This window comes from Streptomyces sp. NBC_00996, assembly GCF_045162675.1.
Taxonomy (GTDB): Bacteria; Actinomycetota; Actinomycetes; order Streptomycetales; family Streptomycetaceae; genus Streptomyces.
This window is the reverse complement of sequence record NZ_CP108723.1, coordinates 6358558-6415362: the sequence shown is the minus strand read 5'-3', so window position 1 is coordinate 6415362 and position 56805 is coordinate 6358558. Positions and strand designations below refer to the sequence as shown.

The following is a 56805-nucleotide window of genomic DNA, read 5'->3' as shown; positions in this document are numbered from 1 at the left end:
GAAGGCGCTGAAGGAGATCAAGGGCGTCGCGGCGGTCGCCAAAATGGCCAAGGAGGGCGCGAAGTTCTCCGCCTTCGAGACGCTGCTGCAGGACCCGGGCGCGTTCAAGGACCCGGACAAGCTGGCCGGCATCCTCACCGAGGGCGCCCTGATGGGCATCGGATTCGGCGTGCTCGGCAAGGCGCTGGGCAAGGGGTTGAAGGCGCTCAAGCCGGCCGAACTGTCCAAGCTCAGCAAGTTGTTCAAGCTGAACTGCGCCTCGTTCGAGCGGCTGAAGCTGAACCCGGGCTTCAACAAGCTGCCCGCCTCGATCCGCAACATGATCAAGAAGTTCGTGCGGGACCCGATCGACGTGGCCACCGGCGACATGGCCCTGCCGCGCGTGGACGTCCAGCTGCCGGGCGTACTGCCGCTGATCCTGGAGCGCACCCACCTCTCCTCCTACCGGTTCGGCGGCTGGTTCGGCCCGTCCTGGGCCTCCACCCTCGACCAGCGCGTCCAGGCCGACGAGGACGGATTCGTGTACGCGGCCGCGGACGGCGCCCGGCTGTGCTTCCCCGTCCCGGACCCGGAGACCAACACCCCGGTCCTACCGGAAACCCCGGGCTCCCGGCTGACGCTCTCTTGGGACGACGAGGTTGACGGCGCGGTCCGCATCACCGACCCGGACACCGGGCTGATCCACGTCTTCCACTCCCCGGTGGCGACGGCCGACGACGAGGCGGTCGACCTGCCCCTGCAGCACATCCAGGACCGCAATGGCAACCGCATCACCGTCGTCTACGCCGAGGGCGACATCCCCGCCGCGGTCGTCCACTCGGGCGGCTACCACATAGTCCTGGACCGTCACCCGGCCCTGTCCCGCATCACCGGCCTGCGTCTCCTCGACCCCACCGCACCAGCCGCCCCCGGTACCACCCTGCTCACCTTCACCTACGACGAGCAGGGCCACCTGACCGAGGAGGCCAACTCTTCGGGCCTGCCCATGCGTTACACCTACGACGCGAACGGCCGCATCACCTCCTGGACCGACCGCAACGGCACCACGTACGCCTACACGTATGACGAACACGGCCGGGTCGTCCGCACCGAGGGCAGCGACGACTTCCTGACCGGCACTCTCGTCTACGACGACGCCACCCGCACGACTACCGTCTCAGATTCCCTGGGACACACCAGACTGTATGAGCACAACGAGGCGCTCCGTCTCATCCGTTCAATTGATCCCCTGGGGCAGGTCACCCTCCAGGAGTGGGACGACGAGCACAGGTTGACCGCAGTCACCGATCCGCTGGGCCATACCACCCGATACGGCTACAGCCCAAGCGGGCAGGTGATGTCCATCCTTCGCCCAGACGGCCGCCAAACAATCGCCGAGTACAACGAGCTCGACCTGCCCACAGCGGTGACTGGTCCCGACGGGGGCATGTGGCGCCTGGAGTACGACGGGCGTGGCAACCGCACCGCCGTGACGGACCCGTCCGGCGCCACTACGCGTGTGACGTACAACCCGGTGGGCCACTCCACGTCAACCGTCGACGCACTCGGCAGTGCCACGCTCTTCCGCTGTGACGCGGTAGGCCTGCCCCTCGCGATCACGGACTCGTCGGGCGCTGTCACGACATATGAGTTGGACCCCTTCGGTCGCCCGACCGTGATCACAGACCCGTCAGGGGGCACGACACGACTGGAGTGGACGATCGAAGGCAAGCCAGCCTGTGCCGTCGGGCCGGATGGCGCCACCGAGTCGTGGTTCTACGACGGCGAGGGCAACTGCATCAGCCACATCGATGCGATGGGCGCCGTCGCCCACTTCGAGTACACGCACTTCGAACTACTGTCGGCCCGCACGGGTTCGGACGGTGTCCGGTACGAGTTCGCCTACGACACTGAGACGCGCGTTACAAAGGTCACCAACCCGCAGGGCCTGACGTGGGCATACGAGTACGACGCGGTCGGCAACCTGGTCTCCGAAACGGACTTTGACGGCCGCACGCGCACGTACGAGTACGATGCGGCGGGCTTCCTGAGGTGCCGCGCAGACGCCCTGGGGCAGTCGGTCGCGTTCGAGCGTAATGCGCTGGGCCAGGTGACGCGGAAGGATGTATCGGGCCAGGTCACGACGTTCGCGTACGACCTGACGGACCAACTGGCCCAAGCCGCGGGCCTGGACACGACGCTCACTCTTGTCCGCGACGGCTTGGGGCGCCTCCGCTCGGAGACGATCAACGGCCGAACGGTGACGTACACCTACGACGAGCTGGGCCGTCGCACAGGCCGCACCACGCCCAGCGGTGCGCAGAGCAGCTGGACCTACGACGCGGCAGGCAACCGTAGTCATATGGTGGCCTCGGGCCGAAGCATCGAATTCACCTACGACCAGGCAGGCCGCGAACTGGCACGCCATATCGGCGGGACGCTCGGCCTGACCCGCACTTACGACCCCCTGGGCCGTCTGGCCGCTCAGTCGGTGACGGCCGCGAGTGGCCGCTTGGTCCAGCACCAGGCGTACACGTACCGCGCCGATGGCAACTTGGTTGGGATCGAAGACCAGCTCTCTGGTAAGCGTCGCTTCGACTTGGACGCGGCAGGCCGGGTCACGGCGGTGCACGCGGCGAACTGGACCGAGACGTACGCGTACGACGAGGCGGGCAACCAGACCTCTGCGTCCTGGTCGACATCACAACTTGGCCGGGACGCGATGGGGGAGCGCACATACGAGGGCACCCGTATCACCCGCGCGGGCAACGTCCGCTACGAACACGACGCCCTCGGCCGCATCGTCCTGCGCCAGAAGACCCGTCTGTCCCGCAAGCCGGACACCTGGCGCTACGAATGGGACGCGGAGGACCGTCTCACGGCAGTGACGACCCCGGACGGCGCCCGCTGGCGCTACACCTACGACCCGCTGGGCCGCCGCACGGCAAAGCTCCGCCTAGTCGGCGACGGCGAAACGGTCATCGAACGGGTCGACTTCACCTGGGACGCCACGACCCTGTGCGAACAGACCACCATGTCCCCCGCCCTGCCGAACCCAGTGACCCTCACCTGGGACCACCAGGACCTGCGCCCCATCGCTCAAACCGAGCGCATCACGGCGGCGGATGCACCGCAAGAAGAGATCGACTCCCGCTTCTTCGCCGTCGTCACTGACTTGGTCGGCACTCCCAGCGAACTCGTGGACGAGCACGGCGAGATCGCATGGCGCACCCGCAGCACCCTGTGGGGCACCACCGCCTGGGCAGCGGACAGCACGGCGTACACGCCCCTGCGCTTCCCCGGCCAGTACTACGACCCCGAGACGGGGCTCCACTACAACTACTTCCGGCACTACGACCCCGAAACCGCCAGATACCTCACCCCGGACCCACTCGGGCTCGAGCCGGCACCCAACCCCGCCACCTACGTCCTCAACCCGCATGTTTGGACGGATCCTCTCGGCCTCAGTCCATATCCAACCCGTGTCAAAGACGGCGGCTGGGACTTGAGAGGGCGGAGCCCGCTCAGCATTATCCCTGGTGATGCTGAAAAGCGTGTACTCACGCCCGATGCCAACGGTGGCGCCCAGAATGGTGTTGAATACAAGTGGAAGGACCCTGAAACAGGAAACACGGTCCGACTTCGAGTTCACGATAAGGACGGCACCGCCCCAGCGGGTTCGAATGCTGCCAACGGCGACGTCTATCGAATATCGATCGGCGGTAAATATCAAGATGATGCAGGAAACCTTTACCACCGAAACGTCCATAATCCGAACAGTCCGCATTATAATCCAAATGGCGCCAATGCCACGCATATTCCGTGGCCGATCCCGTTCTTGCTTCCTTACTAATTTCAAAGTAGGTAGAGTTTCATGAGTCCGCGTGAATTCTTGGATCTGATTCGAAAGGTTATGGACGCCGAGCCGCGCCAGCGAGAACGTGGGGCAGACGAAGTCACTGACCACTTGAGCGCTTACTCTGCCGCTGAGGCTGCGGCTCTGGCGACGATCCTGTCGGCGACCGCGTCCTGCGAAAAGGGTCATGAGGCTCTGGAGGCTCAACTCCACGCCATCCTTGAACTTACGTCAACTGGCCACGTCAATTTGGGTCACATTTCACGCTTGAGTGAGATCAACCTGAAGGAGCTTCCGATCCCGCTTAGGGAATACGTCACCGACTTGCTTGAGGGGTGAATGGAAGGCGCCGGTAAGACAGTCACTGCAGCGGGGATTCCTGTGGTGAACGAGGCGGAACGGCAGTCAGCAGGGTCGACGCCTGACGAACGGGTGCGACCGCGGACTCACCCGCACTTGACGCCCTTGGCGAGTTCGCGGGCAGGCACGGAGTCGCCTCCGTGCCTGCCTCTCTGGCGGTCGATGGACTGGATCTCCTTGCCCGTCACATCCTGCTCGTACGTCGACAGCCCGTCCGGCAGACCAGGTTGGTGCGGCGGTCCGTCCGGGTCGGCCAAGCCGCAGCCGTCATCCGTCATCATGGCGCTTGCCCTCAGTTGGTTGATCGGCGTGGCAGGTGCTGACGGCATACAGGGCGCGTCTCAGGTGATCCCGTGGGTCAGACCCACCGCAGGGAGTGGGCGATGGCATCGCACAGCTCCCCCATCGGGCCCTCGGTGCCGCTCAGCGGCGTGGAGAAAGCCAGGTGTAGGTAGCCCACTCCGCCGGGCATGTGTACGTGAAAATCCATGGTCGTCTTGGTGATGACGCGGACCGTCCGGCCCACGGGCAGCTCAATGACATCCACCGCTGCGTCCGGGCCCATGCGCTGAGCCAGTGCCCGGGCGAACTCGTCCGCCTCCGGTGCCAGTCCTCGGGGCGTCTGTGCCAAGGAGATCAGGAGGGAGGCGGGCAGGGCCGACCCGCCGGGCGACTCCGTCTTGAGGAAGAATTCCAACGCGCCCTGCGCGACGCCGACTTCGGCGGTGTTGCGCAGGGTTGTCCAGATGCTTCGAGCGACCTCCGCGGGGACACCGCTCCCCGCGGACTCCTTGTCCACGAAGGTCTTCAGCTGACGGCGCCAGCGCTCGTGCGTGAGGTCCACGCGGAACCAGTCGCGGGGTACGAGGATGCGGTAGTCCGAAGGCGGAGTCGTGGCGGTGCTCACGCCCCGGCCTCGGCGGAGGTGATCAGCGGCGAGCCGTCGGCGTGGAAGAGGCGGATGCTGCTGACGGTGTTGCCGAACATCGTGGAGAGGGTGTCCCAGCCGACCGCCGTGGGGGTCGCCATCTCCATGGCGAAGGTGGTGTCGTTGGGGAGCGGGACGTGGACGCATATGTACCAGGTCGGGAAGGCGAGGCTCTCGCCCGTCTCGGTCAGTTCGCCACTGAGCTTCGACTCCCGGGTACCGATGCACGAGACCGCGGATCCGCAGGGCAGCTCGATCTCGGAGACCTCGCCGGTCTCGATCCGGCGCAGGCTCGATGCGATCGCTTTCACCGCGCCCCGCACACCGCCGTCGACTTCCGGGCTGTCGACAAGGTAGGCCACCACTGTCGCCGTGCAGGGGGAGCCGTCGACCGCGGTGAGGCAGATGCTCGCGTACTCGGCTCCGACGGCCTGAAGATCGCCGGAGACGAGCGCGCAGATGACCCCGAATGTCGTCTTGTCGTCGTCTTCGGCGCCCGGGAGCGCCTTGTTGACGAGTTCCTCCAACAGTCGCACCATCTCGTCGTCGTCCGACTCCTGGACGGGGAGGTCGTGGTAGATCTCCGGCATCACCCAGCGGACGTGGATGTCGTCCGCGTGGAGGGTGGGCGGAGCGGCCTGGGTCGGGATCAGTGTGAGCGGTTCGGTCTGGATCGTCACGAGGGCTGTTCCTGGTCAGGGATGGGACGGTCGGGTGCTTCGGGGAAGAACTTCCGCGATGTCGCGTACATGCCGTAATAGGGGTACAGGTGCGGAATGTCGGCACCGCCCCGTCGTGCGATGCCGGCGATCTTGCGATAGAGGCGGGCCCTGCAGCGCGTGTTGCGGAGAGTCTTCTCGCGCACATCGCGCAGTCGCGACAGGAAGAGCGGCGCCGTGGTGGCGACGAGCAGCAGCGCATCCACTACGATGAAGGCAATCTGGAATTGCCGGGACCTCTCGGATGCGACCAGATCCCAGAAAGGCCAGGCGCCGACCCCGAAAATGAAAATCGGGATGGCGAGGAGACAGCCCAGGAGGCTGCCCTTCTCGGTGTCGTCGCGCCGCTGGAAAAGCATCCAGTGCACGGCCCGGTCATCGAGGAAATCAAAGCGGACCTCTCTCCCGTAGCGTTCGGCAGCTGCCTTGGCAGCCGGAACGGCGGCGATGACCGACGAGGGGATCACGTCGTGGACGGTCCCCTGGTCATCCACGAACTTCCCAAACTCAAGTGCTTGGTAGTCACCCATGAGTCGACTCTCCTCAGCCTGTGGGCGCCAGAGCGGCGTGGAACGACGTCGACGACGGGCTTGGCTGCGGTGTCGGGGACGGTGTCTTCGAGCCGCCGGAAGGACTGGGCGTCAAGTCCGGTGCGGGGGTGGGCCGGGCGTCACCAGGGGGCGAACTGGTCTTGTCCGACTTATCCGTGCTGGTGTAGTGCGCTATCCCGAGTTGGACGGCAAGGTTGCTCACAGCAGCGCCCTTGATGAACCGCGTGAGGAGTTCCGGCTTGAACCCTTCCTCCGGGAGCACCTTGAGGCCCTTCTTGGAAAGGTACTTGGAGGCCGCGACGACGCCCTTGTTGATGTTCTTCACGGCGAAGCCATTGGTGAAGGCCATCCAGATACCCTCCTTTGCGGCAAGCAGCCGCAACCCTTTGGCAGCCTTCAATCCCTTCAGCGCACCGAGGCCGGGAATGATGCCCAGGGCATCCATGCCCATCGCCAGGAGATCGAGCTTTCCGCCACGGGCGAAGACGTCGTACAGACGGCCTGTCAGTGCGGTGGCGCTCATCACGGATGCCAAGGCGATAAGGAGCACGGGGGTCAGCGCGCCGGCCGACAGGATGACCGCCGCAATCAGGGCCGCCGCCGCGACGTACGTGGCGATGGTCGAGAACAGATCCGCATGATCGGCGAGCCAGTCCATGATTCCGCCGGGATCGTGGACCCCGTCATGGTGGATCACGTTCTTGATCTTCCTGGCAGCCCGTGACACGGCCTCGTCACGGATGACCTTCGCCTTCATTATCTTGCTTCCGGCTTTGGTCATGAGAGCCGAGGCATCGTCCTGCTTCTTCTGCTGCTTGCTGTGCTCCACCGCTTCATTGCCCGTCAGGACCTTCCCCTGGTTCGGGTCCAGCACCTTGGCGGCAGCCTTGTAGTCGACCTCGTGGTCGCGGTACTCCTGCAGGCCCTCGTCCGCCATACGCTGCGCACGGCGGAGTTCGCTGGCGTACTCGTCCGACTCGCCGTCGTCCTCCCGGACCTTGGTGCCGAGCGCCGACGCGGCCTCGTCATAGCGGTCGTACGCCTTCTTCAGCCGACCGGCCGCATCGCCCGCGATTTCGTGGAAGGCACGGCCCGCGTCACTGTCCCAGCCGTCGACCGATGCCAACGCCTTGATGTTCCGGGCCTGCTTGTCGATCTCATCGGCCATGCCCCGCAGTTTCTTGCCGAGCTTCGCCACCTCGTACGGGTCACCGGGCACAGGGTCGGAGTCCCACAACGGCGACCAGTCCTTGGGACGGGCTGTCACTGTTACTTCTCCTTCTTCCCGCTCTTCTTGGCATCCCGCAGCGCCTTAGCCAGCTCATGGTCGATCTTCTCGTACGACTTGGCCGCGTTGTCGGTGTACTTGGCCAGGTTCTCTATGTCCTTCATGAGCTTCTTGCGGTTCTTCTTCCAGTTTTCGGAGAAGTCGTCGAAGACGTCCCGCAATTTGTCGGCGCCGAGTTCGTCGCCGTAGCCGTCGGCCGGGTTGCCGTGTTCCTTGAACTCGCGGTGGATTCGGTAGAGCGAGTTCGAGCACTCCTTGATCAGGTCAAGGTCGTATCGCGTTCTGTCCGCCACGGGTTGAGACTTCCTGCCTAGAGGTCGTGTGAGACTGCTTCACGATGGGCTGTCAGCGATTGGCCGACCGGGCCTCTTGAACAAGCGCCGGCGTCAGCGGTCCAGCGAAGGCTCGGGTGCGATGGAGCCTGAAACACGCCCCATCGCACCCGAGCAGCACTCAGACCGCGGACTTTACTAACCCTTGGTGCTCTGGGCCAGCTGGTGGTCCAGGTCCTCGTAAGCCTGCTTGGCCTTCTTCAGGAACTCGGACAGGCCGTGGAGGCCGTGGATGGTCTTCACGGCGCCCTTGGCGAATTCCCGCATGGAATCCTCGTAGGCCCCGGAGGCCTTCTGGGTGGTGAAGCCCTGCTCCACCAGCGCCTTGACCCGCTTCTCTACGGAGTTGATCTGGTCTTCCAGGGTGTGCATGTCCTTCAGAAGGTCGCCCGCGACCTTCTCCATCTCGGCATAAGTAAGGTCTGCGTCTTTGCTCTTGGCCATGACGGCTCTCCCTCCCGTTCGGTGGCCGCAGGGCCTGCCCCCGTGGCTCTGTCGTGCAGATCACCTGGCAGTCCACCGGTCGTCCGCACGCGCAAAGATCCTACGGGTGTGGCTGTTGGGATCACATCCCTGTTGTGTGACGGAACCGTAAGCGACTGCACATCCCATGACGGCAGGGAAAGGTGGGGCGGCTAAGGTCGATCCCACTGTGTTCAGCGTTCCGGGGGCGGCCTCTGCCCAGCGAGGAGGACGAACGTGCGCCTGAGTCTGACCGTCGTCGACCCGATCGGCGGTGCCAGCGCCGACGTGATGCTCGACGCCGATCCGGAGTCGTCGGTCGGCGACATCACCAGGGAGTTGGCGCGGCAGGTCGGTCTGGGCGACGGGGCACAGATCATCCCCATCGGGGGTCAACGGAGCCCTGGCGGGACGCCGCAGGCATTCGTCGATGGCTACGCCCTGGACCCGAGCGCGACCGTCGTCGGATCGCCGCTTCGGGAGGGGGCCGTCGTCAGCCTGCACGATCCGGCGGGCTGCCTCCCCGGGGAGCCGACCGGCGTCGTGGAATTCCGGGTGGTCGGCGGTCCCGCGGCCGGTGCCGTGCACCGGCTCGGTGTGGGGCGGTACGACATCGGCAGCGGCCTGTCCGCACAGCTCCGCATCGACGATCCCGAACTGGCCGAGCGCGCCGCCACCTTGTCGATCGCCATCGACGGGACCTGCCAAGTCACCCTGCACGTCGCAGACATGCTGGACGGCAAAGACAAGACAGGCGGCAAGGCCGACGGAAGCGGCGAGCCCGACGCCCGCGCCCCCCGCCTCGACGGTGAGGCGTTCGACGGCGGCACCTGGTCCCTCGGCTCGCAACTCGCCCTCGGGAACAGCCTCCTGGAGATCACCGGGTACACCCCGCCCAACGCGGCCCTGAAGTGGTCGGACGACGGCGTCGGGCTCGACTACAACAGGCCGCCCCGGTTGCGTCCGGCGGAGCGTAAGACGCAGTTCTCACTGCCCAATCCGCCCGGGGAGTACGAAGCACGGCCGCTGCCCTGGCTCATGGCCCTGTTCCCGCTCGTCGGCGCTGTCGTATCGGTGATGATGTTCGGCCGCTGGTACTACCTGATCATGGCTGTGATGAGCCCGGTCATGCTCTTCGGCAACTACTTCATGGACAAGAAGCACGGCCGCAAGTCGCACTCCAAGCAGGCCAAGGAGTACAAGGAGCACAAGGAGCGGATCGAGAAGGAAGCCCAGGACGCCCTGGTCACCGAGCGCTCCGATCGGCGGCTGGCCATCCCCGACCCCGCCGCCGCCCTCGCTTTCGGTACGGGGCCCCGTACCCGGCTGTGGGAGCGCCGACGCACCGACGCCGACCATCTGCTCCTGCGTGTCGGTACCGGCCGGCTCCCGTCCGAGGTCGTCCTCGACGACCCGGAGCAGGACGAGCACAGGCGCAAGGTCACCTGGTACATCGAGGACGCGCCCGTCGCACTGCCGCTCAAGGACCTCGGTGTCATCGGCATCGCCGGACCCGGCGACTCCGCGCAGGCGCTGGGACGGTGGGCGGTCGCCCAGACCGCGGTCCTGCACAGCCCCATGGACGTGCAGTTCTGCGTACTGACCGAGAACGACGCCAACACGCGCTGGGACTGGGTGCGCTGGCTGCCGCACGCCCGGCCGTCGGGCGGTCAGGACGTCAACATCCTGATCGGCATGGACTCCGAGACCGTTGGCGCCCGCGTCGGTGAGCTCACGCAGTTGCTGGACGCACGCCAGAAGGCCCTGAAGGAGGGCGGGCGCCGTGAGGGTCCGGCGTTCTCCGACCCCGACATCGTGGTCGTCTGGGACGGCTCCCGTCGGTTGCGCTCGATGCCGGGTGTCGTACGGCTGCTGCGGGAAGGTCCGGCCGTCGCCATGTACGCAATCTGCCTGGACGAGGAGGAGCGGTTCCTGCCCGGCGAGTGTCAGGCCGTCGTCATCGCCGAGCCGCGGCGCATCGATGACAACCCCGGCGCCTTGTCGACGACGACACCGCAACCCGCCGCAGGCGGCTTCCCTTCCTTCCACGCCTGGCACCAGACCGCCCAGCAGCCGCACGAAACCACCGAGCAGGCCCTCGAGCTGCGGCTGCGGGTCGAGCAGAGCGCCACCCGGCGCAGGACCGACGTACGACCCGACTTCGTCTCGCCCGCCTGGTGCGCAAGACTGTCCCGTTCGCTGTCCCCCCTGCGCGACATCAGCGGTGAGACCGAGGACTCCGCGCTGCCCGGCTCGAGCCGGCTGCTGGACGTGCTGCAGCTGGAGCCGCCGACCCGCGACGCCGTCGCTGCCCGCTGGCGCATGGGCGGACAGTCGACGATGGCCGTCATCGGTGAGTCGTACGACGGGCCCTTCGGTATCGACCTCAGGCGGGACGGGCCGCACGGTCTGATCGCCGGTACAACCGGTTCGGGTAAGTCGGAGCTGCTGCAGACCATCGTGGCCGCGCTCGCCGTCGCCAACACGCCTGAGAACATGACGTTCGTACTCGTCGACTACAAAGGCGGGTCGGCCTTCAAGGACTGTGTGAAACTGCCGCATACCGTCGGCATGGTCACCGACCTTGACGCGCACCTGGTCGAGCGCGCCCTTGAGTCCCTCGGCGCCGAGTTGAAGCGACGCGAGCACATCCTCGCTGCGGCCGACGCCAAGGACATCGAGGACTACCAGGACCTGGTACGCCGGGACCCCTCGCATCCCCACGTCCCCCGACTGCTCATCGTCATCGACGAGTTCGCGTCGATGGTCCGCGACCTGCCGGACTTCGTCGCCGGTCTGGTCAACATCGCCCAGCGTGGCCGGTCCCTCGGCATCCATCTGCTGCTCGCCACCCAGCGGCCCAGCGGTGTCGTCTCCCCCGAGATCCGCGCCAACACAAACCTCCGCATCGCGCTGCGCGTGACTGATGCCGGTGAGTCGACCGACGTCATCGACGCGCCCGAGGCCGGCCACATCTCCAAGAGCACCCCCGGTCGCGCTTACGTCCGCCTGGGCCACGCCTCCCTGATCCCCTTCCAGTCCGGCCGCGTCGGCGGCCGCCGGCCGGGAGCGGCCGACCCGCAGGCGCTGGCGCCATGGGCTGGGCCGCTGTCCTGGCAGGACCTGGGGCGTGCCGCGCTGAGCAAGCCCAAGTCCGAGGCGCGCGAGGACGACGAGATCACCGACCTCAAGGTGCTCGTGGACGCCGTACGGGAGGCCAATCAGGCACTGGGCATCCCGGCCCAGCACTCCCCGTGGCTGCCCGCTCTGGACGAGACCCTGCTGCTGGACGACGTCCCGCCGGCGCGCAGCCAGGGGGCGCTGCCCGCCGCCCCGTACGGCATCGAGGACCTCCCGTCCGACCAGGCCCGCCGCCCGGTCGCCGTGGACTTCGCCACCTTCGGGCATCTGATCGTCGGCGGCGCCCCGCGTTCCGGCCGCTCACAGCTACTGCGCACCATCGCCGGTTCGCTGGCCCGTACGCACTCGGTGGCCGACGTCCACCTCTACGGTATCGACTGCGGCAACGGCGCCCTCAACGCGCTGACCCGTCTGCCGCACTGCGGCGCGGTCGTCGGACGCAACCAACTGGAGCGGGTCGAGCGGCTCTTCGCCCGCCTCTCCGGTGAACTCACCCGCCGCCAGGAGCTGTTGGCCGACAAGGGCTACGCTGACATCGGCGAGCAGCGGGCCGCCGCGGCCTCGGAGAACGAGCGGCTGCAGCACATCGTACTGCTGCTCGACCGCTGGGAGGGCTGGCTGCCCACGCTCGGCGAACACAACCACGGTGACCTGACCGACCAGGTCATGGCGATGATGCGCGAGGGCGCGAGCGTCGGCATCCACGCGATCGTCACCGGTGACCGTCAGCTTCTCGTCGGACGGATCTCCTCCCTCACCGAGGACAAGTACGGCCTGCGCCTAGCCGACCGCGGCGACTTCTCGGCTCTGGACATCAACGCCCGCAAGATCCCCGAGGAGATCCCGCCAGGCCGCGCCTTCCGCAACGAGACCGCCACGGAGACGCAGTTCGCACTGCTCTCCGAGGACACCACCGGTCAGGGCCAGGCCGCCGCGCTGGTCGCGATCGGCGACGCGGCGGCGGCCCGGGACGCCGAAGTCCCGCGCTCCCGACGCCCGTTCCGGGTCGACGTCCTGCCGAGCCGGATCTCCTTCGCGGACGCGTGGGCCATGCGCGACCCGCAGACGACCGCCGGTCCGCTGTGGGCCCTCGTCGGCGTCGGCGGCGACGAACTCACCGCCTTCGGTCCCGATCTCGCCCGGGGCGTTCCGGCGTTCGTGATCGGCGGCCCCGCCAAGTCCGGCCGCAGCACGGTCCTGATGAACTTCGCCCGCTCCTACCTCGCGCAGGGCGTCCGCCTGATCGTCGCGGCGCCCCGCCAGTCGCCCCTGCGTGAGCTGGAGGGCCAGGAGGGAGTGCTGAAGGTCTTCACCGGCCGCGACATCGACGAGGACGAGCTCGAGGAAGCCGTCGGCTCGGCCACACCGGCGCAGCCCATCGTCGTCCTGGTCGACGACGCCGAGGTGCTGGACGACTGCGACGCCGAGGACGTCTTCAAGCGCATCCTGCAAAGCGGCACCGAGGACGGACTGGCCCTTGTCATCGCCGGTGACGAAGAGGAGATCTGCGACGGCTTCTCCGGGTGGCAGGTCGACGCGAAGAAGGCCCGCCGCGGAATTCTGCTGTCGCCGCAGGAGTCGTCGGCCGGTGAACTGATCGGTATCCGTACGACTCGGAGCATGGTCGGGGGTCCCATCGCGCCGGGCAAGGGAATGCTGCACCTGGGCAGCGGGGAACACATCACGGTCACGACGCCGATGTAGGACGCGTGGCATGCCCCGACGGGCGGGGCGACAGGGCCGGACGGACTCTGTCGCCCCGGTCGCATCACACCACAGGCAGTGCGTAGATCTCGTAACCGTGGATCGCCGTGAGGCGATTGCCGGAGATCGCGACCCGCCACGGCTCGCCGGGGTCCTTGTTGTCGTTGTAGACCCAGCGCGTCTTGCCGGTCTTCGCCTCCATCGCGAAGATGCCGCCGCCGTCCATGAACGACGCCCCGTACAGGGTTTCCCCGGCCCGGAGGAAGGTCGTCGGGGCCTCGTCAGCGCCGGGGTCCTCGCAGAGCCAGATCTTCTTGCTGCTCGCGGGGTTGATCGCCCACACGCCGTGGTCGTAGTCGCTGGTGTAGAGCACGCCGTTGATGAGCGTCGGATTCTGGAAGCCGCGGCGGCCGTTGGGCGACAGCGTCCAACGCGTTCTGCCGGTCTCGATGTCGACCGCTGTCAGCTTCTCGCCTGGCAGGTAGACGAGGCCCGGCCCCGGAGCGACGGTGGGTGTCCAGCCCCAGTCGTCGCCGATCTTCCTGGTCCACAGCTGGCTTCCGGTGGCCGTGTCGCGCACGGTGACGTTGTGCTTGGAGTCGGTGTAGACGAGGTACTTTCCAGAGACCGTCCCCTCCACGCCCCAGTCAGTGGTGCCCCAGTCGCGCTTCTGCAGCCACACCTTCTGTCGCGTGCTGAGGCTGATCGCGGCGACACCGGTGCGGTAGTCGGTGGCGCTGCGCGAGTCGCTGTGGTCCGTGACGACGACGTACACGTTCTTCGCGTCGATGGCCATCGTCTTCTCGACGGTCACGTCCTTGCCCAGGCGGCTGCGCCAGGCCTCCTTGCCGGTCTTCAGGTCCAGGGCCTTGAGTACACCGTCGATGTCCGTGTCGGCCAGGAACAGCTTGCCCTCGGCGACCAGGAGCGGGGCGCCGGGCGGGCACACGTCCTTGCGGGACCAGCGTGCCTTACCCGTCTTCACGTCGTACGCCACCAGCGGGTCGCCGCTGATGAGCAGCATGCCGTCATACGTCAACAGGGGCTGGTTGGTGCTGATGCTGTCCTCCGCCACCGGCTTGTGCCACAAGGCCTGTGGCTCAGTCCCCGCCGGGGGCGTGGTGAAGTTCTCCGTGGCTGGTTCGGTCGAACCGGTCGTGCTGTTCCCGTCGGTCGACGTATCTGAACCGCCGTCCCGAGACAGCCACCAAGCGGTGCCACCGCCCAGCACCGCGACCCCGGTAACACCGGCGGTCAGGCCGAGGAGACGGCGGCGGGAAGGGCCGACGGGTTCGGGAGCCGCCGTACCGAGGTGGACGGTGCCGGGGAAAGGCGTGCCCGTGCCGTAGGGCGGGGCCGGTGTGCCCCCCGGCGCAGTGCCATAGGCAGGGGCGGGTGTGCCGTACCCCGGCAACGGCGTTGCGCCCGGTGCAGGCGTGGCGCCATCCAGCATCGTCGGCGCCGGGCCGAAGACCGGTGCCGGGGCGTCCGGGGCCTCCAGGTCCAAGATCCCCGCCGCATGCGTGGCGATCGTCGAAGCCACCGCCGACGGCAGCCAGTTGGTCAGTACGGTCTCGACGCCGCCGGGGGCCAGGGCCGCCACGAGTTCGCCCGGGGCGGGCCGCTGGGCGGGGTCCTTCAACAGGCAGGCACGGATCAGACCGAGCAGGGACTGCGGTACGCCGGTGAGGTCGGGCTCGCCGTGGACGATCTGGTAGAGCATGGCCGCGTGGGACGCCGCGTCGTCGCCGAAGGCGTTGTGTCCGGTGGCCGCGAAGGTCAGAACGGCGCCCAGGGAGAAGACGTCGCCCGGTGTGCCGACGTCCCGGCCCAGGGCTTGCTCGGGCGGCATGTAACCGGGTGAGCCGACCACGACTCCCGTCTGGGTCATGCGGTTTCCGTCCACCGCACGTGCGATGCCGAAGTCGATGACGCGGGGGCCGTCGGCGGCCAGCAGGACGTTCGAGGGCTTGAGGTCACGGTGGATCAGGCCCGCCGCGTGGATCTCCTGGAGGGCGGCGGACAGCCCTGCGCCCAGTGCGCGGACCGTGTGTTCGGGGAGTGCGCCGTGGGCTTCCACCACGTCGGTGAGGTCGGGGCCGAGCACGTACGACGTGGCCAGCCACGGTAGCGCCGCGCTCGGGTCGGCGTCGACGACCGGGGCGGTGTAGCGGCCCGAGACCGCGCGGGCTATCTCGACCTCGTGCTCGAAGCGGCGGCGGAAGTCGCCGTCCGCGGCCAGGTCCGGGCGTACGACCTTCACCGCGACCGTGCGTCCGCCGGGCGAACGGGCCAGATACACCCGGCCCATGCCGCCCGCACCCAGTCTTCGCAGCAACCGGTAGCTGCCCAACTCCCGCGGATCGTCCGGCTGCAGTGTCTCCATGGTCGGGCCTTCCCCGTTGTCGCCTCTGCGTCGCCTGTACGGATTGCCGTCCGTGCGGTGCGCGTGACGTTGTTCGCTTTCGCAGACACAGTAGTAACGGGTGGGACGGACGAGGAGGGCAGGTCCGGCGAGTACTGCTGGATCAGCGGCCGTTACCCCTACGTCTCCCTCGTGGGCTTGGCCGCGACTGTCGTCGGCGCGGTGCTGCTGATCACGGCCTGCGGTCTGTACGCCAGGCGGCGCCGAGCATCTGAACCGGCAGCTACTTGACCTTCGCCATCCGTGCCACCGGATCCCCCGCCTCCGAGTTGTCCTGCTCGAACTTGAGGTCACCCCCGACGGGAGTCAGCCGCACCTCGTGCTCGCCCTTGGTGCAGACGTCCCGGTTGGACTTCTTGGCGATGCTCGTGGCGACGAGCTGCTTCTTCGTGACCTGCTTCAGGATGAGTACGTCGTCGCAGAGGCCGCCGATCTGGTCGGTCTGGCGGAAGGTGCCCAACTCCTTGCCCACGGCGGCCTGGTGGACGGTGACCCGGAAGGTGCCCATGGGGAGGGTGCCACCCAGTGCCAGACCGTCGCCCTCCCAAGTGCCCAGGTAGGAGGTCGGGATCGCGGACGAATACTCCCCGTCGCCCGGAGCGCTCGCGCTCACCGTGGCCGAGGGGTGCGCGCCACCCGCCGAGCTGCCCGCGTCGTTCGACCCGCCGCCTCCCGGCATCAGGTCGAACAGGAACGCCGAGCCCACCGTCACCGCCGCCAGCGCTCCCGCGACGGCGAGGGCGACCGTGCAACTCATTCTGTGGCCACGGCCGTTCGCACCGGGTACGGAGGTCGCGGCCACGCTGACGGAGACCTTGCCCGGATGTCCGGGGGGCGGTGGCACCGCGTCCTGCGGCTCCCGCTGATCCGGAACGCCGGGTACCTGCGCAGGCATCACAGGCGGCGGCCCGAACACCCCGCCCGACAGCGGCACCCCGGTCCCCGCTCCGGTCCCTCCTCCTGCCCCGCCTCCGGTCCCGGCTCCGGCCCCTCCCCCTGCCCCGGCTCCGGCCCCTGAACCCGCCTCCACCGAAGGGCTGCTGAAGCCCACCGGCCCGGAAGGCGCCGCCTCCGCAGCCCCCGCAGCTTCAAGGTTCAGCAGCTGTACGGCGCTCCGGCTCACCTGCTCCACCAGAGCGCCCGGCAGCCATCCCGCCGTCACCAGCCGGGCCGCGCCCTGCGGGGCCAGCCGGACCGCCACCTCGTCGGGAGTCGGACGCGCCCCCGGGTCCTTCGCCAGGCAGGCCGACACCAGCTCGTGCAACTGCCCTTCCATGGCCCCCAGTCGGGGCTCCTCGTGCACCACCTTGTAGAGGAGAGCGGCGGAGGAGTCCCCGGGGAAGGGGGACTCGCCCGTCGCCGCGTACACCAGGACCGCGCCGAGGGAGAAGACGTCCGCCGCCCCCCCGACCCCCTTGCCGAGGATCTGCTCCGGCGACATGTAGCCGGGGGAGCCGACCGAGACCCCCGTCGAGGTCAGCGACGCCGTGCCGTCCGTGGCGCGTGCGATGCCGAAGTCGATCAGCAGAGGACCGTCGAGGGTGAGCAGCACGTTCGACGGTTTGACGTCGCGGTGGACGAGCCCCAGTGTGTGGACCGCCGAGAGCGCCTCGGCGAGGCCCGCGCCGAGGACTCGTACCGAATGCACCGGGAGGGGACCGCCGTCCGCGACGGCGGCGGTGAGCGAGGGACCGGCCGCGTACCCCGTGGCGACCCAGGGGACCGATGCCTCCGGGTCCGCGTCCAGGACCGGGGCCGTCCACGCGCCGCCCACCCGCCGAGCGGCCTCGACCTCACGGCGGAAGCGGGCGCGGAACTCCTCGTCGAGAGCGAAGTGCGGGTGCACGATCTTGACGGCGACTGTACGGCCGCCCGCGCTGCGGCCCAGGTAGACGCGCCCCATGCCGCCGGAGCCCAGCCGGCCGAGCAGCCGGTAGGGCCCCACGGCTGTGGGTTCGTCGACTCCGAGCGGCTGCATGGCGCTCACGGCTCATCCCTCCCCCGTACGCACCGGACGCACTGCCCAGCAGCGTAGTGCCGTATGCGCCGCCGCAGGCGCCCCACGCCCGAGGACCCGAAGGGCCCTCAGGCCTCCAGCAGTCGTACGTTCACATCCGTCGGGAACCCCGTCGTCGCGCCGACCCGGCGCGCGAACTCCCGTACCGCTTCCAGCTGCGGACGGCCGAAGCGGAAGTCGAGCGTCGTGAAGTACTGCGCCAGGACCTGCTCGTCGAAGGCCTCCCAGCGCGCCGCCTGCTCGGCGACCTTGCCGACCTCGTCGAGGGAGAGGTCCCGGGATGCCAGGAAGGCCTCGTGCACCTTGCGGGTGACGGCCGGCTCGCGCTCCAGGTAGTCGCGCCGGGCGGCCCACACGGCGAAGACGAACGGAAGGCCCGTCCACTCCTTCCACAGGGAGCCGAGGTCGTGCACCTGAAGACCGAACTTCGGCCCGTCGAGCAGATTGGCCCGCAGCGCCGCGTCACCGATGAGTACGCCGGCGTCGGCCTCCTGCATCATCAGACTGAGGTCGGGCGGGCACGTGTAATACGACGGCTGGACGCCGATCTTCTCGGCCAGCAGCAGCTGCGCGAGCCGAACGGACGTCCGCGAGGTCGAGCCGAGCGCGACCCGGGCACCGTCCAGCTGGTCCAGCGGGACCTGCGAGACGATCACGCAGCTCATCACCGGCCCGTCGCAGCCCACGGCGATGTCCGGGAAGGCGACCAGCTCGTCGGCGTGCTTGAGGAACTCGACGAGCGTGATCGGCCCGATGTCGAGGTCGCCCTGCACCAGCTTCTCGCTGAGCTTCTCCGGGGTGTCCTTGGTGAGCTCGAAATCGAGGAGCGTCCCTGTTCTCGCGAGCCCCCAGTACAGGGGCAGGCAGTTCAGGAACTGGATGTGGCCGACGCGCGGCCGGGTGCGAGAATTGTCCACATCGCGAGGCTAGACCCCATGAGGTACGGTGCAGGCCTCAGGGTCCCGGAGTGGTTCCGGAAACTATCTCGACCCCTTGTGTCAACCCTTGTGACACCGCGACGTCAACCCATCCCCGACCGGGGTCGAACATTCGGGTGACGTGATCTTGTCCTCTATTGCTTTCGGCTGCCTGCGTGCTAGGCTCGCCGCAAGTTGCAGTTTGGTTTCCCTTGCAGTACAGAGCCTGCGGAGCATGTGACCGCGGGCTCTCGTCGTTTTCAGACGTATGCAGTTGTTTACACAATCGCAGGTTCTGGAGCAGGGCAACCCTTTGGGCCCAAGGAGGGCTTATGGCTACCGGAACCGTGAAGTGGTTCAACGCTGAAAAGGGCTTTGGTTTCATCGCCCAGGAAGGCGGCGGCCCGGACGTCTTCGTCCACTACTCCGCGATCAACGCGAGCGGTTTCCGCTCTCTCGAAGAGAACCAGGCGGTTTCCTTCGACGTCACGCAGGGTCCGAAGGGCCCGCAGGCGGAGAACGTCACCCCGATGTAAGCATTCGGCTCCATGAGCCCAATGCTTTGATCCGGAACGGATAGCAGTACCCAAGGAGCCCCGCGCCAGCCGGTCGCGGGGCTCCTGCCTTTGTGTTCACACGTGCTGCATCACGAGCACGAACGTCGTCCCGGGCTCCAGCGCCTCGTACGCGTGCGGCACGTCGCCGCGGTACGACATGTAGTCGCCGGGCCCCAGCTCCACGGCGTCCCCGGCAGGCCCCGCCTTCACCTTCCCCGTGCTCACGATCAGGTGTTCCACCGTGCCCGGGATGTGCGGTTGCGACTCCCGGGCCGCGCCCGGCTCCGCCCGCAGGTGGTAGATGTCCCGGCGGGCGCCGGGCGGGCTGGCCGACAGCAGGGTCGCGACATAGTTGGCCTGCTCCGAGGCGACAGCGGGCCCCCGACCGGCGCGGATCACCTGGACCGCCGGAGCGGGCGGCTCGACCAGCGCGCTGAACGGCACCCCCAGCGCCACGCCCAGCGCCCAGATCGTCTCCATGCTCGGATTGCCGCTCGCCGCCTCCAGTTGGGAGAGCGTGGACTTCGCGATGCCGGCGCGTTTGGCCAGTTCGGACAGGGAGAGTCCGGCGCGGGCGCGCTCGCGGCGCAGCGAGGCAGCGATCCAGTCGAGGGGGAGGCGGGACGGGGTCCCGCCCTCTGCGTCAGTCACTTCGTTCGCTCCATCGGTACGATCGTTCTCCTTGACGAACAGAGCACTCGCTGTTCATTGTAGAAAACATGCGTTCGCTACTCCGAACACCCTTGACCGGCGACCGGGAACTGCTCAGGGACGTCGCCCTCGTCTGTCTCGCCGGCGGGATCGTCGGCGTGTCGTTCGGGGCCATCGCCGTGGCCGGCGGGGTTCTACTCGAGCGCCAACGGTGGCACCAACTGTGTGGTCAACGTCGCGCGGAAGTACTACGGGCAGAAGCAACTGCTCAAGGTCACCGTCCGGCAGGGCGACCGGTTCAAGAAGCAGGAAGACTACTTCTACGAGTACGCCGGCCCGGTCAGCCTGACCAGCATGGACGGACACTGCGTCACGGTCAGCGGCTGGGTGACATCTCCCAGCGGCTCCAGGGCGGTCGGCGACCAGTGGACGGACGTCCACTGCGGCTGACGGTGATCAGGCGGCTCTGAGCCGACCTCGCGAACCCGCGCTGCTCACCGCTTGTACAGCCCCTCCACCTCCCGCCCGAAGTCCCGCATGATCGCCTCCCGGCGCAGCTTCATCGACGGGGTCAGATGGCCCGCCTCCTCCGTGAAGTCCACCGGCAGGACGGCGAAGCGGCGGATGGACTCCGGGCGGGAGACGAGTTTGTTCGCTTCGTCCACCGCTCGCTGGAGGATCCGGCGCAACTCCTCGTCGTTCACGAGGAGTTCCGCCGGAACCGGGTGCTTGCGGTTCATCTGACGCCAGTGGGTGATCCCGTCGAGGTCGAGGGTGATCAGGGCGGTGATGTAGGGACGACCGTCGCCCAGGACCATGCACTGGGAGATGAGGGGGTGGGAGCGGAGCCAGTCCTCCATGGGGGCCGGGGCGACGTTCTTGCCGCCGGCGGTGATCAGGATTTCCTTCTTGCGGCCGGTGATGGTCAGGTAACCCCCGTCGTCCAGCTCGCCTATGTCGCCGGTCGCGAACCAGCCGTCCGGCGAGGCGGCGACCACACCGCCCGCGTGCGGCTCCCAGTAGCCGCGGAAGACCTGCCCGCCGCTCAGCAGCACCTCCCCGTCGCCCGCGATCCGCACCCGGGTGCCGGGCAGCGGCCATCCCACCGTGCCCAGCCGCGGCTTCTGCGGCGGGGTGACCGTCGCGGCCGCGGTGGACTCCGTCAGCCCGTACCCCTCGAAGATCTCGATGCCGGCGCCCGCGTAGAAGGCGGCGAGGCGGCGGCCCAGTGGGGAACCGCCGCAGATGGCGTAACGGACCCTGCCGCCGAGGGCGTTGCGGATGCGGCGGTAGACGAGCGGGTCGTAGAGGGCGCGGGCCGCGCGGAGGCTGCGGCTGGGCCCCGGGCCCGTGCCGTGCTGCCGGGCCTCGACCGCCTCGCCGTACTTCCTCGCGATGCCCGCCGCGCGGTCGAAGGACGAGCCGCGGCCCATCTTCTCCGCCGTCGCGCGGCCGGTGTTGAAGACCTTCTCCAGGACGTAGGGGATGGCGAGGAGGAAGGTCGGTTTGAAGGAGGCGAGGTCCGCGAGCAGGTCCTCGGTCTGAAGGCTCGGCGCGTGGCCCAGTTTCACCCGGGCACGCAGACAGGCGACCGCGACCATACGGCCGAAGACGTGCGAGAGCGGAAGGAAGAGGAGCGTGGAAGCCGGGTCCTGGGTGCGGGACTTGAAGATCGGGTAGAGCAGCTCGACGGCGTTGTCCACCTCGGCGAAGAAGTTGCCATGGGTGAGGGCGCAGCCCTTGGGGCGACCGGTCGTGCCCGAGGTGTAGATGAGGGTGGCGAGCGTGTCGGGACCCAACACCCCGCGCCGTACGGTGACTTCCTGGTCCGGGACGTCCTGCCCGAGCTCGGCGAGGCGCTCCACATGGCCCTTCTCGAAGACCCACATGTGGCGCAGGTCGGGTATGCGGTCCCGCTCCGGGCCGAGCGCGGCCGCCTGCGCGACGGTCTCCACGGCGAGCGCTACGGCGCCCGAGTCCTGAAGGATCGAGCGGGTCTGGTAGTTGGAGGAGGTCGGGTACACGGGGACGGTGACGAGGCCCGCTGCCCAGGCGGCGAAGTCCAGGAGCGTCCACTCGTACGTCGTCCGGGACATGATGGCGATACGGTCGCCCGGGGCCAGGCCCTCCGCGATCAGCCCCTTCGCCACCGCCTGCACCTGCGCGGCGAACTCCGCCGCGCTCACATCCGTCCAGCCGGTGCCGTCCTGGGACCTCCGACTGAGGACCGCCTCCCCCGGGGTGGCGCTCGCGTTGTCGAACGGAATGTCCGCGAGGGAACCGTGGGTCACCGGTGCGACGAGGGGCGGCAGCGCGACCTCGCGTACGACTCCGTCCAGCCGCCTGATCTCGGGCTCCGTGGGGGGCGGTTCGGGGGAGTACAGGCTGGACACGGGCGGCTCCTTGTCGGCCGGGGGCCGGGGCGGGTGCGAGGGCGCGCCAGAGGGCGCGAATCCTCATACGGCCCTGGGGGGTGAGGGGTTCACGGGGTGTCGGCAACCGGGTGAGACGGGGATCCTACGGCGCGTGCGTGTGGGGTTTGTGGGGCTTTGGGGCGGGCGCGGTGCGAGTTACCCGGGGTATCGAGGGCTTCTTTCGCCCCCTCCGGCCCTTCCCGTCCCGCACCTGGGGCCTGCGCCCCCAGACCCCCCTGGGTTGTCCTTCGGGTGCCGGCCGGTGGGGGCTTGTCGCACAGTTCCCCGCGCCCCTGGCGGGGCGCTCCGCTCAGGCGCGCATCTCGCGGGCGAGGTTGAAATCCCGGCTGCGCTTGAGGACCGCCCCGGCAGCCAACTCCCCGACCGCGCCCGGCCCTTCGAGCCCGTACCGCTCGACGAGGCCGTCGACCACCGCGGTCGGCATCTCCTGGTTGGAGGCGGTGGCGCAAGGGCCGTCGGAGCGGGCGAACGGGATACGGGCACCGCCGACGACCGCGACGGGGCGCGCCTTCGGCGGCTTCAGGAGACTCATCTCGACCTGCCCCTCACCTTTGACATACGCCGACATGGACTTACCTACGGTAACCTTACTCCAGAGTAAGCATCCGAGGGGCAGGGAGCTGGACATGGCCGACCGCTATCTGAGCTTCGCCGGCACCGCGCCCGGCCTGGTCCGCTCCCTCGCCCCGCGCGCCCTGGCGGAGCACGGGCTCACCGTCAATGCGGTCGCGCCGGGCTTCATCGAGACGGGAATGACGGCCGCCGTCCCCCTCCTCATCCGCCCGGCGGGCCGCCGGATGAACTCCCTCGCCCAGGGCGGACTGCCCGCCGACGTCGCCGAGACGACGGCCTGGCTCGCCCACCCTGCCTCCGGCGCGGTCAACGGCCAGGTCGTACGGGTCTGCGGCCAGAGTCTGCTGGGGGCGTAATGTCCGACACCCTCACCAGCTCCCCCGCGCTCGGGCCGCTCCTCGCCCGCGGTGCCCTTCTCTCCCCGCTCAAGCGTCCCCGCCCCGACGCCGCCGTGCCCGCGACCCGGCTGGTACTCCCCGGCGTGCGCGTCGACCTCGCCCGACTCGCCGCCTACGAGCGGGTGTGCGGCTTCGCGACGGGGGCGGACGCGCTGCCCGTCACCTACCCGCACGTCCTCGGGTTCCCGCTGGCCATGCGGATCATGGCGGGCCGTGCCTTCCCGCTGCCACTGCTCGGACTGGTGCACACGTCGATCGAGATCACCAGGCGAAGCGAGCTCGCGGCCACGACGGCGTACGAACTCGCCGTGCACGTGGCGGGCCTGGCGCTGCACCGACGGGGCACCGAGGCGACCGTCATGACCGAGGCGCGGACCGAGGGCAGCCTCGTATGGGAGTCGCGGAGTACGTACCTCGCGCGGCACGGCCGGAGGAATGAGAAGAACCGCGACCACACGACCGACACGCCCGCCGCTCCGCACCGGCCCCCGGACGCCGAGCCCCTCCCCGCTCTTCCCTCCCTCGCCGAATGGCGTCTCGCCGGAGACGTCGGGCGGCGTTACGGGGCCGCTTCCGGGGACCGCAACCCCATTCACCTCTACCCCCTCACCGCTCGCCTCTTCGGCTTTCCCCGCGCCATCGCCCACGGCATGTGGACGATCGCCCGCTGTCTCGCCGCGCAGCAGCTCGACGAATCCGTATATGTGCGCGCGGAGTTCAAGGCGCCCGTTCCGCTCCCGGGCACAGTGACGTACGCGGCCGACGGCGGGCGTTTCGAGTTGCGGGGCGGGGAGCGGGTCCACCTCAGTGGTGAGACGCGGGCGTTGTCCGACTGAGCGCGGGGGCCGCGGGGACCACCACGGCGGCTCCGGCCGCTCCCGAGGCCTCTGGGCTCCCCCGCTCCCGCGGCCCCTACGGCCCCCGCGGCGGCGGGGGTTCCGGAAAACCGGGGCTGTGCGGCGCGGTTCCAGCCGCGCCGGCACCGATGTCGTCCTCGCCAACACCGCGTACGACGCGGACCGGTTCCGCGGCGCCTTCGCCAGCGTCGGGGTGGATCCGGACTCCGTCGTGGAGTGCGCGCTGCCGTTCCTGGGCGGCGCCCCGTACGCGCTGTCCGCCGACCGCCCCTTCACCCTTGTCTTCGCGGTCCAGCCCTCCGTGCCCGAGGGCCGGGAGTCCCGGCTGAAGCTGCTGGAGCGCGCGGCCGCGCACGCCCGGCTCCATCCCGACCGGCTCGTCCTGATGAAGCTGCGCAGTCTTCCCGGGGAGCACACGACGCACGTCGAGGCCAACCCGTACCAGGTGCTCGTCGAGGAGCTGGCCCAGCCCGCGCCCGCCAACTTCCAGCTCGTCTACGGCAACATGGGCGAAGTCCTCGACCGTACCGACCTGTTGGTGACCGTGAGCTCCACGGCCGCGCTGGAGTCGATGCACCGGGACATCCCGACCGCGATCCTCACCGACTTCGGTGTCCGCGAGGCGCACGGCAACCACTACTTCGTGCACTCCGGCTGCCTCGCCTCCTGGGACGACCTGGACGCGGGAGCACTGCCTCGCGTCGATCCGGTGTGGGCGGCGCGGCAGGGCATCGGCAAGAGCGACCCGTACGCCGCCGCCCGTGCCCGGCTCGACGCGCTGCGCGCCGACGGATCGTTGCCGCCGCTGCGGCCGTACTACTCGCCGCAGCGGGCCGGGGCCTATCTGGGCGGCATCCTGGAGCGCAACGGTTTCGACGAGAAGGGCAGGCCGCTGCCGGTTCCTCTGGGCGGGGGCGGCGCGGGTCCCCTCAGGGCGGTCGTCCGCCGGGCCGCCCGCAGCGGCGCCAAGTCCCTCTACCGGGTGGGCCGCGAGAAGGTCGCACCCGCCCTCCGCCGCTGGGGGCAGGCATGACCGGGCGGCACCGCCCGGGAGCGAGACCGATCACCGCCTGTGCGGACGTCGCCGACTGTCTCGAGCCGGACACCTCCGAGCGGGCGGCCGCCTTCCTGGAAAAGGTGATCCGCGCATGACCTGGAACACCACCCTGAAGCGGACGGCGACATCCGCCTTCGAGAGCGAGGCCGACCGGCTGCTGCACGCTCGCGTGTTGCGGACTGGAGCCTCCGCGAAGGGCGGCAACCCAGGCTCCTCGAGCCGAGCCTCCACAACAGGGCGGCAACCCAGGCTCCTCGAGCCGAGCCTCCACAACAGGGCGGCAACCCAGGCTCCTCGAGCCGAGCCTCCACGACAGGGCGGCAACCCAGGGCTACGCGGACTGAGTCTCCACTGCGGGCAGTGGCCAGGGCCGCCCCTCCATGAGGTCGCCCAGGCCCGCCCAGGCGAAGTTCATCAGGGTCGCGGCGGCCTGCTTGGCGGAGACGCCCGGGGTGGCGTTGGCCCAGGCGGCCAGGGACTCGGCGGCGCCGACCAGGGCCTCGGCGAGACCGGCGACCTCGCGTTCGGGGAGGGACGGATCGCGGTGGGCCTCACGGGCGGCCACGACGATCAACTGCGTGACGAACACGACGAGTTCCTCGCGCATCGCGGCAACCTCGGCCGCGAACGGCTCACCGTGCGTACGGGCCTGCAGATGCAGAACCGCCCAGCCGTCGTGGTTCTCGGCAGTGTGCGTGAAGAACGCCCGCAACCCTTCCCAGAGTTGACGGTCGGCGGGCAGACCGGGCCGCACACCCGCGCGGACGGCTTCGGTGAGCGCCTTGGCCTCACGCCGGATGCATGCGGTGAAGAGGTCTTCCTTCGAGTTCAGGTACAGGTACACCAACGGCTTGGACACGCCCGCCAGTTCGGCGATCTCGTCCATCGAGGCGGCCCGGTACCCCCGCTGCCCGAAGGTCGACACGGCGGCGTCCAGCATCTGCTGTTCACGCACCGCACGCGGCATCCGCTTGTTCTTCACAGCACCCATGCGGGCAAGCGTACGATCGCCCGCCCCCGGGCCGGGACGGTCAGGAGCGGCAGGGAGGATATGGGGCGGTAAGGAGTGCTACGAGGTCTGGCCCTGCGCCCCGTGCGTCGCGTCGTCCGCGATGTCCTCCTGGCTGCGGTTGCTCTCCAGGTTGGCCTTGATGCGGTCCACGCGCGCGACGACCTGGGCGGAGGCGCGGTCGCGCTCCTTGCGCAGCACGACGAAGCTGATGGGTGCGGAGATCAGCAGGGAGAGCAGGACGACCCACATGTAGTTGGAGTCGCCGAGCCCGCGCGGGGCGATACCGGAGTAGACGAGGCCCCAGACGACCACGAGGCAGCCCGCGAAGATACCAAGGCGCATCAGTGTGTAGCGGCCCATGTCAATCCACTCTTCCGTATCGAATGTTCCCAAAGGGCACCGTCCAGTGAAGCATGCCTGGACGGTGATCTTGAACGGGGGCCGGGTCGGCGGGCGATATCAGCGCAGGGGAAGCCACATCATGATGTCGTCGCGGTAGTCGTCCGCCGAGACCCGCAGTCCCCCGGGCACCCGGCCCACCTCCTGGTAACCGCAGGAGGCGTAGAAGCGCTCCAGGCCCGTCCCGCCCCGGCACGTCAGCTTGAGGGCCTCCAGGCCCAGCGTCCGGGCGTGCTCCTCGACGGCGGTCAGCAGCGCCCTGCCGTGGCCGCCGCCGTGCAGCGCGGGGTCCACCATGACCGTGGTCACCCAGGCGAAGTGGTCCTGGAGCCGGTGCGTGTTGAAGCCGAGGAAGGCCGTGGCGCGCAGCCGTCCCGCGCCGTCGAACCCGGCCAGCAGCCGGTGCCGGCCCTCGGCGACGGTCCGCGCGTAGCGGTCGGTCTCGGGGCGTACCGGTACGTCACCCGGCCGGGGAAGCCGACCGCGCCGCCCGCGTTGCTGACGTCCGCCCACAGCCGGGTCAACTCGTCGAGGAGGCCGGCCGTGAGCTCGGGGCGAGCCGGAAGTCCAGAACCGTGGCCGGCCCCGAGCGCGGCTTCGTGCACAACTCCATGGTCATGGAGCCTAAGCTCCGCGATCCGGGCCGCTGAGACCGGGTCGCCGCCCCCGGGGGACTCAGACCCGCATCGGCTGCGGCGACTCCCGGCGCGCCGGGTCGGGGCCGTCGTACTCGCGGATGATCTCGTAGCGCGTGTTCCGCTCCACCGGCCGGAAGCCGGCGTCGCGGATCAGGTCGAGCAGGTCCTCGCGGGTCAGCTTGTTCGGCGTGCCGTAGTTGTCCGCGTCGTGCGTGATCTTGTACTCGACGACCGAGCCGTCCATGTCGTCGGCGCCGTGCTGGAGCGCGAGCTGCGCGGTCTGCACGCCGTGCATGACCCAGAAGACCTTGACGTGAGGGACGTTGTCGAAGAGGAGACGGGACACCGCGAAGGTCTTCAGGGCTTCCGCGCCCGTCGCCATCTGCGTGCGTGCCTGCAGCCGGTTGCGGACCTTGCCGTCCTTCATGTCCACGAAGTCGTGCTGGTAGCGCAGCGGGATGAAGACCTGGAAGCCGCCGGTCTCGTCCTGGAGCTCACGCAGCCGCAGGACGTGGTCGACGCGGTGGCGGGGCTCCTCGATGTGGCCGTACAGCATCGTGCACGGGGTCTTCAGACCCTTCTCGTGCGCGAGGCGGTGGATGCGCGACCAGTCCTCCCAGTGGGTGCGGTGGTCGACGATGTGCTGCCGGACCTCCCAGTCGAAGATCTCGGCTCCACCACCGGTCAGCGACTCCAGACCCGCGTCGATCAGCTCGTCGAGGATCTCGGACGCGGACAGCCCGGAGATCGTCTCGAAGTGGTGGATCTCCGTGGCGGTGAAGGCCTTCAGGGAGACGTTCGGCAGGGCCTTCTTCAGCTCGCTGAGCGAACGGGGGTAGTACCGCCAGGGCAGGTTGGGGTGCAGGCCGTTGACGATGTGCAGCTCGGTGAGGTTCTCGTTCTCCATCGCCTGGGCGAGGCGGACGGCCTCCTCGATGCGCATCGTGTACGCGTCCTTCTCGCCCGGTTTGCGCTGGAACGAGCAGTACGCGCAGGACGCGGTGCACACGTTCGTCATGTTGAGGTGACGGTTGACGTTGAAGTGGACCACGTCACCGTTCTTGCGGGTGCGCACCTCGTGCGCGAGCCCGCCGAGCCAGGCCAGATCGTCCGACTCGTAGAGCGCGATGCCGTCCTCGCGGGTCAGCCGCTCACCGGCCCGGACCTTGTCCTCCAGCTCGCGCTTGAGCCCGACATCCATGCGTGTACCTCTCCCTGTGACGAACCCCGACAACCGTACTCCCCCACCCTTCGGGCAGGAGGTGCCCCCATCAGGCACTTCGTGCCCTAGCCCTCTTCAGGCAGTTCCCCGACCCGGTTCTCCCACTTCGTGGAGAGCACGATCGTCGTACGGGTCCGGGAGACACCCTTCGTCCCGGACAGGCGCCGGATGGTCTTCTCCAGCCCGTCCACGTCGCTCGATCGCACCTTGAGCATGAACGAGTCGTCGCCCGCGATGAACCAGCAGTCCTCGATCTCGCTGAGGTCCCGCAGCCGGTGCGCCACGTCCTCGTGGTCGGCGGCGTCGGAGAGCGAGATGCCGATCAGGGCGGTGACGCCGAGGCCGAGCGAGGCCGAGTCGACCGTCGCGCGGTAGCCGGTGATGACGCCCGCGGCCTCCAGCCGGTTGATGCGGTCGGTGACGCTGGGTCCCGACAGACCGACGAGGCGCCCCAACTCCGCGTAGGAGGCCCGGCCGTTCTCCCTCAGGGCCTGGATGAGCTGCCTGTCCACCGCGTCCATGCGATCGAAGCCTTCCACTGAAAAGGTCTGAAGAGTTCCTGAAGTGCCTGAAAGTGCTGAGTGACTGGGTACTGCTAGGTGACCGGGTACTGCCCGGTGCTCAGGTGGTGCTGCCTCGCGAACCGCCACCCAGTTGGCCCTCCCACCGGCGGTACAGGTCGTGCTCGACGCCCGCCGCGTCGAGGACCCGTCCGGCGACGAAGTCCACCAGGTCCTGGATGTGCGTGGCTCCCGCGTAGAACGCCGGCGAGGCGGGCAGCACGATCGCGCCCGCGTCGTCCAGGGAGACCAGGTGCCGCAGCGTCGGCCCGTTCAGCGGGGTCTCGCGGACGGCGACGACGAGCTTGCGCCCCTCCTTGAGCGTGACGCTCGCGGCGCGCTGCAGCAGGTCCTTCGAGAGTCCGAGGGCGACCCCGGCCACACAGGCCGTCGAGGCAGGCACGATGAGCATGCCCTTCGCGGGGTACGAGCCCGAGGACGGTCCCGCCGCCAAGTCGCCCGCGCTCCAGTGCCGTACGGCGTCCATACGTCCCTCGAAGGCGTCGAAGGTGCCGGGCTTGCCGTCGGCGCCGCGGGCCAGCCACTCCCGCAGGTCGCCGCGCCAGTGGGCGTCGCGGAAGGGCAGGCCGGTCTCGTCGAGCAGGGTGAGCCGGGATGCGCGCGAGACCACCAGGTCGACGCTCTCCCCCGCCTGAAGAAGCGCACGCAGCACAGCGGCGGCGTACGGCGTACCGGAGGCACCCGACACCCCCACGATCCAAGGCCGGCGCTGCGTCTGTCCTGGCTTCATGATGTCGAGCCTATCCGGCCACTGCCGAGATTCAGACCGTGAGCCCGCGCACCAGCAGATCGAGCAGGGCGCAGACGAACAGGGCGATGCCGATGAAACCGTTGACGCTGAAGAACGCGCGGTTCAGGCGGGACAGGTCGTGCGGCTTGACGATGGAGTGCTCGTAGAGGAAGGCACCCGCGACGATCACCAGGCCGAGCCAGAAAAAGGCACCGGCGCCGGTGGCCACCGCGTACCAGACGAAGAGGGCCGTGGTGACGGCGTGACAGCCGCGAGCGCCCCAGATCGCGGCCGGGATGCCGAAGCGCGCCGGCACCGACAGCACGCCGATCTCGCGGTCCGTCTCGACGTCCTGGCAGGCGTAGATCAGGTCGAAGCCGCCGATCCAGACGCCCACCGCGAGACCGAGGACGAAGGCGTTCCAGGACCACTCGCCGGAGATCGCCAGCCAGCCGCCGATCGGGCCCATCGCCTGGGCGAGACCGAGGATGGCCTGCGGGAAGTTCGTGAACCGCTTGCCGTACGGGTAGACGACCATCGGGATGACCGCGATGGGGGCCAGGGCGAGACACAGGGGGTTCAACAGCGCGGCCGCGCCGAGGAAGAAGACCAGGGCGACCAGTGCGCCCGTCCACGCGTGCTTCACCGACATCGCGCCGGTGACCAGTTCGCGATGGGCCGTGCGGGGGTTGCGGGCGTCGATCTCGCGGTCGATGATCCGGTTCGCCGCCATCGCGAACGTGCGCAGCCCGACCATCGCGATCGTGACGAGCAGCAGCCGGCCCCAGTGGATGTTCTTGTCCCACTGGAACATCGCGGTGAGCGCGGCGATGTACGCGAACGGCAGCGCGAACACCGAGTGCTCGATCATGACGAGGCGCAGGAACGCCTTGGTGCGGCCCGGCTGCGGGAGCGCCGCGGAAGCTGAACTCACAGGCCGTACTCCTTCCAACGACGGTCGACCTTCGCCGCCGTCTCCGGGTCGGACAGCACCATCTCGGGCCAGCCGCCGTCCCGGGTGTAGCCCTCCTCGGGCCACTTCTTCGTTGCGTCGATGCCTGCCTTGCCGCCCCAGAACTGCTGGTAGGAGGCGTGGTCGAGGTGGTCGACCGGCCCTTCCACGACCGTGAGGTCACGGCCGTAGTCGGTGTTCCCCAGCGCCCGCCACGCGACCTCGTGCAGATCGTGCACATCGCAGTCCGAGTCGACGACCACGATGAGTTTCGTCAGGGACATCATGTGGGCGCCCCAGATGGCATGCATCACCTTTTGAGCGTGCTTGGGGTATTTCTTGTCGATCGCGACGATCGCGCAGTTGTGGAAACCGCCCGCCTCGGGGAGGTGGTAGTCCACGATGTCCGGCACGATGATCTTGAGGAGAGGGAGGAAGAACCGCTCCGTCGCCCGACCGAGAGGTCCGTCCTCCGTCGGGGGCCGCCCCACGACGATCGACTGGAGCAAGGGCCGCTTCCGCATGGTGACGCAGTCGATCTTGAGGGCCGGGAACGGCTCCTGCGGCGTGTAGAACCCGGTGTGGTCGCCGAACGGCCCCTCGGGCAGCATCTCGCCCGGCTCCAGCCACCCCTCCAGCACGACCTCGGCCTGCGCCGGGACCTGGAGCGGCACCGTCTTGCAGTCCACCATCTCGATCCGCTTGCCCTGGATGAACCCGGCGAAGAGGTACTCGTCGATGTCGCCGGGCAGCGGGGCGGTCGAGGCGTACGTCACGGCAGGGGGGCAGCCGAAGGCGATCGCGACGGGCAGTCGCTCTCCCCGCCTCGCCGCCACCTGGTAGTGGTTCCGGCTGTCCTTGTGGATCTGCCAGTGCATGCCGATGGTGCGCTTGTCGTGGCGCTGGAGGCGGTAGAGCCCGAGGTTGCGGATGCCGCTCACCGGGTCCTTGGTGTGGGTGAGCCCGAGGTTGAAGAAGGAGCCGCCGTCCTGCGGCCAGGTGAAGAGCGCGGGGAGGGTGTCGAGGTCGACGTCGTCGCCGCGCAGCACCACCTCCTGGACCGGCGCCTCCTTCACCTTCTTCGGCGGTACGTGGGTCATCGCGCCGAGCTTCCCGAAGGCCTCGCGCACCCCGACGAACCCGTGCGGCAGCTCGGGCTTGAGCAGCCCGCCGATCTTCTCGGAGATCTCGCCGTACGACTTCAGCCCGAGGGCCTTCAGCAGCCGCCGGTCGGTTCCGAAGACGTTCATGGCCAGTGGCATCGCGGAGCCGCGCACATTCTCGAAGAGCAGCGCGGGCCCACCGGCCTTCTGCACCCGGTCGACGATCTCCCCGACCTCCAGATACGGGTCCACCTCGGCCTTGATGCGCTTGAGGTCGCCCTCGCGCTCCAGTGCCCGGAGCAGCGAGCGAAGATCGTCGTAAGCCATGTGTCCAAGTATCTGCCACCGGCTACCCTGTGCCCGTCACCGGGGCCCTGTGCCGCCCCGCCGTAGCTCACTGGGGGAACGTTCGGCCATGCTCAGGTATCTGCCCTTTCTGCTGGTCCTGGCGCTGTGGATCTACGCCTTCATCGACTGCCTGAACACGCCGGAGGAAGAGGTCCGGGGCCTGCCCAAGGTGGTCTGGGTCATCATCATCCTGCTCTTCGGCGAGGTGCTGGTCGGCCCGATCGCCTGGCTGGTCGCGGGCAGGAATCGGCGGGGTCCGGCGGGCGGTTCCACGCCCTCCGAGTGGCATCGCAACCACCGCACGCAGTACGTCGCGCCCGACGACAACCCCGAGTTCCTCAACTCCCTCAAGGCGGAGCACCGCAAGGACGAGGCACTCCTGAAGGACTGGGAGGCCGACCTGCGGCGCCGCGAGGAAGAGCTGCGGCGGCGCGAGCGGGGTGAGGAGTCCGGGGGCTGATGGAGCTGCGGCTGCTGGTCACGTTCGAAAAGGTCGCGACCGTGCTGAGCTTCACGCGGGCTGCCGCCGAGCTGACGTACGCGCAGTCCAGCGTGACCAGTCAGATCCGTGCCCTGGAATCGTCGCTCGGCACGGAGCTCTTCGACCGGCTCGGCAGCCGCATCCGGCTGACGGAGGCGGGTGAACGGCTCCTCCCCTACGCCCGGCAGATCATCGAGCTGAGCGAGGAGGCCCGGGCGGCGGTCGTCGGCGCGCAGGAGCCGGTCGGCGCGCTGACCGTCGGCACGATGGAGTCGCTGACGTCGTACCGTCTGCCGCCGCTCCTCGAGTTCTTCCACCACCGCTACCCGGGCGTACGCCTCTCGCTGCGCACGACCATCGGCGACGAGACCCGACAGGCGCTGCGTCAGGGCACGTACGACGTGGGCTTCCTGATGGAGGAGGAGACCGAGCACGTCGGGCTGGAGTCCGAGGTGCTGACGGTGGAGCCGCTGGCGCTGGTGGCGGCGCCCGGGCACCCGCTGGCCGGGAAACCGGTCGGGACGGCAGACCTCGTACGACAGCCGCTGCTGGCGACCGAACCCGGCTGCGCCTACCGGGACTTGTTCGAGCGGGAGCTCGACTCCCTTGGTACAGACCCGGTTTCCTTCATGGAGTTCGGCACCATCGAGGCCACCAAACGCGCGGCGACGGCCGGTCTCGGGGTCTCGCTGCTGCCCGAGGTGACGGTCGCCGCCGAACTCGCCGAGGGCGCTCTCGTACGACTGCGGTGGGAGCCGCCGTTCACGCTTCGGACGCAGTTGGCGTGGCGGTCGGGGAAGCGGCTTCCGGGGCATGTCCGGCTGTTCGTGGAGCAGGCGCGGCGGCTGGTGTCCGAGGAGTCCGCGGCCCCTTCGGAGCCCTCTGAAGGGTGACCTTCAGGCTTGCCAGCACGATCAACGGGACGCCCAGCGCCTGGACGAGCCCGATGTGGTGGCCGTACACCGCCCAGTCCATGACCATCGCGACGGCCGGATAGGTGAAGGCGAGCACGGCGATCTTCGAGGTCGGCAGCTTGGCGTACGCGGCGTACATCAGGACGTACATCAGCCCGGTGTGGATGATCCCGAGCCCGACCAGCCAGCCCCAGTCCGCGCCCTCGCCGCGCATCGCGCCGAAGTCGGCGAAGGGGAGCAACAGCGGGATGCCGACGAGGACTTGGACGAGGGCGATGAGGTGCGGGCGGACGCCCGTGATGCGCTTGGTGACCAGGGTGGACAGACCGTAGAGGAGCGCGGCGAGGAGGGCCTGACCCACGCCGACGACATACGCGAGCGCGCCCCCGGTCATGCGCCCAGCAGGTTCGCGCCGAACGCGGATGTCGGGTCCGGGGCGAGCGCCAGGCGGTCCGAGAAGATCAGGTTGGCACAGAAGATGGGGGCGAAGGCCAGGGCGATGGCGGCGGCGAGCCGTGCGGCGAAGGGCAGTGAGAGCACGGCGTGTGCCGGGACGAGCCAGGCCACCGCGAGGGTGCCGAAGAGCAGCAGTGGAGCCGGCCGAGCCCTCCAGCCCTTTGGTCCACTTGGTCCACTTGGTCCACGAGCTGGATGCGTAAGCACCACCCGTCCTTCGGCGACCTCACCCGCCGCCTGGTCGGCTTCGCGTTCAGCGCGGCGCTGCGCAAGGGCCAAGTGCGTTGTCCCGGCACGCAGAACGGCACCCGGCCCCTGGGGCGGGTGCCGTTCTGCGGGTGTGCCCCGGGGACGGGCCTAACCGGCCATGGACGCGGCGTACGGCGACAGGGCCGGAGCGAGCTGCACTCCGGGGGCCAGGCCGAGGGCGACGAGAGCGTCGGGCAAACCGCGTCCGACCCGGGCCCCTTCCGCCGTGCCCGGGAAAGCCAACTGGCGGCAGCTGGCCGCGATGATCTCGAACAGGTGCTGCACCCGGCCAGGTCCGCGGGGCAGCAGCTGACCGTGGAAGTCCTCGTGGTGAGCGAGAACGAGGGCGGCGAGGCCCGCGACGTGGGCCGAGGCCGTGCCGGTGCCGTCGAGGGCCGCGTAGCCGCCCTGCGGGGCGCACGACATGACCGCCACACCGGGGGCGACCGCGTCGATACCCGGGCCGTAGCCGCTGAACGGCGCCGCGAACAACCCTTCCGGTGTCAACTGGGGCCCCGAATGGGTGGCTTGGGAGGTGTCCTGCGGGTACGAGCCGAAGACTCCCAGTGCCCCCACGGCGAACACGGTGGGCAGCGAGCCCGGGAAGGCGACCGGCCCGCCGGTGTCGCCCGTCGGGGCGACGCAGGCGATGCCCGCCGCGTTGGCGTCGGCGAGTTTGCGTGAGACCAGCGCCGACGAGTACGGGGTGGCCACCGCGATGTGGGCGATGTCGACCTCGCGGTCGATGCAGTGGTCCAAAGCGGTGATGAGGTCGCTGAAATGCCCGTCGGGCATCACCTGGCAGACCTCGATCTCGGCGTCGACCGCGATTCCGATGATGCCCTTGCCGGTGTCCGCCCCGGCGATGATGCCCGCCACGTGCGTACCGCTGCCCACCATGTCGTGGGCCCATCCGCCGTCCGTGCCGCGCACGAGATCGACCCCGGAGCGCACCCGTTCCTTCAGATCGGGGTGCTCGGCGCTGACGCCCGAACCGATGAGCGCGATCTTGACGCCGAAGGCGCGGAACGTGGGGGGCAGCCGGTCCAGCCGCATGGCCTGCTGGCCCCAGCCGTACTGCTGCCGCTTCTCCAGCTCCGGGTACACCTCGGCCAACGGGGTGAGGGTGACGAGGTTCTCCCCGGTCGCCGACAGGTCGGGGCGGTGGATCCAGCGGTCCGTGTATCCGCCCGCGGGCCGGACGTACAGGGCCCGAACGGACTGTGCGGTCTCCGTCGCCAGCGTGACGGTGACCGTCCCGTCGGCGCCGGTGACGCCCTGGCCCGGCCATGTCGCCCCGATCAGGAACACTCCCGCGCCGGCCAGCGGTTCGCCGTCCGGGCCGCACACGCGCAACGAGATGTCCACAGGTTCTTCCAGCGGCATGACCAGCCCCGGATCGCGCAGGGGCAGAATCCCCGCGGTCGGCATGGCGGCGGGCCCCGTTCCGGCCAGCGGCAGGTCCTGCTCGATGTGCAGGTGCAGGGACCGCATCGCCGGCACCTGGGCCTCGGCCGCCTCGACGACCGCCACCTCCGGGCAGGAGGGGGTCAGCCCGACCGACTGGAGCTTCTCCGACGGCCGGATTCTGCGGATCACCTTGACCTCGGGCATCCGGTCCAGCTGGTCACACACCGCGTCCATGCCGAGTTCGGGCACACCCGGTGGGAGCAGATTCTGCGGCAGCGATGTCACCAAGAACCGCTCCCGGCGCGGCTGCACCGGGCGCGACGACTTCGCGCGTTCCTTGCGCGGTCCCGTTTGTCCGCCCTCGGGTCCCCGCCCACCTGCCCCCGCGCCCTCGGACGCGCTCTCGCGGTTGTTTGCGGGCCTTTCCTTGACCATTACGTCCACCTTCACCACGCCTACCTCGTAATTTGTGCTCCTGATCCGGCGACGGGCGGCCGGGGCTGCCACGGTGATCCCGCGCTTCCACGGTGATGCGGTGTGCCCGGGAACTCCGGGCACACCGCATCACGCGCCGCCAGGATCAGCCGATACCGAAGGGCTGACCCATCTGGCCGTAGCCGAAGCCGGACTGCTGGTACTGCGGGAACTGCTGGCCGTACGACTGCTGGCCGAACCCGCCGCCCCACGGCTGCTGGCCCTGCTGGCTCTGGAAGCCCTGCTGACCCTGCTGACCCTGCTGACCCTGCTGGCTCTGCTGGAGCAGCGTCACGATCGCGGTCGGCAGCGCCTGCTGCACGGACTGCTCCACGGCGGAGCGGACGCCCGCGTGCAGCGTGTGGTGCAGCGCGAGCGCCAGGTACGGGTGGGCCTGATGGGCCAGACCCTGCTGCTGGAGCTGCTGCTGGACCTGCTGGATCTGCTGCAGCGTCTGCTGCATCCGCTGCGCGATCTGCGTGCTGGCCTGCTGGCAAGCCTGCTGGATCGCCTGCTGGACCACCTGCCCGATCTGCTGCTGCGGGGCGCCGCCGATCTGCTGACCGAACTGCTGCAGGGGCTGGGGACCGGTCATCACCGACATGAATGCTCCGTTCGATGGCATGACGAGAAGGTCGACATAAGGGATTTATGTGGACCTGTCGGCAAAATTCCGACGTCCCGACGCTAAGTTGGCGTCGCCTCGGCCGCAATCGGAGGGCCACTCCGGCCGGACACGATCACGAGCGGAGGGCCACCCCGGCCGGACACGATCACGACCGGATCGCCGACCGGAACAGCACGTGATGCGCCCGGCAGCCCAGGACCTGCGGCCCCGCCGTCGCACCGGGCGACCACTTCGAGGCCGGGGCTCACGCCGACAGGGATCACGCCGCGCACCGAGCGGGACGCACCCGACGGCACACCGGCCACCCGGCCGGCGTGCACAACCGCGCGATCGACCCGGCGTGGCGCGGCTATCGCCGCCCCGACGCCTCCTCGCGGAGGACGAGCGCGAGGAGGCCGGGGAAGCGGGTGTCGAACTCTTCCCGCCTGAGCCGATTGACGCGCCTGGGGCCCTCGTCACGCTGCTCGACGATCCCCGCGCCGCGCAGGACGGTGAAGTGATGACTGAGGGCGGCCTTGCCGACGGGCACGTCGAAACTGCCGCAGCTGCGGCTCCACTCGGCGGAGCCCGCCAGCTCCCGTACCAGCTGAATGCGTACGGGATCCGCGAGGGCGGCGAGGGCGGTCCGGACGGGGACCTCGTCGGGGTGGGTGTGCTCGGGGGCCACCCGATGACTGGTGCGCTGCGCCACGCCCGCCTCCCTGCGTCCATGCCCCTGCACTTGCCCAGTGTTCGATGAAAACCATACACTCCCGAGTGTTCGCTTTCCGTTGAACAGTCGAGCACTCGTCAGGGGTGTGCCATGCGCGCGGTCCAGTTCCAGGAGTACGGCGGTCCCGAGGTCCTGAAGACGGTGGAGGCCGATGTGCCCGATCCGGGCCCCGGGCAGGTGAGCATCGACGTCGCGTACACCGGCGTGAACTTCGCCGACCTCAAGGCGAGGTCCGAGGGGTATCGGGTGCCGAGTCTCCCCTTCGTGCCGGGTCTCGAGGTGTCCGGACGGATCCGGTCCGTCGGCCCGGGCGTCGAGGGCCTCGAGGCCGGGCAGGAGGTTGCCGCGCTGACCGAGGGGTCCGCGTACGCGGACGTGGTCGTGGCCGACGCGGTGACCGTCTTCCCGCTCCCCGACGGCGTCGACCTGCGCACCGGCGCCACGCTCCCGACCGTCGTGCCGACCGCGTACGCCCTGCTGCACACCGTGGGGCGGCTGCAGCCCGGCGAGACCGTCCTCGTGCAGGGCGCGGCGGGCGGCGTGGGCACCGTGCTCGGGCAGTTGGCGAAGGCCGCGGGGGCCGGAGCGGTGTACGGCGTGGTGTCCGCCGAGGCCAAGGCGAAGTACGCGCTGGGCCACGGCTACGACGAGGTCTTCGTCGGCGCCTTCGCGAAAGAAGTACGGGCCGCGACGGACGGCCGTGGGGTCGACCTCGCCCTGGACCCCGTCGGCGGCGACACCCTGCGCGCCGCCCTCGCCTCCCTGGCCCCCTTCGGCCGCCTGGTCTCCTTCGGCAACGCGAGCTCGGCGGAGCCGTGGACGGTGGGACAGCCGGAGCTCTACCCCACGGGTCTGTCGGTCGCCGGTTTCTCCATCCTCGGCCTGGCCAAGACGGCCCCTGCGGCACTGCGCGAGATCGCCGAGCGTGCGTTTCGTACGGTGGTCGACGGATCCGTATCCCTGCCGGTGACCGCGGAGTTCGGCCTCGCGGAGGCGGGGGAGGCCCATCGGCTGATGGGGACGCGGAGCAGCACGGGCAAGCTCCTGTTGCGAGTGGGTGCGTGAACCCCGACAGAGCTCACTGCAGTGCCACCGTGGCGGCGAGCACGAAGGCACTCAGGGTGCCGATCATCGCGATGCCCGCGGCCTTGATCGGGGTACCGCCTCTTCACGCCCGCCGACGTGCGGGACGCGCGTCTCATCCACACCCTCCGCCGAAGCCACTACCTCTTCCCCCAGATCCGGCCCGTCCTGGAGGGCCTGCGCCGCACGGCATTGACTGCGCGCACGACGGCCATGCTGGAGGGCGCGGGCGCCCTGCACGCCTACCTGACGTCCTCTTCGTAAGTCACCTACGTCCTTCTCCTGAGTCGCGCCTGGCTCATCCCTTCGTCCTCCGTACATAGACCATCGGCGGACTGCGGAAGACCCGGCCGCTTCCCGGACTGGGGGCCACGACGACGGCGCGGGGAGGCGCGATGCAGGGAATCAGCCGGGCACGGTTCCTGGGGATGGCCGCGGCGGTCGGAGGCACGGCGGTGCTGGGGCCGGTCCAAGGCGGCCTCGCCCGCGAGGAGTTCGGGCTCGGCGCAGCGGACGGGGTCGAGGGCCAGGATGTCGTGGAGGGGTGAGTGCGGGCACGAGTACCTCCGTCAGGCGCTGACAGTCCGTCCGGGTGCGGGTTGCCCGGAGAGTACTTTCCGCACGTTGCCCTCGTGTTTCGGCCACAGGAGAGTGGAGTCATGGAGCGCATCGATCAACCAGTCGATCAGGCACAGGCACGCGCCTGGCTCGGCACCGCCGTCGCCGAGGCCCGCGCCGGGCTCGCCGAGGGCGGCATCCCGATCGGGGCCGCGCTGTACGGCGCGGACGGTACTCTCCTCGGCCGCGGCCGCAACCGCCGCGTCCAGGACGCCGACCCCTCGATGCACGCCGAGACGGCCGCCTTCCGCGCCGCCGGACGGCAACGGACGTATCGCGGTACGACGATGGTGACGACCCTCTCGCCGTGCTGGTACTGCAGCGGTCTGGTCCGCCAGTTCGGCATCTCCCGGGTCGTGATCGGCGAGGCCGAGACCTTCCACGGCGGCCACGACTGGCTGGCGGAGCACGGCGTGGAGATCGTGCTGCTCGACGACCCCGAGTGCACGTCCCTGATGCGCGACTTCATCAAGAACAACCCGGCACTGTGGAACGAGGACATCGGTGACTGAGCCCCACACCCCGACCCGCCCCCGCATCCCGACCGTCGACCTGCGTCCCTGGCTCTCGGGAGACCCCAAGGCCCGCGCGGACATCGCCCGCACGGTCGACGAAGCCCTCCAGACGGCCGGCTTCCTCCTGGTGACCGGCCACGGCGTGGACGCGGCCCTGCGCACCCGCATCCGCGAAGCGGCCCGCGCCTTCTTCACCCTCCCCACCGAGACCAAGCAGCCGTACGCCGCCCGGGTCGGCGGCCGCGGCTGGCTGGGCCCGGGCGTCGAGGCCAACGCCTACTCGGAAGGCACCGAGACCCCACCGGACCTCAAGGAGTCATTGACCTTCGCGACGCACGAGCCCTTCGAGGACCCGGAGATCAACGCGGAGTGGTACGCCCCGAACATCTGGCCCGCCGAGACCCCGGAACTCCAGAAGCTCTGCGAGGAATACCTGAGGAGGATGGGCGAACTGGAGAACCACCTCCTGGCCCTCCTCGGCGAGGCCCTCGGCCTGGAACCGGACTTCTTCACCCGGCACATGGACCACCCGACCTACGGCTTCAACATCAACTGGTACCCGGGCACGGAGGTCATCGGCGATCCCCGGCCGGGCCAGTTCCGCATCGGCCCGCACACCGACTTCGGCACGGTCACGATCCTCGACCGCCAGGCCGGCAAGGGCGGCCTGCAGGTCTACACGGACGAGGGCGGCTGGGAGGACGCGCCCTTCGACCCGGAGGCCTTCACCATCAACATCGGCGACCTGATGGCCCGCTGGACCGGCGACCGCTGGCGCTCCGGCCGCCATCGCGTCCTGCCACCCCCGGCCGACGCCCCCGCCGAGGAGCTGATGTCCCTCGTCTACTTCGGCGAGTGCACCCCGGGCACCCGCGTCGAGTCCGTCCCCGCACCGGTCGGCCGAGTGGCGTACGAACCGGTCGACTCCCACGTCTACCTGCGCGAAAAGCTGGACTCGATCACCGTCGGCTGATCATGACCCGCATCAACACATCAGGCGGGCGTGAAGGGAGTCCGCGATCTTGTCCATCAGGTCGGGTGTCACCTGTTGTGGCGCAGGCCGCCGGAGCAGTTCGAACACGCGCGGCCCGCGCAGATCCTCGGAGAGCTCCGCCATGCGCGGCATCACGTGGAAGTGGACGTGCGCGAAGCCCTCGAGCTCGGCGAACTGGGCCACGTAGGTCTTGACGCAGCCCGTCACCTCATGGAGCGCTCGGGACAGTCGCACCTGCCACGTCCCCAGCGTCGCCGCCTCGGCGTCGGTGAGCTCGTGGACGGCTGTCACATGGCGACGCGGCAGCAGGACGAGCCAGCCGGGGAGCGCGGTCCCGAAAGCGTGAGCCACCCGCCAATGCCGATCGAGAGCGATGCGTTCGCTGAGTGGCAACCCGTCCAGGCGGGCTTCCTGACCGCAGGCGTAGCAGTTCGGTGTCGTCATGGCTGCCTCGCAGTGGTTGAGCCGGAACCGATTCACATGTTTACCCGCGGCAGAAGCCGGACCCGATCATCGTCGGACGAGTGGCGGATAGTTTTCGTAACCCAACGGACACCAGGCGCCCTATCCCGAACCAAGTCCCCCTTTTTACACTGGTGTTGATACACCTCACAGCAGCACATCGGACCGGACCGCGCCAGGGGGAGATGCGGTGCACACAGGGCTGCACGGCCGGGGAGCGCTGTTCGACACCGATCCGCCCGGGCTCGCGTCACGGCTTGTCGGTCTGCGTCCGTATCAGCTGCGCGCGACACCGTACGAGCACGCGGGTGAGGTGCCGTTCGTCGTGTTCGCGGGCGGGCGGGGGCTCGGGAAGAGTGCCGTGCTGCGCGAGCTGCGCGACGCCTATCGCGGGCACACACCCGTCGCGCTGATCGACGGGGAGGAGCGGCAGTTCGCCGCTCCGCCGGCCGAGCGGCCACAGGAGGCGTGGTCGCCGGTGGGGCAGGCTCTCACCACCGTCGCCGAGCAGCTCGCCGAGCCGGTGACGGGCGCCGGGCGGATCGGTTTTCCACGGCTGGCGGCCGGGCTGCTCGCGGTCGCGGCGGGCGGCTGGAGCGACCGTGACGTGCCGCGCATCCGGCAGGAGGCGGAGCGGATCCTGCTGCTGAACGAGACCGGCTCATGGATCTCGGGGTTCGCGGGCCGCTGGGTGAGCAAGATCGTCTCCAAGCTCGTCGCCTCGCTGAGCGGTACGGGCCCCGTGATCGCGCCGATCATCGAAGCCACCCTGGAGGCGTTCGCCGAGGGCATCGGCCCTGCTCCCCGCCGACTGCGCAGGGCCGCCACCTGGTACCGGGACTATCCGAACGCGGGCGGCAGCCCCAAGCTCGCGCTGATCCTGCTGTCCCGGCACTTCAGGGCCGGCGGCGACTCGCGCAGACACGCCGAGCGCTATCTCGTACGGGCCCTGCTGGCCGACCTCGACGACGCGTACGCAGGGGTCGTGCAGCGCTCGCACCGGCGGGGCCGCCCCGTCGTGCTGATCGACAACGTGCAGGAACCGGCCGGTCTCGGGCTCCTGGAGCCGGTACTGCGCGACCGTGCCGACGGCATCGCCGACGAGGTCGTGTTCTTCGCGGCCCTGCGCGGATACGACCACGCGGCCCTGCGCAACGCGGGGCGCCGCACCCTCCCCGAGGTCACCCGGGAGGCCGGCTGGGAGGCGGGCACCTCACCGTCCTCCCGCGCGCTGCTCGTCTCGCTGCCGCCGCTGACGCCCGATGACACGCTGCACGTCGTGGACACCGCCTCCGACGGCCTGGCCCCGAACGCCGGCGGTCCCGCCGTACCGTCGCAACTTCCGCACGCCACTCATCGGTTGACGGGCGGCAGCCCGCTCGGCATCACCCTGCTCGCCGAGTCCGCCAAGCAGAACCTGCCCCAAGGGGCCGCGTCCCTCGGTGAGTTGCTCACCTCGGACGTCGCCGTACACGAGGACCACGACGGCCGTCCCGCCTACCAGGAACTCCTCGACCGGCTCGTGCCCGGCGGCCGTCTGGACGAGCTGACGGTGCTCGCCGCGGCCCACGACCGCGATTCGGCGTGCGCGCTGGCCGAGGCCCAACTCCCGGACGACTTCGGCGCGTCGGGCGTCCTCGACCTGGAGGAGCGACTGACGGAGGAGGGCTGGGCGGCCGCCGACGGGCAGTTCGTCGGCGACCCGTTCCTGCGCTCCCTGCTCCTGCTGCGGCTGCACCACGGCGACCCGGACCACGAGCGGTGGCGAGCCGTGCACCGCACCCTCATCGACCACTACCGGGACGAAGACCGGGCCGCCCCGCCGGACAGCGCCCGCTACCGGCTGCACCATGAACTCGCCCTGGGCAAGGCCGACTTCGCGGTCGCGCACCTGCGCGACACCTTCCCGCGCACCGACACCCGCGGCTGGCTGTCGTCCCTGGTCTTCATCGCGTCCGCGCCGTACTACCACGCGCACGACCCGGACGGCCGGGACTTCGACGGCCACGACCACCGGGCCTCCGTCGCGCTCGGACACACGGACGCGGCCCAGCAACCGCCGGACAGCGTGGACGCCGTACTGCACCTGCGGGTACGCCGGCTGCTGCACGCCGTGTGGCAGCTGACCGACCCGCTGGTGCTGCCCGACTCGCAGGTGACCGAGCGGCTGCGCTTCGAGCTGGAGCAGCTGTCGAATCTGCGGCCCGCGGGCAACGCCCTGCTGTGGCGGGCCTCGCGGGACTGGCCGTCGGACGCCCTCGCCGGCCGCCCCTTCCGTATCCCGGGCGACGACGACGAGAACGCGAGCGGGAACGGGGGCCGGTGATGGCGCGGCGGTGCGAGGACGGGGGCCACTGATGGCGCGTGTGTGGACATGGCTGCGCGAGGACGTCTGGGAGATACGTTTCCGCCGGTATGTCGCGCTGAGCCTCGCGGCCGTGCTCGCGGCCTTCGGCGTATGGGGCGGCATGACGGCCACGAAGGAGGACCGCTCCTGCGCCCCGGGAGTCGTCCAGCCGGAGGGCAGCGACGAGTGCGTGGGCGTCTCGTGGACGACGTACTCCTTCGGGCGTCCGCAGTTCGCCGAGACGGTCCGGGCGATCGACCGTGAGAACCACCGTCTGACGCCCGGCAGTTACGTCACCGTCGCGCTGCTCGAACCCTTCACCGCCACCGACGCCGACAATCTGGCCGATGTGCTGCACGAGCTCCAGGGCGCCTATCTGGCCCAGTACCAGGCCAACCACGACACCAACGGCCTGAAGCCGAAGATCCGCCTCGTACTCGCCAACCCCGGGGCCACCGGCGCGCACTGGCGGCAGACCGTCGACCGGCTGGAGCGGATGACGAAGGGACCCGACCGGCTGCGTGCGGTGACCGGGGTCGGCCTGAGCACCGACAACAACAAGAAGGCCGTCAAGGAGCTGACCCGGCGCGGCATCCCGGTGATAGGGAGCTCGATCACCGCCGACGACCTCGCCAACGGCCAGAACGGCAAGGACCCCTTCCCCGGGCTCGCCCGCGTCTCCCCCACCAACACCGACGAGGCCCGCGCCCTCGCCTCGTTCGCCAAGGTGTCGGCCGCCAACGCGTTCCTGGTGTACGACCGCACGGGCGACCCGTACACGCGCACCCTGCAGAAGTCCTTCGAGAAGATGCTCAAGGGTGCGCGCTACGAGGCCCAGCCGTTCACGCCGCCCGCCGACCGCAGCAAGGAGGGCAGCACCGCCAACGTCTTCGCGCAGATCACCACCATTTTGTGCACCACGCCGAAAAGCACGGACACCATCCTCTTCGCCGGACGGCACACCCAACTGCGGCAGTTCATCAACGCGTTGGGCGCACGCGGCTGCGTCGACCGCCGCTTCACGGTGCTCACCGGCGACGAGGGCTCGTACCTGGCCGGCGACAAGGACCTCGATCCGCGCGCCCTCAAGGACCCCCTGCTGTCCGTGCGTTACACGGCCCTCGCCCACCCGGACGCCTGGGTGAGCGACACCGCGAAGACCGGCGGCAGCGCGGCCGACGCGCGGGTGCTCCAGGCGCTGCTGGACAGCGCCGGACGGGAGCCGGTCGGCCCGGTCGGCAAGGTGGCCCTGGACGACGGCCAGCTGATCATCGCGTACGACGCGACGCGGCTCGCCGTGCACGGCATCCGCGGGGCGTCGCCGACCGGGAAGATCCCGGCCCTCGCGGACGTGGGGCTCCAATGGCCACAGGTGAAGGGCAAGCAGCTGCGGGTCAACGGGGCGAGCGGGTGGATCTGCCTGGACGCCCACGGCAATCCGTACGACAAGGCCGTACCGATCGTGGAACTGACCCCCGACAGCCGCTCGCGCTTCGTGAAGATCGCCTGGCCGGAGGGAAAGCCTCCGGCGCAGGAGTGCCTGCCGCCCTCCTAGATGTCAGGAGTGCCTGCACCTTTCTCAGGCGTCAGGAAGAGCGCTTGTCGCCATTCCCAGGCGTCGGGAGGAGTGTCTGTCGCCATTCCCAGGCGTCAGGAAGAGTGCCGGTCGCCGTTCCTGGTGCCGCGTCAGCCAGGGTTTGCCCGTCAAGGAGCGGCGTCCGGTGCGTGCTCGGGGGGTCCCCCCGGCCGAAGGCTGGGGGAGTGCCGGCCGGAAGTCCTCGTACTGGATGTACTTGGGCTTTCGGCCGGTGCGGCGAGTGGGGACACCTCCCACGCCCTTGAGGCAGTGGGGAAGCGTGCCCGGCGTCGCGACGGGGCGAACCTTGGCCGACTCGGCACTAGGCGTCGAGGGCCGTGAGCAAGCGCTCGAAACGGGCGCGCCACACCGGCTGCTCCCGCTCCCGCTCGAACTCATGGGTGAAGCGGACCGTGGTGCCGGTGCCGTCCGGCGCCCCCGGCTCCAGATGGAACCGGACCCGCCCCCGCCCCTCCACCGTGTACTCGGCGACCCGCTCCACGTCCCAGGCCGTGATCCGGCCGGGGCCCAGCCCGCGCAGGGTGACCGCACCGCCGAGCCGCGGTTCGAACACCTCTGCGATGGCCAGCCACCCCTGCAGGCCTTCGGGGGTGGCCAGTGCCGCCCAGACCTTCTCCACAGGCTGGGGAAACCGCAGCAGGTAGTGCGCGACCTGCGCGTCACCCCGGATCTCCGTGGTGCCCTCTTCGATGGACCGGGTGGGTTGGGTCATGACACCAGCGTGGCCCGTGAGCGCGCGTTCTGCACCCCTTATGGCCTCTGACCTGCCCATTAGCCGCTCAGGACCGCCGGCCCGCCTTGTCGACGACGGTGCGGCGCAGGACGGCCGTGTTGCTGAGCACCTGCCGCTTCCTGATCCCCGCCTTGGGCAGGTTCCCGCCGCCCTCCTCGTCGAGCTTCTCGCGCAGGCGCCAGGCGTCCAGGAAGGTCAGCGACACCACGTCCTCTGCCTGCGCCCAGTCCCCGGTGAGGCGGTAGGCGTGGTTGTCGACGGAGCGCGCGCACGCGTCGCAGAGCTCGCCGAAGGCGTCATGGTCCCCGCGCGGATGCGCTTCCTCAGCGTCGTCATCGTCGTCTCCACACCCTCCACCTGTCCGCATGACGAAGGCCGGTTCCGGCGACTCACGTCACAGAGAACCGGCCTCGGCCCGAAGCGGGATACGCGGGATGCGGCGGCCGCCCGCGCAGGAGTGCTAGACGCCCGCGTAGGAGTGCTTGCCGCCCACGAAGATGTTGACGCCGTAGTAGTTGAACAGCCAGCAGCCGAAGGCGATCAGGGCGATGTAGGCCGCCTTGCGGCCCTTCCAGCCGGCCGTCGCGCGGGCGTGCAGATAGCAGGCGTAGGCGACCCAGGTGATGAAGGCCCAGGTCTCCTTGGGGTCCCAGCCCCAGTAGCGGCCCCAGGCGTCACCGGCCCAGATCGCGCCCGCGATGATCGTGAAGGTCCACAGCGGGAAGACGGCCGCGTTCACGCGGTAGGAGAACTTGTCGAGCGAGGCCGAGGCGGGCAGCCGCTCCATGACGGAGGTCGCGAAACGGCCCGGCTGACCGCCGCTCGCGAGCTTGTTCTCGTACGAGTCCTTGAAGAGGTAGAGCAGCGTGCCGACGGCGCCCACATAGAAGACGGCGCCGCAGATGATCGCGGTCGAGACGTGGATGTACAGCCAGTACGAGTGCAGCGCGGGAACCAATTGGTCGCTCGCGGTGTACAAGACAGTGACGGCGAGACCGAGATCGAGGAGGACCGTGGTGACCAGGGGGAGGCCGAGCCAGCGGACGTTCTTCTTCAGCACGAGAAGCACGAGGAACACACCGACGGCCACGGTGGAGAAGGTGATGTTGAACTCGTACATGTTGCCCCACGGCGCCCGCCGCACCGACAGAGCCCGGGCGATCACACCGGCCGCCTCGACACCCCAGGCGAGCACGGTGAGGGACACGGCGATACGGCCGTAGAGGTCGCCCTGCTCGTCCCCGCCGTGCGCACCGGGCCCATCGGGCACGTCACGGGCGCCGATCGCGGACCGGGTGACAACCTGCGGCCGCTCCAGGACCGTGGTGCCGCCCGCCTTCTTCACGGTGACCGCAGGGGCCGCGGCCTTGGCCTTCTCGGTCTTCTCGGTGAGCGCGGCGGCCGTGCGGGCCACCTTGCTCCGGCTGCCGAAGAGCCATTCGGCGATGTAGGCGAAGAAGGCCAGGGTGTAGACGGCCATCGCGGAGTAGATCAGCGTGTTGCTGATATTGGCGAGGTGTTCGTTGGTTGCGGTGGCCAGAGTCACTGCTTCTCAGCCCCTTCGGCGGAAGGTACGGCGTGACGGTCGGGGGTGTCCGAATCGGGCTCGGGGGTGTCCGGGTCGGGGTCGGGTGCGCTGGGCGCCTGTTCGTGCACGAGCGCGGCCAGGTCGCCGAGCTCCTCGGGGAGCTTCGCGGACTCGCTGCGGCCCAGGCCCGCCATCTCGACGACGGTCACACCGCCGGCGCCGGTGGTGGCCCGCACCCAGACACGGCGGCGCTGGATGAAGAGCGAGCCGGCGAGACCGAAGATCGCGGTGAAGGCTCCGGCCAGCGCCCAGTCGCTGCCGGGCTGCTGGGTGACCTGGAAGCCGGCCCACTCCTTGATGTCCTTCTCGAAGGTGATCGAGCCGGCGCCGTTCGGCAGCTTCATGGTCTCGCCGGGCAGCAGCCTCTTCTTGAGGATGTCGCCCTTGGCGTCCTTGAACTGCTTCATCTGGGAGGTGTCGAGTTGGTACACGTTCTGCGGGATGCCCGAGTTGACTCCCAGGCTGCCGTGGAAGCCGGACAGCGCGAGCACGGGGAAGTCGAGCGCGGGGAACTGGGAGAACATGGTGCCCTTGCCCGCTCCCGCGAAGGTCGGCACGAAGAAGGCGGAGAAGCCGAGCTGGTCGCTGCGGCCCTGCCCGTTCTTGTAGCCGTCCATGACCTTGATCGCGCCCTGCGAGGTGACGTTCGCGTCGAGCGGCAGCATCGGCACGGCCTCGTGGAAGACGACGTTGCCCTTGCCGTCGCGGACGGTGACCACGGGCGCGTAGCCGTGGCTGACGAGATAGACCTTCGAGTCGCCGATCTTCAGCGGCTCGTTGACCTTGACGGTGGTCTTCTTCTCCTTGCCGTAGGCGCCCTCGCTGTAGCTGATGTCCGCCTGGAAGGTGCGCGGGGTGCCCTTGTTGGGCCCGGTCCGCTCGTACGTGGCGGTGAACTGCTTGAGGTTGAAGCTGAACGGCGTGAGGTCGTCGTTGCTGAAGAGGTTGCCCGACTTGAAGTCGTCGTACTGCGACAGCGTGTTGGAGAAGCCGCCGCCCTCGACGATCAGCTTGTTGCCCTCGGACTTGAAGAGCTGGCCCCAGGCGAAGGCGACGAGCATCACGATCAGCGCGATGTGGAAGAGCAGGTTGCCGGTCTCGCGGAGGTAGCCCTTCTCGGCGGCGACCGCGTCCCCGTCGACGTGGGCCCGGAACCGCCGCTGCCTGAGCACCTTGAGCGCGGCCTCGCGGACCTGCTCCGGCTCGGCCTCGGTGCGCCAGGTCGCGTAGGCAGGCAGCCGGGTCAGCCGCTTCGGCGCGCCCGGCGGACGGCCGCGCAGCTGCCCGACGAACTGCCAGGTCCGCGGCACGATGCAGCCGATGAGCGAGACGAAGAGAAGGATGTAGATCGCCGAGAACCACACGGAGCTGTACACGTGGAACAGCCCCAGCCTGTCGTAGACCGGCCCCAGCACGCTGTGCGCTTCCTTGAAGTCCGCCACCTTCTGCGCATCGGTACCGGACTGCGGGATCAGCGACCCCGGAATGGCCCCGAGGGACAGCAGGAAGAGCAGGATCAGCGCGACCCGCATGGACGTCAGCTGCCGCCAGAACCAGCGGGCCCAGCCGATGACCTCACGCCCGGTCCAGGCGATCCATCCCATGGCGCCGGGTGCCCGCGCCCCGCCGAAGGAGCCGGGGATCGCCGTGTCCACCGGCGCGGTGGACAGCTGGGATCCCGCTTCGCCGAGTTCGCCGTCGGCGGCCACACCGACGTGGCGCCTGGCGGCCACGGGGTCCGGCGTCTTCCCGGGGTCCGGCGTCTTCCCGGGGTCCGGCGTCTTCCCGGGGTCCGGCGTCTTGCCGGTGTCAGGGGTCTTGCCGGTGTCAGTGGTGCTCATGGGTCAGATCCCTACCGTGAAGCCGTCGGACCAGGTTTGCATCTGCTGCACGATGCTGTCCCACGCACCGGTGAGCAGCAGCAGGCCGGTCGCGATCATCATGCCGCCGCCGATCCGCATCACCCAGGTGTAGTGGCGCTTGACCCAGGCGAAGGCGCCGAGCGCCTTGCGGAAGGCGACCGCGGCAAGGACGAAGGGCACGCCGAGACCGAGGCAGTACGCGACGGTCAGTATGGCCCCGCGCCCCGCGCTCGCCTGGTTCGCCGCGAGAATCTGCACGGAGGAGAGGGTCGGGCCCAGGCAAGGGGTCCAGCCGATCGCGAAGAGCGCGCCGAGCAGGGGCGCGCCCGCGAGACCTGCCACCGGCCGCTTGTGGAAACGGAATTCGCGCTGGGTGAGCCAGGGCATCAGCCCCATGAAGAAGACGCCCATGAGGATCATGAGCCCGCCGAGCACCTTGGACAGGGTCCCCTGGTACTCGTGCAGGGTCGAGCCGAAGTACCCGAAGAGCGCTCCCCCGGAGACGAACACCGCGGTGAAGCCGAGCACGAACAGGGCCGCCCCCGTGGCCATCCGCCCTCGTCTGGCGTCCGCCAGATCCGTGCCGCTGACCCCCGTGACGTACGAGAGATAGCCGGGCACCAGCGGCAGTACGCACGGCGAGAAGAAGGAGACGAGTCCGCCGAGCACGGCGACCGGCAGGGCGACCAGCAGGGCGCCGCTGTAGACCGTCTCGTTCTTGCCGGTGGCCTCGGCCAGGGTCATGGCGAGAAGGGACACGTCAGGTCACTTCTCCGCGAGGACGGGGGCGAGCATCTTGCGCAGGCTGTCTTCGCTGAGCGCCTGGAGCGTCCGGGCCGCGACCTTGCCGTCCCGGTCGATGATGAGCGTGGAGGGGATCAACTGCGGGTTCAGCGTGCCCTTCTTGAAGCGGAGCATCAGCTTGCCCGTCGGGTCGTACAGGCTCGGGTAGGTGACCCCGAACTCCTTCTCGAACGCCAGGGCCGGACCGGTGCTGGTGTCGCGGGTGTTGATGCCGACGAACTGCACGCCCTGGTCCTTGGTGTCCTGGGACACCGTCTCCAGGTTCTTGGCCTCGGCGCGGCAGGGCCCGCACCAGGATCCCCAGACGTTGAGGACGACGACCTTGCCCTTGTAGTCGCGGACGTCGAGCTGCTTGCCGTCGATGGTCTTGCCGGAGAGGTCGGGGATCGCCGCCCGCTCCCCCTTGGCGGCGGTGTCGACGCCGTTCTTGCCGGCGACGAAGTTGGTGTTGCCCGCTCCCCCGGAGGTCCCCCCGGACCCACACGCGGACAGGACGAGCGCGGCGACGGCGGCCCCGGCGGTGAGCAGGGCGGCGCGGCTACGGGTGCGGTTCGGGCGCTGGTCGGCACGGCAGGCGGCACTCATGTGAAAAGTTTCGCATGCCCGTTTCGGGGATCTTCCGCACCCCCCTTGCGGGCGGAAACCCGCATATCAGGCGGCCTGTCCTCCCAGGTAGGACTTCCAGCCACCGGCCGGCTGCTGCCCGACGTCCATCGACTGAAGCCTGGTCAGCATCTCGGGCTTCTGGACATCGAGCCAGTCCACGAACTGCCGGAAGGAGACGAGGCGTATGTCCCCGCCCTTCTCCTTCTCGCGCGCGATGTGCTTGAACGCTTCTTCAACCGCATCCATGTAGATACCGCCGTTCCACTCCTCGAAGTGGTTGCCGATGAAGAAGGGTGCGCGATTTGTCTCGTACGCCCGCTTGAATCCGGCTATGTAGGAGTTCGTCGCCTGGGTGCGCCACGCCGGGTAGTTGTAGGAGGGCGCCTTGGTCGAGTTGATCGACTGGTTGGCGAGGATGTTGTAGTCCATCGAGAGCACCTCGAAGGTGTGCCCCGGGAAGGGCATCGCCTGCAGCGGCAGGTCCCACAGCCCCTGGTTCTTCTGCGGCCAGCGCTGACGGCCGCCGGGCGAGGAGGCGTCGTAGCGCCAGCCGAGCTCCTTGGCGGTGGGCAGCAGGTTGTTCTGGCCCAGCAGACACGGGGTGCGGCCGCCGACGAGTTCCTTCTCGTAGTCGAAGGGCAGCGCGGGCAGGTCGGTCCAGCCCGTGTTGGTCCGCCACTCCTTGACGAAGGCCTTCGCCTGGTCGATCTCGCTGCGCCACTGCGCGGACGTCCAGTTGGCGACCGTGCCCGATCCCGCGCAGAAGTGGCCGTTGAAGTGCGTGCCGATCTCATGGCCCTCGAGCCAGGCCCGGCGGACCAGCTTCAGCGTCGCCTTGACGTGCTTGTCGGTGAGATAACCGATGTCCGAGGCGCCCCGGGGGTTATTGGGCGGCAAGTACATGCGCTTTTTCGACTCGGGCAGCAGATACAGCCCGGAGAGAAAGAACGTCATGTGCGCGTCGTGGTCTTTGGCGAGTTCGAGAAAGCGGTCGAAGAGGCCGGTCCCGACCTCTCCCGCGCCGTCCCAGGAAAAGATCACGAACTGCGGAGGGGTCTCGCCGGGCTCCAGCGGCTCGGGCCTCTTCGGCTGGTTCGGCTGCTTGCCGGTGTAGGCGGTGGAACCGTCACCGATGGGACGCGCGGGGTGTTTGGGGGCACCGGGCTGCCCGCTCCGGGAACCACCGCCCCGGCTCGGGCCGTCTAGCTGTGCGGTGCCGCACGCGGCAAGTCCCAGCGCGGCCGTGGCACCTGCCCCGAGGCCGATCATTCCCCTCCGGCTGATGTCCCGCATGCGGTCCCCATTTCATCGCGCCCTCTCAGCTGGCTCCCAGCTGGCACCTATTGAGAGGGCGCGATGAAGACGGAGGTTCCGTCAAACTCGCGCATATTTAGCTGATTTTACGAAGTTACGCTCATATAGCACGAACCCATACGCTTTGTGACGGGGCGTACGCCTTAGGAGAGACGTACGTACTCCCGCATCAGTTCCCTGGCGCGGCCGTTACGCGCCGAACGCCTTGTCCTTCCCCTTCACCGGCTTGGCGCCCGCGAGGAGATGGGCCGGGACGAGATCGCGGGCGGGCTCGGCGTAGCCCACGGAAACGATCTTGTCGCCCCGGTAGGTGAAGGTCGTCAGGGACGCCAGCGTGCACTGCCGCTTGCGCGGGTCGTGCCACAGCCGCCGCTTCTCCACGAAGGACCGCACGATCCAGATCGGCAACTGGTGGCTGACCAGCACCGCTTCATGCCCGCGGGCGGCGTCCTTGGCGGCGTCCAGCGCCCCCATCATCCGCACGACCTGCTCGACGTACGGCTCGCCCCATGAGGGCTTGAACGGGTTGACGAGGTGCTTCCAGTTCTCCGGCCGCCGCAGCGCGCCGTCCCCCACCCCGAACGTCTTGCCCTGGAAGACGTTGTCGGCCTCGATGAGCCGCCCGTCCGTCGCCAGGTCCAGACCGTGCGCCTTGGCGATCGGGGTGGCCGTCTCCTGCGCCCGCTCCAGCGGCGAGGCGACGACATGCGTGACATCGCGCGACGCGAGGTGCTCGGCGACCCGGTCGGCCATCTGCCGCCCGAGCTCGGACAGGTGATACCCGGGCAGTCGCCCGTACAGCACCCCGTCCGGGTTGGCGACCTCGCCGTGCCGCATCAGGTGCACGACGGTGATGTCGCCGTTGCCGGTGGTGTCGATGGTCTCGCTCATGCCGTGGCCTCCGCCGCTGCCCGCGCCGCCGCCGGAAGGGCGTCGGCGATCCGCTGAACCGCCTGCTCGTCGTGGGCCGTCGACACGAACCACGACTCGAAGGAGGACGGCGGCAGATACACGCCCTGCGCCAGCATCGAGTGGAAGAACGCGGTGTACCGGAAGGACTCCTGCGCCTTCGCGTCCTCGTAGTCGCGCACCTGACGGCCGGTGAAGAAGACGGAGAACATGTTGGAGGCGTTCTGCAGCCGGTGCGAGACGCCCTCCTTGGTGAGCGCCTCGGTCACCAGCACCCGGATCTGCTCCGAGACCGCGTCGACCTTGTCGTACGCGGCGTCGTCGAGCAGCCGCAGCTGGGCGAGCCCGGCGGCGGTCGCGACGGGATTGCCCGACAGCGTGCCCGCCTGGTAGACCGGGCCGGCCGGCGCGAGGTGCGCCATGACGTCCTGGCGGCCACCGAAGGCGGCGGCGGGGAAGCCACCGCCCATCACCTTGCCGAAGGTCATCAGATCCGGACGTACACCATCAATCCCGTACCAACCGGCCTTGCTGGTGCGGAAGCCCGTCATGACCTCGTCGGAGATGAACAGGGCGCCGTTCTTGGCGCACGCGTCCTTGAGGCCCTGGTTGAACCCGGGCGCCGGAGGCACCACACCCATGTTGCCGGGCGAGGCCTCGGTGATCACACAGGCGATCTCACCGGGGTGCGCGTGGAAGGCGGCGTGCACGGCTTCGAGATCGTTGTAGGGAAGGACGATGGTGTCGCCGGCCTGGGCTCCGGTGACACCGGGGGTGTCGGGCAGCGCGAAGGTCGCCACGCCGCTGCCCGCCGCAGCGAGCAGCGAGTCCACGTGCCCGTGGTAGCAGCCGGCGAACTTGATCACCTTGGACCGCCGGGTGAACCCCCGGGCGAGCCGGATGGCGGACATGGTCGCCTCGGTGCCGCTGGAGACGAGCCGGACCTGCTCGACGGGCTCGACGCGCGCGACGATCTCCTCGGCGAGCGCGACCTCGCCCTCACCGGGCGTACCGAAGGACGTACCGCGGGAGACGGCCTCCTGGACGGCGGCGATGACCTCGGGCTGGGAGTGCCCGAGGATCATCGGCCCCCAGGAACAGACGAGGTCCACGTACTCACGGCCATCGGCGTCGGTCAGGTACGGACCGGTACCGGACACCATGAACCGGGGTGTACCGCCCACGGCACGGAAGGCGCGCACGGGAGAGTTCACGCCGCCGGGTGTGACGGCCGCCGCACGGTCGAACAGCGACTGCGAGGCTGGGGCTTCGTAGGGATAAGGCAGTTCGGTCATGACCTGCGACGTCTCCGACTCCGGGGGGCTAGTGACCTCCTCAGGGTAGGCCAGCGGCTCCGGGCGGCCGTGCGCGCAAGAGCGGGACGGCGTGACCGGAAGAGCGCGGAACCGATGAACGTAGGATCGCCGCTCGACGTACGGCTCCACATACGGAAGATCCCGGCCATCGCGGGGCGCCGTGGACCGATGCGCGGTACGACAACCGGGCGCGGTCCCCCGGCCATCTGCGAAACTGGGACTTCGTACGGACAGCTCACATGATTCATGGTGCTCAGAGCCCGCGAAGATCCTGCGGTCAGGTGTTTCAGTGCACGTTTCGGCGTGCGGCCGTGGGGGAGGTCACTGTCACGATGATCGGGTTGCGTGGCGGGGGTCGCGCGCCTTAGAAAAGCAGTCGGGTGGAGATATGCATCGCGGTGGCGGACTGGGCGAGGGGACCGATGACCTCGGCCCTCGGCGTGCCCGGCGGGGAAGGCACCGGCGCGAGGCGGAGGAAGCGGCCGAGACCCGGGCTGGACAGACACAAGGATCGCAGGGTGACGCCGAGCGGCTCGATCGCACGGTCGAGCGACTGCGGGCGGGGAGCGGGAATGGTGGCCGGGTGGGGGTGACGTACAAATACTTCGGCGCGCCGGACGGAGCGACGGCGGCCCGCGTCCCGATCTCGATGCGCCCCGAGGAACTCGGCGGCGACGAGCTCGGCATGAACGGCATGTTCACCAAGATCAAGCCGGAGACGATGGCCGCGATGGTCCTCACCGGCATCGAGGGTGTCCCCCTCCACAAGGTGCCCCCGCTGGAGCTGGTCGTCCTCCACCCCGACTACGCGGTGGTCAAGCTCCCCATGACCGTCGTGGACCCCCTCCGCGGCATCGGCGAGGAAGCGGTCGGCGCGGCCGCCTTCATCTGGTCCACCGTGCCGGACCGGGGCGGACCCCGGGACGCTTTCAACGTCTACCAGCTGCTGCACGAGTGGCAGGACTTCAGCCATCGGTTGCATGAGGCGGGGCATCAGCCTTATTGCCTTGTGTGGCCGTGACCTGGGGTTTCAGGGGTTTCGGGCGGGGTTTCTGACCCCGCCCTCGTCATGTGCGGAGAGAGGCCGTCAGGCGGCCAGGGCACATTGAGGGCACATGGGTTCCGCTGGGGGCACTGATGTGCCCTGGGTGCCGGGCCGGTCGTCCTCGGCTTCTGCCTCGGCTTCTGCGAAGACGTCGTCGATCGCCTTGCGGGTGCGGGTCTCGCTGGACGGCAGCAGGTGCGTGTACGTCCGCAGCGTGAAGCCCGGGTCCGAGTGGCCGAGGTATTCGGAGAGCGCCTTGATGCTCTCCCCCGCGTCCAGGAGCACGGAGGCGTACGCGTGCCGGAGGGCGTGCATGCCGTCTTCCGGAGCCGCCTGGAGGTAGCGCGCCCCGCGCTCTCGGGGAGGGATCACGCCGGCGGCGGCAAGGGCGCGCTTCCAGTCGCCCATGTTGAAGACGCTGCGGTTGTAGGCCCGCCCCTTCTTGTCGACGAAGAGGAGGCGGAAGGTTTTCGGCTCGCCGTCCGGCTTGGTCCACGGCAGGGTGACGTCGACCGGCGGGAACTCCTTCATGTGCGCCTTGAGGGCTGCGGCGAGCTGAGCCGACAGGGGCACTGACCGGATCCTGTTGCCCTTGGGCAGGGCGAAGACGGGCTTCGTACCGACCAGCCGCACCTGGCGGTTGACGTGGATCCAGCCGCCCTTGAAGTCGATGTCCTCGACGGCGAAGCCGAACACCTCGCCCTGCCGCAGACCGCAGCCGAATGCGAGCTTGCCCCCGGCCTGGAAGCGCTTCGGTAGTTCGGTGATGACCGCGCGCACGCGCTCCAACGACCAAGGGATGATCTTCTTCTTGGTCGCGGTCGGGAGCTTGACCGACTTCGCCTTGCACGGGTTCTTCGGCAGCAGCCCGTCCTCCACGGCCGCGCCGAGGATGCTGGAGAGGATGTCGAAGATGCCCTCGATCGTCGACACCTCCAGGCCGCCGTCCTGGAGTGTGCGGATCCAACTCTGGATGACCGAGGGCTGGTTGAGGGATCGCAGCTCGCGTCGGCCGAGGTGCTCGGTGATGTGGTTGCGGACCGTCGCCTCATAGCGGAGCGCGGTCGTCGGGCCGACGGAGTTCGCGTCGAGCCACTTCTGTGCGTAGGCGACGAGCGTCTGCTTCGTCTCGGCGGGGACGACGTAGGAGCCCTGCCGGATCTCGACGTCGACCTCGGCGGCGCGGTTGTCCGCCTCGGCCTTCGTGTGGAAGTTCTCCTTGCGCTGGCGGTCGTCCAGGTCGCGGTAGCGGACCTGCCAACGCTTGCCGATGCCGTGGTCGGCGGTGGGGACCATCCGCTTCGTACGGCTCTTGTGCTCGCCGCACTCGGCCTCGGTGGGCTTGGGGTGGGACTTGTGCCAGCGGTCGTACACGTCAGCCAAGAAGGGCCTCCTGGGTGGGGATGAGGGAGTGGGAGGTGGCGTGGGACACCGGGGAGTGCGTCGGCCACGGGAGCAGCAGGGCTGCGGGAGGGGCGCCGAGCGCGGTGGCGATC

At 69.3% G+C, this 56805-nt stretch carries 51 protein-coding genes and 7 pseudogenes (2 of these 58 cut by a window edge); 20 read left to right on the top strand and 38 right to left on the bottom strand.

Annotated elements, in window-relative coordinates; all coding sequences use genetic code 11:
• Together OG390_RS30200 and OG390_RS30195 are read left to right on the top strand one after the other, a co-directional pair.
• On the top strand, nt 1–3832 hold the 3' portion of the coding sequence (locus tag OG390_RS30200) for a polymorphic toxin type 30 domain-containing protein (protein WP_406172604.1). It extends 566 nt beyond the left edge of the window; only the last 3832 of its 4398 coding nucleotides appear in the window; its start codon lies off the left edge, out of view; the stop codon is at nt 3830–3832.
• 21 nt (nt 3833–3853) lie between these two features.
• Nucleotides 3854–4174, top strand: a complete 321-nt coding sequence (locus OG390_RS30195; protein WP_406172603.1) for a hypothetical protein — start codon at nt 3854–3856, stop codon at nt 4172–4174.
• Between the two features lie 107 nt (nt 4175–4281).
• On the opposite strand, the gene OG390_RS30190 is transcribed toward OG390_RS30195, so the two are convergent.
• The 7 genes from OG390_RS30190 to OG390_RS30160 form a co-directional block, all read right to left on the bottom strand.
• Nucleotides 4282–4476, bottom strand: a complete 195-nt coding sequence (locus tag OG390_RS30190) for a hypothetical protein (RefSeq protein WP_406172602.1) — start codon at nt 4474–4476, stop codon at nt 4282–4284.
• 77 nt (nt 4477–4553) lie between these two features.
• Nucleotides 4554–5102, bottom strand: coding sequence for a hypothetical protein (locus OG390_RS30185; RefSeq protein ID WP_406172601.1), 549 nt, complete (start codon nt 5100–5102; stop codon nt 4554–4556).
• Nucleotides 5099–5803, bottom strand: a complete 705-nt coding sequence (locus tag OG390_RS30180; protein WP_406172600.1) for a hypothetical protein — start codon at nt 5801–5803, stop codon at nt 5099–5101. The genes OG390_RS30185 and OG390_RS30180 overlap by 4 nt, the downstream gene beginning before the upstream one ends.
• On the bottom strand, nt 5800–6372 hold the full coding sequence (locus tag OG390_RS30175; protein ID WP_406172599.1) for a hypothetical protein: 573 nt from the start codon (nt 6370–6372) through the stop codon (nt 5800–5802). The genes OG390_RS30180 and OG390_RS30175 overlap by 4 nt, the downstream gene beginning before the upstream one ends.
• Before the next feature lie 13 nt (nt 6373–6385).
• The gene (locus OG390_RS30170) at nt 6386–7660 is read right to left on the bottom strand and encodes a hypothetical protein (RefSeq protein WP_406172598.1); all 1275 of its coding nucleotides are present in this window, start codon (nt 7658–7660) and stop codon (nt 6386–6388) included.
• A 2-nt stretch (nt 7661–7662) separates the two neighbouring features.
• Entirely contained in the window at nt 7663–7974 is a 312-nt protein-coding gene (locus OG390_RS30165) for a hypothetical protein (RefSeq protein WP_406172597.1), read from the bottom strand.
• 177 nt (nt 7975–8151) lie between these two features.
• Nucleotides 8152–8457 carry a WXG100 family type VII secretion target gene (locus tag OG390_RS30160; protein ID WP_406172596.1) on the bottom strand — a complete coding sequence of 102 codons (306 nt, stop codon included), beginning with the start codon at nt 8455–8457 and terminating at the stop codon, nt 8152–8154.
• 255 nt (nt 8458–8712) lie between these two features.
• Between OG390_RS30160 and OG390_RS30155 the strand changes: the two genes are divergently transcribed.
• A complete protein-coding gene (locus OG390_RS30155) occupies nt 8713–13320 on the top strand; it encodes an FtsK/SpoIIIE domain-containing protein (RefSeq protein ID WP_406172595.1) in 4608 nt (1535 codons plus the stop codon).
• Nucleotides 13321–13384: 64 nt separating this feature from the next.
• On the opposite strand, the gene OG390_RS30150 is transcribed toward OG390_RS30155, so the two are convergent.
• The 3 genes from OG390_RS30150 to OG390_RS30140 form a co-directional block, all read right to left on the bottom strand.
• Nucleotides 13385–15706, bottom strand: coding sequence for a protein kinase domain-containing protein (locus OG390_RS30150; protein WP_406172594.1), 2322 nt, complete (start codon nt 15704–15706; stop codon nt 13385–13387).
• A 262-nt stretch (nt 15707–15968) separates the two neighbouring features.
• A complete protein-coding gene (locus OG390_RS30145; RefSeq protein ID WP_406177922.1) occupies nt 15969–17723 on the bottom strand; it encodes a serine/threonine-protein kinase in 1755 nt (584 codons plus the stop codon).
• A 107-nt stretch (nt 17724–17830) separates the two neighbouring features.
• On the bottom strand, nt 17831–18679 hold the full coding sequence (locus OG390_RS30140) for a menaquinone biosynthetic enzyme MqnA/MqnD family protein (protein ID WP_406172593.1): 849 nt from the start codon (nt 18677–18679) through the stop codon (nt 17831–17833).
• 332 nt (nt 18680–19011) lie between these two features.
• Between OG390_RS30140 and OG390_RS30135 the strand changes: the two genes are divergently transcribed.
• The gene (locus OG390_RS30135) at nt 19012–19215 is read left to right on the top strand and encodes a cold-shock protein (RefSeq protein WP_067282429.1); all 204 of its coding nucleotides are present in this window, start codon (nt 19012–19014) and stop codon (nt 19213–19215) included.
• A 96-nt stretch (nt 19216–19311) separates the two neighbouring features.
• Here OG390_RS30135 and OG390_RS30130 read toward each other — a convergent pair whose 3' ends face one another.
• Nucleotides 19312–19887: a helix-turn-helix domain-containing protein gene (locus OG390_RS30130; RefSeq protein ID WP_406172592.1), complete on the bottom strand. Its 576-nt coding sequence runs from the start codon at nt 19885–19887 to the stop codon at nt 19312–19314.
• Between the two features lie 68 nt (nt 19888–19955).
• Here OG390_RS30130 and OG390_RS30125 point away from each other — a divergent pair.
• Both OG390_RS30125 and OG390_RS30120 read left to right on the top strand, forming a co-directional pair.
• A pseudogene (locus tag OG390_RS30125) lies at nt 19956–20081 on the top strand (branched-chain amino acid ABC transporter permease); the annotation flags it as partial.
• 31 nt (nt 20082–20112) lie between these two features.
• Entirely contained in the window at nt 20113–20337 is a 225-nt protein-coding gene (locus OG390_RS30120; protein WP_406178382.1) for a hypothetical protein, read from the top strand.
• Between the two features lie 44 nt (nt 20338–20381).
• Here the strand turns inward: OG390_RS30120 and OG390_RS30115 are convergent, their stop codons facing one another.
• Nucleotides 20382–22280: an AMP-dependent synthetase/ligase gene (locus OG390_RS30115; protein WP_406172591.1), complete on the bottom strand. Its 1899-nt coding sequence runs from the start codon at nt 22278–22280 to the stop codon at nt 20382–20384.
• A 343-nt stretch (nt 22281–22623) separates the two neighbouring features.
• Nucleotides 22624–22854: pseudogene (locus tag OG390_RS30110) on the bottom strand (acetyl-CoA C-acyltransferase); the annotation flags it as partial.
• 133 nt (nt 22855–22987) lie between these two features.
• On the opposite strand from OG390_RS30110, the pseudogene OG390_RS30105 reads away from it, so the two are divergent.
• The 4 genes and pseudogenes from OG390_RS30105 to OG390_RS30090 all read left to right on the top strand — a co-directional run.
• Nucleotides 22988–23251 (top strand): annotated as a pseudogene (locus OG390_RS30105) (SDR family oxidoreductase); the annotation flags it as partial.
• The gene (locus OG390_RS30100; protein ID WP_406172590.1) at nt 23251–24129 is read left to right on the top strand and encodes a MaoC family dehydratase; all 879 of its coding nucleotides are present in this window, start codon (nt 23251–23253) and stop codon (nt 24127–24129) included. The pseudogene OG390_RS30105 and the gene OG390_RS30100, both read left to right, overlap by 1 nt.
• Before the next feature lie 118 nt (nt 24130–24247).
• Entirely contained in the window at nt 24248–25183 is a 936-nt protein-coding gene (locus tag OG390_RS30095) for a DUF6716 putative glycosyltransferase (protein WP_406172589.1), read from the top strand.
• Nucleotides 25180–25302, top strand: coding sequence for a hypothetical protein (locus OG390_RS30090; protein ID WP_406172588.1), 123 nt, complete (start codon nt 25180–25182; stop codon nt 25300–25302). The genes OG390_RS30095 and OG390_RS30090 overlap by 4 nt, the downstream gene beginning before the upstream one ends.
• Nucleotides 25303–25538: 236 nt before the next feature.
• On the opposite strand, the gene OG390_RS30085 is transcribed toward OG390_RS30090, so the two are convergent.
• The 8 genes and pseudogenes from OG390_RS30085 to OG390_RS30050 form a co-directional block, all read right to left on the bottom strand.
• Complete coding sequence (locus tag OG390_RS30085; protein WP_406172587.1) at nt 25539–26198, bottom strand: TetR/AcrR family transcriptional regulator; 660 nt, start codon at nt 26196–26198, stop codon at nt 25539–25541.
• Between the two features lie 78 nt (nt 26199–26276).
• Entirely contained in the window at nt 26277–26579 is a 303-nt protein-coding gene (locus tag OG390_RS30080; RefSeq protein WP_399083586.1) for a DUF4229 domain-containing protein, read from the bottom strand.
• Nucleotides 26580–26678: 99 nt separating this feature from the next.
• Nucleotides 26679–27223 (bottom strand): annotated as a pseudogene (locus OG390_RS30075) (GNAT family N-acetyltransferase).
• A gap of 70 nt (nt 27224–27293) precedes the next feature.
• Nucleotides 27294–28457, bottom strand: a complete 1164-nt coding sequence (gene mqnE, locus OG390_RS30070) for an aminofutalosine synthase MqnE (RefSeq protein ID WP_406172586.1) — start codon at nt 28455–28457, stop codon at nt 27294–27296.
• An 86-nt stretch (nt 28458–28543) separates the two neighbouring features.
• Nucleotides 28544–28999 (bottom strand): Lrp/AsnC family transcriptional regulator, encoded by a 456-nt coding sequence (locus tag OG390_RS30065; protein ID WP_399083577.1) that lies wholly within the window; start codon nt 28997–28999, stop codon nt 28544–28546.
• A gap of 100 nt (nt 29000–29099) precedes the next feature.
• The gene (locus tag OG390_RS30060) at nt 29100–29789 is read right to left on the bottom strand and encodes a UbiX family flavin prenyltransferase (protein ID WP_406172585.1); all 690 of its coding nucleotides are present in this window, start codon (nt 29787–29789) and stop codon (nt 29100–29102) included.
• A 31-nt stretch (nt 29790–29820) separates the two neighbouring features.
• Nucleotides 29821–30723: a menaquinone biosynthesis prenyltransferase MqnP gene (mqnP, locus tag OG390_RS30055; protein WP_406172584.1), complete on the bottom strand. Its 903-nt coding sequence runs from the start codon at nt 30721–30723 to the stop codon at nt 29821–29823.
• Nucleotides 30720–32171: a menaquinone biosynthesis decarboxylase gene (locus OG390_RS30050; protein WP_406172583.1), complete on the bottom strand. Its 1452-nt coding sequence runs from the start codon at nt 32169–32171 to the stop codon at nt 30720–30722. Before OG390_RS30050 ends, mqnP begins: the two co-directional genes overlap by 4 nt.
• Before the next feature lie 88 nt (nt 32172–32259).
• Here OG390_RS30050 and OG390_RS30045 point away from each other — a divergent pair, with 88 nt between their 5' ends.
• Together OG390_RS30045 and OG390_RS30040 are read left to right on the top strand one after the other, a co-directional pair.
• Nucleotides 32260–32652 carry a PLD nuclease N-terminal domain-containing protein gene (locus OG390_RS30045; RefSeq protein ID WP_406172582.1) on the top strand — a complete coding sequence of 131 codons (393 nt, stop codon included), beginning with the start codon at nt 32260–32262 and terminating at the stop codon, nt 32650–32652.
• On the top strand, nt 32652–33566 hold the full coding sequence (locus OG390_RS30040) for a LysR family transcriptional regulator (RefSeq protein ID WP_406172581.1): 915 nt from the start codon (nt 32652–32654) through the stop codon (nt 33564–33566). Before OG390_RS30045 ends, OG390_RS30040 begins: the two co-directional genes overlap by 1 nt.
• Here the strand turns inward: OG390_RS30040 and OG390_RS30035 are convergent.
• The 5 genes and pseudogenes from OG390_RS30035 to OG390_RS30015 form a co-directional block, all read right to left on the bottom strand.
• Nucleotides 33448–33957, bottom strand: a pseudogene (locus OG390_RS30035) (EamA family transporter); the annotation flags it as partial. The gene OG390_RS30040 and the pseudogene OG390_RS30035 sit on opposite strands and share 119 nt — an antisense overlap.
• Nucleotides 33958–33977: 20 nt before the next feature.
• Nucleotides 33978–34250 (bottom strand): hypothetical protein, encoded by a 273-nt coding sequence (locus OG390_RS30030; protein WP_406172580.1) that lies wholly within the window; start codon nt 34248–34250, stop codon nt 33978–33980.
• A 150-nt stretch (nt 34251–34400) separates the two neighbouring features.
• On the bottom strand, nt 34401–36152 hold the full coding sequence (locus OG390_RS30025; RefSeq protein ID WP_406172579.1) for a S8 family serine peptidase: 1752 nt from the start codon (nt 36150–36152) through the stop codon (nt 34401–34403).
• Nucleotides 36153–36282: 130 nt separating this feature from the next.
• Nucleotides 36283–36780 (bottom strand): hypothetical protein, encoded by a 498-nt coding sequence (locus tag OG390_RS30020; RefSeq protein WP_406172578.1) that lies wholly within the window; start codon nt 36778–36780, stop codon nt 36283–36285.
• A 373-nt stretch (nt 36781–37153) separates the two neighbouring features.
• Nucleotides 37154–37495 (bottom strand): ArsR/SmtB family transcription factor, encoded by a 342-nt coding sequence (locus OG390_RS30015; protein ID WP_406172577.1) that lies wholly within the window; start codon nt 37493–37495, stop codon nt 37154–37156.
• Nucleotides 37496–37606: 111 nt separating this feature from the next.
• Here OG390_RS30015 and OG390_RS30010 point away from each other — a divergent pair, with 111 nt between their 5' ends.
• From OG390_RS30010 to OG390_RS29990, 5 genes and pseudogenes are all read left to right on the top strand, one after another.
• On the top strand, nt 37607–38581 hold the full coding sequence (locus tag OG390_RS30010) for a zinc-binding alcohol dehydrogenase family protein (protein ID WP_406172576.1): 975 nt from the start codon (nt 37607–37609) through the stop codon (nt 38579–38581).
• An 87-nt stretch (nt 38582–38668) separates the two neighbouring features.
• A pseudogene (locus OG390_RS30005) lies at nt 38669–38863 on the top strand (MerR family transcriptional regulator); the annotation flags it as partial.
• A gap of 131 nt (nt 38864–38994) precedes the next feature.
• Nucleotides 38995–39147, top strand: coding sequence for a hypothetical protein (locus OG390_RS30000; protein WP_406172575.1), 153 nt, complete (start codon nt 38995–38997; stop codon nt 39145–39147).
• Nucleotides 39148–39258: 111 nt separating this feature from the next.
• Nucleotides 39259–39729, top strand: coding sequence for a nucleoside deaminase (locus OG390_RS29995; RefSeq protein ID WP_406172574.1), 471 nt, complete (start codon nt 39259–39261; stop codon nt 39727–39729).
• On the top strand, nt 39722–40705 hold the full coding sequence (locus tag OG390_RS29990) for an isopenicillin N synthase family dioxygenase (RefSeq protein WP_406172573.1): 984 nt from the start codon (nt 39722–39724) through the stop codon (nt 40703–40705). Before OG390_RS29995 ends, OG390_RS29990 begins: the two co-directional genes overlap by 8 nt.
• A gap of 12 nt (nt 40706–40717) precedes the next feature.
• Here OG390_RS29990 and OG390_RS29985 read toward each other — a convergent pair whose 3' ends face one another.
• Nucleotides 40718–41170, bottom strand: a complete 453-nt coding sequence (locus tag OG390_RS29985; protein ID WP_406172572.1) for an HIT family protein — start codon at nt 41168–41170, stop codon at nt 40718–40720.
• 208 nt (nt 41171–41378) lie between these two features.
• Here OG390_RS29985 and OG390_RS29980 point away from each other — a divergent pair, with 208 nt between their 5' ends.
• Both OG390_RS29980 and OG390_RS29975 read left to right on the top strand, forming a co-directional pair.
• The gene (locus OG390_RS29980) at nt 41379–43514 is read left to right on the top strand and encodes a hypothetical protein (RefSeq protein ID WP_406172571.1); all 2136 of its coding nucleotides are present in this window, start codon (nt 41379–41381) and stop codon (nt 43512–43514) included.
• A gap of 31 nt (nt 43515–43545) precedes the next feature.
• Nucleotides 43546–45090: an ABC transporter substrate-binding protein gene (locus tag OG390_RS29975; protein WP_406172570.1), complete on the top strand. Its 1545-nt coding sequence runs from the start codon at nt 43546–43548 to the stop codon at nt 45088–45090.
• 343 nt (nt 45091–45433) lie between these two features.
• Here OG390_RS29975 and OG390_RS29970 read toward each other — a convergent pair whose 3' ends face one another.
• From OG390_RS29970 to hemL, 9 genes and pseudogenes are all read right to left on the bottom strand, one after another.
• Nucleotides 45434–45844, bottom strand: a complete 411-nt coding sequence (locus OG390_RS29970; protein WP_406172569.1) for an SRPBCC domain-containing protein — start codon at nt 45842–45844, stop codon at nt 45434–45436.
• Nucleotides 45845–45998: 154 nt separating this feature from the next.
• Nucleotides 45999–46201: pseudogene (locus OG390_RS29965) on the bottom strand (RNA polymerase sigma factor); the annotation flags it as partial.
• Between the two features lie 124 nt (nt 46202–46325).
• Nucleotides 46326–47411, bottom strand: a complete 1086-nt coding sequence (gene ccsB / locus OG390_RS29960) for a c-type cytochrome biogenesis protein CcsB (protein ID WP_406172568.1) — start codon at nt 47409–47411, stop codon at nt 46326–46328.
• Nucleotides 47408–49294: a cytochrome c biogenesis protein ResB gene (locus OG390_RS29955; RefSeq protein ID WP_406172567.1), complete on the bottom strand. Its 1887-nt coding sequence runs from the start codon at nt 49292–49294 to the stop codon at nt 47408–47410. The genes ccsB and OG390_RS29955 overlap by 4 nt, the downstream gene beginning before the upstream one ends.
• Before the next feature lie 3 nt (nt 49295–49297).
• A complete protein-coding gene (locus OG390_RS29950; protein ID WP_399083953.1) occupies nt 49298–50059 on the bottom strand; it encodes a cytochrome c biogenesis CcdA family protein in 762 nt (253 codons plus the stop codon).
• A gap of 21 nt (nt 50060–50080) precedes the next feature.
• Nucleotides 50081–50704, bottom strand: a complete 624-nt coding sequence (locus OG390_RS29945; RefSeq protein WP_406172566.1) for a TlpA family protein disulfide reductase — start codon at nt 50702–50704, stop codon at nt 50081–50083.
• Nucleotides 50705–50770: 66 nt separating this feature from the next.
• Nucleotides 50771–52018, bottom strand: coding sequence for a hypothetical protein (locus OG390_RS29940; RefSeq protein ID WP_406172565.1), 1248 nt, complete (start codon nt 52016–52018; stop codon nt 50771–50773).
• Between the two features lie 210 nt (nt 52019–52228).
• A complete protein-coding gene (locus tag OG390_RS29935; RefSeq protein ID WP_406172564.1) occupies nt 52229–52930 on the bottom strand; it encodes a histidine phosphatase family protein in 702 nt (233 codons plus the stop codon).
• On the bottom strand, nt 52927–54243 hold the full coding sequence (gene hemL / locus OG390_RS29930) for a glutamate-1-semialdehyde 2,1-aminomutase (RefSeq protein ID WP_406172563.1): 1317 nt from the start codon (nt 54241–54243) through the stop codon (nt 52927–52929). The genes OG390_RS29935 and hemL overlap by 4 nt, the downstream gene beginning before the upstream one ends.
• A 409-nt stretch (nt 54244–54652) precedes the next feature.
• Here hemL and OG390_RS29925 point away from each other — a divergent pair, with 409 nt between their 5' ends.
• Complete coding sequence (locus OG390_RS29925; RefSeq protein ID WP_399083486.1) at nt 54653–55285, top strand: hypothetical protein; 633 nt, start codon at nt 54653–54655, stop codon at nt 55283–55285.
• Nucleotides 55286–55351: 66 nt separating this feature from the next.
• On the opposite strand, the gene OG390_RS29920 is transcribed toward OG390_RS29925, so the two are convergent.
• Both OG390_RS29920 and OG390_RS29915 read right to left on the bottom strand, forming a co-directional pair.
• Nucleotides 55352–56683 (bottom strand): tyrosine-type recombinase/integrase, encoded by a 1332-nt coding sequence (locus OG390_RS29920; RefSeq protein WP_406177919.1) that lies wholly within the window; start codon nt 56681–56683, stop codon nt 55352–55354.
• A gap of 1 nt (nt 56684) precedes the next feature.
• Nucleotides 56685–56805, bottom strand: the final stretch of a protein-coding gene (locus OG390_RS29915) for a helix-turn-helix domain-containing protein (RefSeq protein ID WP_403338953.1). 197 nt of this gene lie beyond the right edge of the window; the window shows 121 of its 318 coding nt (coding positions 198–318); the start codon falls outside the window, past its right edge; the stop codon is at nt 56685–56687.

Coding starts and splice junctions, on each gene's coding strand:
- OG390_RS29955 (WP_406172567.1), bottom strand. CDS start 49,294: ATGAGCACCACTGACACCGGCAAGACCCCTGACACCGGCAAGACGCCG.
- hemL (WP_406172563.1), bottom strand. CDS start 54,243: ATGACCGAACTGCCTTATCCCTACGAAGCCCCAGCCTCGCAGTCGCTG.
- OG390_RS30145 (WP_406177922.1), bottom strand. CDS start 17,723: ATGCAGCCGCTCGGAGTCGACGAACCCACAGCCGTGGGGCCCTACCGG.
- OG390_RS29950 (WP_399083953.1), bottom strand. CDS start 50,059: ATGACCCTGGCCGAGGCCACCGGCAAGAACGAGACGGTCTACAGCGGC.
- mqnE (WP_406172586.1), bottom strand. CDS start 28,457: ATGGATGTCGGGCTCAAGCGCGAGCTGGAGGACAAGGTCCGGGCCGGT.
- OG390_RS30045 (WP_406172582.1), top strand. CDS start 32,260: ATGCTCAGGTATCTGCCCTTTCTGCTGGTCCTGGCGCTGTGGATCTAC.
- OG390_RS30050 (WP_406172583.1), bottom strand. CDS start 32,171: ATGGCTTACGACGATCTTCGCTCGCTGCTCCGGGCACTGGAGCGCGAG.
- OG390_RS29995 (WP_406172574.1), top strand. CDS start 39,259: ATGGAGCGCATCGATCAACCAGTCGATCAGGCACAGGCACGCGCCTGG.
- OG390_RS30010 (WP_406172576.1), top strand. CDS start 37,607: ATGCGCGCGGTCCAGTTCCAGGAGTACGGCGGTCCCGAGGTCCTGAAG.
- OG390_RS30100 (WP_406172590.1), top strand. CDS start 23,251: ATGTCCGACACCCTCACCAGCTCCCCCGCGCTCGGGCCGCTCCTCGCC.
- OG390_RS30150 (WP_406172594.1), bottom strand. CDS start 15,706: ATGGAGACACTGCAGCCGGACGATCCGCGGGAGTTGGGCAGCTACCGG.
- OG390_RS30195 (WP_406172603.1), top strand. CDS start 3,854: ATGAGTCCGCGTGAATTCTTGGATCTGATTCGAAAGGTTATGGACGCC.
- OG390_RS29940 (WP_406172565.1), bottom strand. CDS start 52,018: ATGCGGGACATCAGCCGGAGGGGAATGATCGGCCTCGGGGCAGGTGCC.
- OG390_RS29985 (WP_406172572.1), bottom strand. CDS start 41,170: ATGACGACACCGAACTGCTACGCCTGCGGTCAGGAAGCCCGCCTGGAC.
- OG390_RS30085 (WP_406172587.1), bottom strand. CDS start 26,198: ATGGGTGCTGTGAAGAACAAGCGGATGCCGCGTGCGGTGCGTGAACAG.
- OG390_RS30160 (WP_406172596.1), bottom strand. CDS start 8,457: ATGGCCAAGAGCAAAGACGCAGACCTTACTTATGCCGAGATGGAGAAG.
- OG390_RS29945 (WP_406172566.1), bottom strand. CDS start 50,704: ATGAGTGCCGCCTGCCGTGCCGACCAGCGCCCGAACCGCACCCGTAGC.
- OG390_RS30190 (WP_406172602.1), bottom strand. CDS start 4,476: ATGATGACGGATGACGGCTGCGGCTTGGCCGACCCGGACGGACCGCCG.
- OG390_RS30090 (WP_406172588.1), top strand. CDS start 25,180: ATGACCGGGCGGCACCGCCCGGGAGCGAGACCGATCACCGCCTGTGCG.
- OG390_RS29970 (WP_406172569.1), bottom strand. CDS start 45,844: ATGACCCAACCCACCCGGTCCATCGAAGAGGGCACCACGGAGATCCGG.
- OG390_RS30000 (WP_406172575.1), top strand. CDS start 38,995: ATGCAGGGAATCAGCCGGGCACGGTTCCTGGGGATGGCCGCGGCGGTC.
- OG390_RS29925 (WP_399083486.1), top strand. CDS start 54,653: ATGCATCGCGGTGGCGGACTGGGCGAGGGGACCGATGACCTCGGCCCT.
- OG390_RS29975 (WP_406172570.1), top strand. CDS start 43,546: ATGGCGCGTGTGTGGACATGGCTGCGCGAGGACGTCTGGGAGATACGT.
- OG390_RS30060 (WP_406172585.1), bottom strand. CDS start 29,789: ATGAAGCCAGGACAGACGCAGCGCCGGCCTTGGATCGTGGGGGTGTCG.
- OG390_RS30135 (WP_067282429.1), top strand. CDS start 19,012: ATGGCTACCGGAACCGTGAAGTGGTTCAACGCTGAAAAGGGCTTTGGT.
- OG390_RS30020 (WP_406172578.1), bottom strand. CDS start 36,780: ATGTCGGTGATGACCGGTCCCCAGCCCCTGCAGCAGTTCGGTCAGCAG.
- OG390_RS30175 (WP_406172599.1), bottom strand. CDS start 6,372: ATGGGTGACTACCAAGCACTTGAGTTTGGGAAGTTCGTGGATGACCAG.
- OG390_RS29935 (WP_406172564.1), bottom strand. CDS start 52,930: ATGAGCGAGACCATCGACACCACCGGCAACGGCGACATCACCGTCGTG.
- OG390_RS30040 (WP_406172581.1), top strand. CDS start 32,652: ATGGAGCTGCGGCTGCTGGTCACGTTCGAAAAGGTCGCGACCGTGCTG.
- OG390_RS30065 (WP_399083577.1), bottom strand. CDS start 28,999: ATGGACGCGGTGGACAGGCAGCTCATCCAGGCCCTGAGGGAGAACGGC.
- OG390_RS30080 (WP_399083586.1), bottom strand. CDS start 26,579: ATGGGCCGCTACACACTGATGCGCCTTGGTATCTTCGCGGGCTGCCTC.